The 54,241-nt window shown below is 68.8% G+C and carries 58 protein-coding genes and 1 pseudogene (1 of these 59 cut by a window edge); 23 read left to right on the top strand and 36 right to left on the bottom strand.

The genetic code is table 11. The features are described from left to right. Positions 1-90 carry the end of a DUF1674 domain-containing protein gene (locus DI624_RS07075; protein ID WP_291537030.1) on the top strand. The gene continues 168 nt to the left of window position 1, outside the view, so the window shows 90 of its 258 coding nt (coding positions 169-258); its start codon lies beyond the left edge, outside the window; it ends in the stop codon at positions 88-90. A gap of 83 nt (positions 91-173) precedes the next feature. Further along, on the top strand, positions 174-1,319 hold the full coding sequence (locus DI624_RS07070; RefSeq protein ID WP_291537029.1) for a hypothetical protein: 1,146 nt from the start codon (positions 174-176) through the stop codon (positions 1,317-1,319). A 42-nt stretch (positions 1,320-1,361) separates the two neighbouring features. Here DI624_RS07070 and pyrF read toward each other — a convergent pair whose 3' ends face one another. Then, positions 1,362-2,093 (bottom strand): orotidine-5'-phosphate decarboxylase, encoded by a 732-nt coding sequence (gene pyrF, locus DI624_RS07065; protein ID WP_291537028.1) that lies wholly within the window; start codon positions 2,091-2,093, stop codon positions 1,362-1,364. 84 nt (positions 2,094-2,177) lie between these two features. On the opposite strand from pyrF, the gene DI624_RS07060 reads away from it, so the two are divergent. Beyond that, positions 2,178-2,873 (top strand): MarC family protein, encoded by a 696-nt coding sequence (locus DI624_RS07060; RefSeq protein ID WP_291537027.1) that lies wholly within the window; start codon positions 2,178-2,180, stop codon positions 2,871-2,873. A gap of 7 nt (positions 2,874-2,880) precedes the next feature. Here DI624_RS07060 and DI624_RS07055 read toward each other — a convergent pair whose 3' ends face one another. Further along, positions 2,881-3,279, bottom strand: a complete 399-nt coding sequence (locus tag DI624_RS07055; protein WP_291537026.1) for a metallopeptidase family protein — start codon at positions 3,277-3,279, stop codon at positions 2,881-2,883. 128 nt (positions 3,280-3,407) lie between these two features. On the opposite strand from DI624_RS07055, the gene DI624_RS07050 reads away from it, so the two are divergent. Beyond that, on the top strand, positions 3,408-5,729 hold the full coding sequence (locus tag DI624_RS07050; protein ID WP_291537025.1) for a PAS domain-containing sensor histidine kinase: 2,322 nt from the start codon (positions 3,408-3,410) through the stop codon (positions 5,727-5,729). 47 nt (positions 5,730-5,776) lie between these two features. On the opposite strand, the gene DI624_RS07045 is transcribed toward DI624_RS07050, so the two are convergent. Beyond that, the gene (locus tag DI624_RS07045; protein WP_291537023.1) at positions 5,777-7,420 is read right to left on the bottom strand and encodes a M28 family metallopeptidase; all 1,644 of its coding nucleotides are present in this window, start codon (positions 7,418-7,420) and stop codon (positions 5,777-5,779) included. A gap of 44 nt (positions 7,421-7,464) precedes the next feature. After that, the gene (locus DI624_RS07040; RefSeq protein WP_291537022.1) at positions 7,465-8,664 is read right to left on the bottom strand and encodes a TIGR03862 family flavoprotein; all 1,200 of its coding nucleotides are present in this window, start codon (positions 8,662-8,664) and stop codon (positions 7,465-7,467) included. Positions 8,665-8,728: 64 nt separating this feature from the next. On the opposite strand from DI624_RS07040, the gene greA reads away from it, so the two are divergent. After that, the gene (gene greA, locus DI624_RS07035; RefSeq protein WP_291537020.1) at positions 8,729-9,208 is read left to right on the top strand and encodes a transcription elongation factor GreA; all 480 of its coding nucleotides are present in this window, start codon (positions 8,729-8,731) and stop codon (positions 9,206-9,208) included. 7 nt (positions 9,209-9,215) lie between these two features. Here greA and DI624_RS07030 read toward each other — a convergent pair whose 3' ends face one another. From DI624_RS07030 to DI624_RS06975, 12 genes are read right to left on the bottom strand one after another with little or no spacing between them, the layout of a single operon-like run. Next, positions 9,216-9,629 (bottom strand): helix-turn-helix transcriptional regulator, encoded by a 414-nt coding sequence (locus DI624_RS07030; RefSeq protein ID WP_291537018.1) that lies wholly within the window; start codon positions 9,627-9,629, stop codon positions 9,216-9,218. Between the two features lie 17 nt (positions 9,630-9,646). Further along, positions 9,647-11,284, bottom strand: a complete 1,638-nt coding sequence (gene lnt, locus DI624_RS07025) for an apolipoprotein N-acyltransferase (RefSeq protein WP_291537016.1) — start codon at positions 11,282-11,284, stop codon at positions 9,647-9,649. A gap of 20 nt (positions 11,285-11,304) precedes the next feature. Then, the gene (gene ybeY, locus DI624_RS07020; RefSeq protein WP_291537014.1) at positions 11,305-11,751 is read right to left on the bottom strand and encodes an rRNA maturation RNase YbeY; all 447 of its coding nucleotides are present in this window, start codon (positions 11,749-11,751) and stop codon (positions 11,305-11,307) included. Beyond that, entirely contained in the window at positions 11,748-12,734 is a 987-nt protein-coding gene (locus DI624_RS07015; protein WP_291537012.1) for a PhoH family protein, read from the bottom strand. Before DI624_RS07015 ends, ybeY begins: the two co-directional genes overlap by 4 nt. Continuing rightward, positions 12,734-14,125 (bottom strand): tRNA (N6-isopentenyl adenosine(37)-C2)-methylthiotransferase MiaB, encoded by a 1,392-nt coding sequence (gene miaB / locus DI624_RS07010; RefSeq protein WP_291537011.1) that lies wholly within the window; start codon positions 14,123-14,125, stop codon positions 12,734-12,736. Before miaB ends, DI624_RS07015 begins: the two co-directional genes overlap by 1 nt. Before the next feature lie 43 nt (positions 14,126-14,168). Further along, entirely contained in the window at positions 14,169-14,654 is a 486-nt protein-coding gene (locus tag DI624_RS07005) for a Fur family transcriptional regulator (protein ID WP_291537009.1), read from the bottom strand. Positions 14,655-14,681: 27 nt separating this feature from the next. Then, positions 14,682-15,140 carry a ribosomal protein S18-alanine N-acetyltransferase gene (rimI, locus tag DI624_RS07000; RefSeq protein WP_291537007.1) on the bottom strand — a complete coding sequence of 153 codons (459 nt, stop codon included), beginning with the start codon at positions 15,138-15,140 and terminating at the stop codon, positions 14,682-14,684. Further along, complete coding sequence (gene tsaB, locus DI624_RS06995) at positions 15,137-15,817, bottom strand: tRNA (adenosine(37)-N6)-threonylcarbamoyltransferase complex dimerization subunit type 1 TsaB (protein ID WP_291537005.1); 681 nt, start codon at positions 15,815-15,817, stop codon at positions 15,137-15,139. Before tsaB ends, rimI begins: the two co-directional genes overlap by 4 nt. A gap of 9 nt (positions 15,818-15,826) precedes the next feature. Continuing rightward, positions 15,827-16,225: a helix-turn-helix transcriptional regulator gene (locus tag DI624_RS06990; protein WP_291537004.1), complete on the bottom strand. Its 399-nt coding sequence runs from the start codon at positions 16,223-16,225 to the stop codon at positions 15,827-15,829. Positions 16,226-16,270: 45 nt separating this feature from the next. After that, on the bottom strand, positions 16,271-16,864 hold the full coding sequence (locus DI624_RS06985) for a helix-turn-helix transcriptional regulator (protein ID WP_291537003.1): 594 nt from the start codon (positions 16,862-16,864) through the stop codon (positions 16,271-16,273). Between the two features lie 57 nt (positions 16,865-16,921). Beyond that, the gene (locus DI624_RS06980; protein ID WP_291537002.1) at positions 16,922-17,476 is read right to left on the bottom strand and encodes a NifU family protein; all 555 of its coding nucleotides are present in this window, start codon (positions 17,474-17,476) and stop codon (positions 16,922-16,924) included. 50 nt (positions 17,477-17,526) lie between these two features. After that, positions 17,527-19,065, bottom strand: coding sequence for a helicase HerA-like domain-containing protein (locus DI624_RS06975; RefSeq protein WP_291537001.1), 1,539 nt, complete (start codon positions 19,063-19,065; stop codon positions 17,527-17,529). A 100-nt stretch (positions 19,066-19,165) separates the two neighbouring features. Here DI624_RS06975 and DI624_RS06970 point away from each other — a divergent pair, with 100 nt between their 5' ends. Further along, positions 19,166-20,281, top strand: coding sequence for an AI-2E family transporter (locus tag DI624_RS06970; protein WP_291537000.1), 1,116 nt, complete (start codon positions 19,166-19,168; stop codon positions 20,279-20,281). On the opposite strand, the gene obgE is transcribed toward DI624_RS06970, so the two are convergent. The 6 genes from obgE to DI624_RS06940 all read right to left on the bottom strand — a co-directional run bounded on the left by obgE (position 20,282) and on the right by DI624_RS06940 (position 25,729). Continuing rightward, entirely contained in the window at positions 20,282-21,328 is a 1,047-nt protein-coding gene (obgE, locus tag DI624_RS06965; RefSeq protein ID WP_291536999.1) for a GTPase ObgE, read from the bottom strand. Positions 21,329-21,380: 52 nt separating this feature from the next. Continuing rightward, positions 21,381-22,835 (bottom strand): NAD-dependent succinate-semialdehyde dehydrogenase, encoded by a 1,455-nt coding sequence (locus tag DI624_RS06960; protein WP_291536997.1) that lies wholly within the window; start codon positions 22,833-22,835, stop codon positions 21,381-21,383. Between the two features lie 90 nt (positions 22,836-22,925). Continuing rightward, positions 22,926-23,063, bottom strand: a complete 138-nt coding sequence (locus DI624_RS06955) for an entericidin A/B family lipoprotein (RefSeq protein WP_291536996.1) — start codon at positions 23,061-23,063, stop codon at positions 22,926-22,928. A 48-nt stretch (positions 23,064-23,111) separates the two neighbouring features. Then, complete coding sequence (locus DI624_RS06950; RefSeq protein WP_291536995.1) at positions 23,112-24,815, bottom strand: sensor histidine kinase; 1,704 nt, start codon at positions 24,813-24,815, stop codon at positions 23,112-23,114. A 99-nt stretch (positions 24,816-24,914) separates the two neighbouring features. After that, complete coding sequence (locus DI624_RS06945) at positions 24,915-25,526, bottom strand: sigma-70 family RNA polymerase sigma factor (protein WP_087120860.1); 612 nt, start codon at positions 25,524-25,526, stop codon at positions 24,915-24,917. After that, positions 25,523-25,729 carry a NepR family anti-sigma factor gene (locus DI624_RS06940; RefSeq protein WP_291536994.1) on the bottom strand — a complete coding sequence of 69 codons (207 nt, stop codon included), beginning with the start codon at positions 25,727-25,729 and terminating at the stop codon, positions 25,523-25,525. The genes DI624_RS06945 and DI624_RS06940 overlap by 4 nt, the downstream gene beginning before the upstream one ends. Positions 25,730-25,924: 195 nt before the next feature. Here DI624_RS06940 and DI624_RS06935 point away from each other — a divergent pair, with 195 nt between their 5' ends. The 3 genes from DI624_RS06935 (at position 25,925) to DI624_RS06925 (ending at position 28,515) form a co-directional block, all read left to right on the top strand. Then, positions 25,925-26,719, top strand: a complete 795-nt coding sequence (locus DI624_RS06935) for a response regulator (RefSeq protein WP_291536992.1) — start codon at positions 25,925-25,927, stop codon at positions 26,717-26,719. Between the two features lie 322 nt (positions 26,720-27,041). Further along, complete coding sequence (locus tag DI624_RS06930) at positions 27,042-28,073, top strand: NADP-dependent oxidoreductase (RefSeq protein ID WP_291536991.1); 1,032 nt, start codon at positions 27,042-27,044, stop codon at positions 28,071-28,073. Positions 28,074-28,107: 34 nt separating this feature from the next. Continuing rightward, positions 28,108-28,515 (top strand): acyl dehydratase, encoded by a 408-nt coding sequence (locus tag DI624_RS06925; RefSeq protein ID WP_291536990.1) that lies wholly within the window; start codon positions 28,108-28,110, stop codon positions 28,513-28,515. Positions 28,516-28,575: 60 nt separating this feature from the next. Here the strand turns inward: DI624_RS06925 and DI624_RS06920 are convergent, their stop codons facing one another. Further along, complete coding sequence (locus DI624_RS06920) at positions 28,576-29,355, bottom strand: SapC family protein (RefSeq protein ID WP_291536988.1); 780 nt, start codon at positions 29,353-29,355, stop codon at positions 28,576-28,578. A 119-nt stretch (positions 29,356-29,474) separates the two neighbouring features. Here DI624_RS06920 and DI624_RS06915 point away from each other — a divergent pair, with 119 nt between their 5' ends. The 7 genes from DI624_RS06915 to DI624_RS06885 all read left to right on the top strand — a co-directional run bounded on the left by DI624_RS06915 (position 29,475) and on the right by DI624_RS06885 (position 35,243). Continuing rightward, on the top strand, positions 29,475-29,963 hold the full coding sequence (locus tag DI624_RS06915) for a Fur family transcriptional regulator (protein WP_291536986.1): 489 nt from the start codon (positions 29,475-29,477) through the stop codon (positions 29,961-29,963). Between the two features lie 2 nt (positions 29,964-29,965). Beyond that, entirely contained in the window at positions 29,966-30,856 is an 891-nt protein-coding gene (locus DI624_RS06910) for an alpha/beta hydrolase (protein WP_291536984.1), read from the top strand. A gap of 78 nt (positions 30,857-30,934) precedes the next feature. Next, positions 30,935-31,612: a nicotinate-nucleotide adenylyltransferase gene (locus DI624_RS06905; RefSeq protein ID WP_291536982.1), complete on the top strand. Its 678-nt coding sequence runs from the start codon at positions 30,935-30,937 to the stop codon at positions 31,610-31,612. A 133-nt stretch (positions 31,613-31,745) separates the two neighbouring features. After that, positions 31,746-32,180, top strand: coding sequence for a ribosome silencing factor (rsfS, locus tag DI624_RS06900; protein ID WP_291536981.1), 435 nt, complete (start codon positions 31,746-31,748; stop codon positions 32,178-32,180). 3 nt (positions 32,181-32,183) lie between these two features. After that, positions 32,184-32,648, top strand: coding sequence for a 23S rRNA (pseudouridine(1915)-N(3))-methyltransferase RlmH (rlmH, locus tag DI624_RS06895; RefSeq protein WP_291536979.1), 465 nt, complete (start codon positions 32,184-32,186; stop codon positions 32,646-32,648). Continuing rightward, complete coding sequence (locus tag DI624_RS06890) at positions 32,648-33,727, top strand: peptidoglycan DD-metalloendopeptidase family protein (RefSeq protein ID WP_291536977.1); 1,080 nt, start codon at positions 32,648-32,650, stop codon at positions 33,725-33,727. The genes rlmH and DI624_RS06890 overlap by 1 nt, the downstream gene beginning before the upstream one ends. A gap of 139 nt (positions 33,728-33,866) precedes the next feature. Next, complete coding sequence (locus tag DI624_RS06885) at positions 33,867-35,243, top strand: S41 family peptidase (protein WP_291536975.1); 1,377 nt, start codon at positions 33,867-33,869, stop codon at positions 35,241-35,243. 38 nt (positions 35,244-35,281) lie between these two features. On the opposite strand, the gene DI624_RS06880 is transcribed toward DI624_RS06885, so the two are convergent. Together DI624_RS06880 and DI624_RS06875 are read right to left on the bottom strand one after the other, a co-directional pair. After that, on the bottom strand, positions 35,282-36,454 hold the full coding sequence (locus DI624_RS06880; RefSeq protein ID WP_291536974.1) for a carboxynorspermidine decarboxylase: 1,173 nt from the start codon (positions 36,452-36,454) through the stop codon (positions 35,282-35,284). A gap of 13 nt (positions 36,455-36,467) precedes the next feature. Continuing rightward, the gene (locus DI624_RS06875) at positions 36,468-37,673 is read right to left on the bottom strand and encodes a saccharopine dehydrogenase family protein (RefSeq protein ID WP_291536973.1); all 1,206 of its coding nucleotides are present in this window, start codon (positions 37,671-37,673) and stop codon (positions 36,468-36,470) included. A 403-nt stretch (positions 37,674-38,076) separates the two neighbouring features. On the opposite strand from DI624_RS06875, the gene ffh reads away from it, so the two are divergent. The 3 genes and pseudogenes from ffh (at position 38,077) to rimM (ending at position 40,732) form a co-directional block, all read left to right on the top strand. Continuing rightward, a complete protein-coding gene (gene ffh / locus DI624_RS06870; protein ID WP_291536972.1) occupies positions 38,077-39,618 on the top strand; it encodes a signal recognition particle protein in 1,542 nt (513 codons plus the stop codon). A gap of 18 nt (positions 39,619-39,636) precedes the next feature. After that, positions 39,637-40,132: pseudogene (gene rpsP, locus DI624_RS06865) on the top strand (30S ribosomal protein S16). Positions 40,133-40,201: 69 nt separating this feature from the next. Further along, on the top strand, positions 40,202-40,732 hold the full coding sequence (rimM, locus tag DI624_RS06860; protein WP_291536970.1) for a ribosome maturation factor RimM: 531 nt from the start codon (positions 40,202-40,204) through the stop codon (positions 40,730-40,732). 11 nt (positions 40,733-40,743) lie between these two features. Here rimM and DI624_RS06855 read toward each other — a convergent pair whose 3' ends face one another. Beyond that, entirely contained in the window at positions 40,744-40,917 is a 174-nt protein-coding gene (locus tag DI624_RS06855; RefSeq protein WP_291536967.1) for a DUF1508 domain-containing protein, read from the bottom strand. A 160-nt stretch (positions 40,918-41,077) separates the two neighbouring features. Between DI624_RS06855 and DI624_RS06850 the strand changes: the two genes are divergently transcribed. Together DI624_RS06850 and DI624_RS06845 are read left to right on the top strand one after the other, a co-directional pair. Beyond that, positions 41,078-41,779, top strand: a complete 702-nt coding sequence (locus tag DI624_RS06850) for a glutathione S-transferase N-terminal domain-containing protein (protein ID WP_291536966.1) — start codon at positions 41,078-41,080, stop codon at positions 41,777-41,779. 99 nt (positions 41,780-41,878) lie between these two features. Further along, positions 41,879-42,271 carry a DUF3597 family protein gene (locus tag DI624_RS06845; RefSeq protein ID WP_291536965.1) on the top strand — a complete coding sequence of 131 codons (393 nt, stop codon included), beginning with the start codon at positions 41,879-41,881 and terminating at the stop codon, positions 42,269-42,271. Here the strand turns inward: DI624_RS06845 and DI624_RS06840 are convergent. From DI624_RS06840 to phnC, 7 genes are all read right to left on the bottom strand, one after another. Next, complete coding sequence (locus DI624_RS06840; protein ID WP_291536964.1) at positions 42,268-43,500, bottom strand: benzoate/H(+) symporter BenE family transporter; 1,233 nt, start codon at positions 43,498-43,500, stop codon at positions 42,268-42,270. The two genes, DI624_RS06845 and DI624_RS06840, sit on opposite strands and share 4 nt — an antisense overlap. Before the next feature lie 43 nt (positions 43,501-43,543). Further along, positions 43,544-44,341, bottom strand: coding sequence for an enoyl-ACP reductase (locus DI624_RS06835; RefSeq protein WP_291537058.1), 798 nt, complete (start codon positions 44,339-44,341; stop codon positions 43,544-43,546). A 101-nt stretch (positions 44,342-44,442) separates the two neighbouring features. Next, positions 44,443-45,321, bottom strand: coding sequence for a UTP--glucose-1-phosphate uridylyltransferase GalU (gene galU, locus DI624_RS06830; protein WP_291536963.1), 879 nt, complete (start codon positions 45,319-45,321; stop codon positions 44,443-44,445). A gap of 83 nt (positions 45,322-45,404) precedes the next feature. Then, positions 45,405-46,472 carry a substrate-binding domain-containing protein gene (locus DI624_RS06825; RefSeq protein WP_291536962.1) on the bottom strand — a complete coding sequence of 356 codons (1,068 nt, stop codon included), beginning with the start codon at positions 46,470-46,472 and terminating at the stop codon, positions 45,405-45,407. An 80-nt stretch (positions 46,473-46,552) separates the two neighbouring features. Continuing rightward, positions 46,553-47,362 carry a phosphonate ABC transporter, permease protein PhnE gene (phnE, locus tag DI624_RS06820; RefSeq protein WP_291536960.1) on the bottom strand — a complete coding sequence of 270 codons (810 nt, stop codon included), beginning with the start codon at positions 47,360-47,362 and terminating at the stop codon, positions 46,553-46,555. Beyond that, positions 47,359-48,375 (bottom strand): phosphate/phosphite/phosphonate ABC transporter substrate-binding protein, encoded by a 1,017-nt coding sequence (phnD, locus tag DI624_RS06815; RefSeq protein ID WP_291536959.1) that lies wholly within the window; start codon positions 48,373-48,375, stop codon positions 47,359-47,361. Before phnD ends, phnE begins: the two co-directional genes overlap by 4 nt. Further along, entirely contained in the window at positions 48,372-49,181 is an 810-nt protein-coding gene (gene phnC, locus DI624_RS06810) for a phosphonate ABC transporter ATP-binding protein (RefSeq protein WP_291536958.1), read from the bottom strand. The genes phnD and phnC overlap by 4 nt, the downstream gene beginning before the upstream one ends. A 271-nt stretch (positions 49,182-49,452) precedes the next feature. On the opposite strand from phnC, the gene DI624_RS06805 reads away from it, so the two are divergent. Together DI624_RS06805 and DI624_RS06800 are read left to right on the top strand one after the other, a co-directional pair. Next, positions 49,453-50,733, top strand: coding sequence for a type III PLP-dependent enzyme (locus DI624_RS06805; protein ID WP_291536957.1), 1,281 nt, complete (start codon positions 49,453-49,455; stop codon positions 50,731-50,733). A 173-nt stretch (positions 50,734-50,906) separates the two neighbouring features. Next, positions 50,907-51,998, top strand: a complete 1,092-nt coding sequence (locus DI624_RS06800) for a deoxyhypusine synthase (RefSeq protein WP_291536955.1) — start codon at positions 50,907-50,909, stop codon at positions 51,996-51,998. 8 nt (positions 51,999-52,006) lie between these two features. Here the strand turns inward: DI624_RS06800 and DI624_RS06795 are convergent, their stop codons facing one another. The 3 genes from DI624_RS06795 to DI624_RS06785 all read right to left on the bottom strand — a co-directional run. Continuing rightward, positions 52,007-52,969, bottom strand: coding sequence for a tyrosine recombinase XerC (locus tag DI624_RS06795; protein WP_291536952.1), 963 nt, complete (start codon positions 52,967-52,969; stop codon positions 52,007-52,009). Then, the gene (locus DI624_RS06790) at positions 52,951-53,664 is read right to left on the bottom strand and encodes a DUF484 family protein (RefSeq protein WP_291537057.1); all 714 of its coding nucleotides are present in this window, start codon (positions 53,662-53,664) and stop codon (positions 52,951-52,953) included. Before DI624_RS06790 ends, DI624_RS06795 begins: the two co-directional genes overlap by 19 nt. A gap of 36 nt (positions 53,665-53,700) precedes the next feature. After that, a partial coding sequence (locus DI624_RS06785) for a transaldolase family protein (protein ID WP_291536950.1) occupies positions 53,701-54,241 on the bottom strand: 541 nt, incomplete at its 5' end.

Genomic DNA, 54,241 nt, shown 5'->3' with positions numbered 1-54,241 from the left:
AATGCCGACCCCGAGCACGGCGGCCCGACAGGCCCGGAACCGACCCGGTTCGGCGATTGGGAGAAGAAGGGCATCGCCGTCGATTTCTGACGCGGCGTCTCGGACGTTAACCGTCGCTTAAGAAACAGGCGCCGGTCTTGCCAGTGTCGGGACAACTCAGAGGAGTCTGTCCCGTGACGATACAGTCGATGATCACCGCCGCGTCGGCGGCCCTGCTGCTCTCGGCGGCGCCCGCTCTGGCCGGAGGCCCCGGCGGTCACGGCGGCGGCTATGGAGGCGGCCATGCCGGTGGTTGCGGCGGCGGCTGCGGGGGCGGCGGCCATTACGGCGGCGGGAACTACAACGCCAACCACAACGTCAATGTGAACGTGAACGGCGGATCGCACGCCTATGCGAACGCCGGCGCCTATGCCGGCGCGACCGGCTATTCCGCCATCAACGCCCGTTCCTACTCCAGTTCGTCCAGCTTCCAGCGCGGCTATGTCGGCGGCGGCGCGACCTATGTGGGATCGGGCGGCTATTCGGACGGCTATTACGGTGGGGGATACGGCGGCGGCTTCATCGCTTCCCCGCCTGTCCTGATCGGCCGTCCGCCGGTCAGCGCCCCGGTCGGCTACCCCGTCTACGGCTTCGGTCGGGACTATATCGGCTGGCGTCCGTATCAGCAGGGCCGTCCCGCCGATTGCGACTGCCGCCCGCCCGTCCGCTACGAGCAGCGCTATGAGCAGCGTTACGTCCAACCGGCCCCCGCCTATCTCCAGGCCCCGCCGGTCCATGTCGCGCCCCAGCGCATCTATGTCGCCCCGTCGCCGGTGAACATCGCCCCGCCCCAGATCGAGATGGGGCCGCCCACCTATATCGAACAGCCGGCCATCTATGTGCAGGCGCCGCCGGTCAACATCGGGCCGCAACGTGTCCAGGTGGCTCCGCCGCAGGTAAACCTGGCCCCGGCCCAGGTCGATGTCGGCCCGCCCGTCTATGTCGATCAGGCCCCGGTCTATGTGCAGTCGGCGCCAGTCAACATCGGTCCGCAGCGCGTGCAGGTCGCCCCGGCCCAGGTCAATGTCGCCCCCGCCCAGGTCGAGGTCGGCGGACCGGTCTATGTCGATCAGTCGCCGGTCTATGTGCAGTCGGCCCCGGTCAACGTCGCGCCGGCCCAGGTCTATGTGGCGCCGCCGGAAGTGAACACGGCCCCGCCGCCTCCTCCGCCCCCGCCGCCGCCCTCGGGCTATTACGGCGACCTGCCGCCGTCGGAAGCGCCGGCGCCCCAGGCGCCGCCCCGCCACGGCTACGCCCAGGAGCCTGGCGAACGCGGCTGAGCGTCCCGCGCAGCCCCGGCTGAATCGTCGCCCTGGTCCGTGTCAGATCAGGGCGATGTCTTGGGCGATGCCCAGGGCCGCCGCACGCGGATCGGCCGCCGCCGTGATCGGCCGGCCGATCACCAGATGGGTCGCGCCGGCCTGAAGGGCGGCCGCCGGCGTCGCGGCCCGCGCTTGGTCGTCCAGGGCCGCGCCGACCGGCCGCACGCCGGGCGTCACGACCAGGAAGTCCGCGCGCCCCGCCGCGCCGGCCAGGGCGCGGGCGCGCGCCGCCTCGTGCGGGCTGGAGACGACGCCGTCGAGCCCCGCGTCCAGCGCCTGACGCACGCGCAACTCCACCAGTTCGGCCGGCGGCAGGCTGTGGTCGTCGGCGGCCAGATCCTCGGCCGTCAGGCTGGTCAGGACGGTGACTCCCAGCACCTTCAGGCTCGACCCCTCGGCTCCGCGCCGCGCCGCCGCCATCACCTGGGGGCGGGCGTGGACGGTCAGCAGGTCGCAACCGGACCCGGCCAGGCCGGCCGTCGCCTTCTCCACCGTCGCGCCGATGTCGTGCAGCTTCCAGTCCAGAAAGACCTTGCGCCCCTGCGCCTTCAGGTCGTGCGCCAGGCCCATGCCGCCGGCCGCGAACAGCTGGAGTCCGATCTTGTAGAAACCGACCGCGTCCTGGACACGTTCGACCAGGGCGGCGGCCTCGGCGGGCGTCGGCACGTCCAGGGCGCAGATGATCCGTTCGTCGGGCGCGCGATTGGGCGTCGCAACAGGGGGCTGGGTCATCGACGGACTTGCGCTTAGCGGCTATGCCGAACGCCAGGGGCGCGTCGGCGAGCGGCGTGGATGGATTGAAGGCGAGGGCAGGCGATGAACGCAGTCGATTTGGGTGTCAACCTGTTCGTGACCCTGTTCGCCCTGCTGGACCCGATCGGCAATCTGCCCATCTTCGCCGCCGCCACGGCCGGGGCGACGCTGCGCCAGCGGATTTCCGTCTCGGCCCTGATCTGCGCCTTCGCCACCCTCTTCCTAGCCTTCTTCCTGTTCACGGGCCTGGGGCTGCTGCAGTTCTTCGGCATTTCGCTGGCCGCCTTCCGCATCGCGGGGGGCGTCCTGCTGCTGTTCCTGGGGCTGGACATGGCGCGGGGCGACTTCCTGGCCATGTTCGCCGATAAGGACGCGCTGACCGACGCCAAGGACGTGCGCGGCTATGCGCGTCGCCGGTTCCAGCGGCTGGTCGTGCCCTTCGCCATTCCCCTGATGATCGGGCCGGGCGCCATTTCGGCGGTCATCATCCAGGCGGGCGAGGCGGCCAAGCTGGGCTATGCCGGAACGGTCGGTTCTCTGGTCGCCATTGCCGCCGCCTGCGCCGTGTCCTTCGTCTGTTTCGCCCTGACCGGCTCGCTCAGCCGCTTGCTGGGCGAGGTGGGCATGGCCATCGTGGTCAGGGTGCTGGGCCTGATCCTGTGCGCCCTGGCCATCCAGTTCATCCTGCTGGGGCTGGGCGAGGCCGTTCCGGGCATGATTTCGGGCGCGGTGACGACGCCCTATCCGGCGGATCGCTGACCGACGCTCAGTCCGCTTCGTCCTCGATGGCGTCGATGTCGTCGTCGGTCAGTCCCAGGTGGTGGCCGATCTCGTGGATCAGGACGTGGGCGATCAGTTCGCCGATCCCCACGTCGCCCCGCTCGCACCATTCGTCCAAGATCGGGCGGCGATAGAGAAAGACCCGCGAGGGCTCGGCCGCCGGGCCCAGGCTGTCGCGCCGGCCGATGTCCACCCCGTGATACAGGCCGGTCAGTTCGAACGGGTCTTCGATCTCCATTTCGGCCAAGGTGGCGTCGTCGGCGAAGTCGTCGATGCGGATCACCACCTCGCCCGCCGCCTGGCGGAAGGGGGCGGGCAGGGCGTCGAAGGCCTCGCGCGCCAGCCGGGCGAAGTCGTCGAGCGAGGGGGCGAGCAGGTCTGTCATCGCTGCGATATCGCCGCCCTCGCCCGGCTTCGCAACGAGGCGCGATGACGCGAGCACGAGACTGCCGCATTTTCGCGCGGTTGGCGTTATGGTTGGCGAATCGGGGCTGAAACTCTCCAGGGACACGAATGGCCGAGGCCGACATCGCCTATGTCGCCACCGCGGGCGCAGCCGGACTGGCCATGGCCGTCAGCGCCTGGGCGCTGCTGCTGCGCGGGCGGCTGAAAGCGGCCGCCGACGCCGCCGAGCGCGAACGGACCGAGGCCCTGGACAGCCTGGGCCGCCACGACGCCATGCTGCGCGCCTTCGACGACGTCAGCCTGGCCCTGACGCCCGACGGCCGGGCGGCCGGCGCCCCCATCGGCTCGGCCGAATTGGTGGCGCGGCTGGCCGAGGAAGGCGACGACGTGGGCGCCGCCGTCCTGGCCCGCCTGAGACAAAGCCACGGCGCCCTTGTCGATGCCTTGGTCGATCAGGGTCAGGCGTTCGAGGGGCTGACGGCGCTGGACGCGGTCGAACCCTGGCGGATCGAGGGGCGGGTCGCGGGCGGCGTGGCCTGGCTGCGCCTGTCGCCGGCCTCGCGCATCACCCTGACCGGGGCCGATGCGACCGAAAGCGGCCTGGCCATGCTCGGCGACGCCTCGCCGACCCCGACCTGGGTGGTGGACGGCGCGGGCAAGCTGGCCTGGGCCAACCGCGCCTGGCTGACCGCCATCAACGCCGAGAGCCTGGACGCCGCCATCGAGAGCGGGCTGTCGTTTGATCGCGGCGCCGACGCCCTGGTGGCCGAGGCTGCGCGGCTGGGCGTGCGCCAGGAGGGTTTCCGCTGGACCACCGGCGGCGGCGCCCGACGCGCCTGGCGGATCATCGCCGAACCGGCCGGCGGCGGCGCCGTCACCGCCTTCGCCATCGACGTGACCGAGGCGGAAGAGACCCGCGACACCCTGCGCCGCCACGTCGAGGCGCATGACGAGACTTTGAACCATCTAGCCGACGCCGTGGCCATCTTCGGCCCGCAGAAGCGGCTGGCCTTCCACAACACCGCCTTCCAGACCCTGTTCGACATCGACCCGGCCTGGCTGGACGAACGCCCGACCCACGCCGAATTGCTGGACCGCCTGCGTCAGCGCCGCAGCCTGCCCGAGGTGGTGGACTACGCCGGTTGGAAGGCGCACGAGCTGGACTTCTACGGCGCGTCCGAGGCCTCGCCCGACGACAGCTGGTCCCTGCCCGACGGTCGGACCCTGCGCGTCGTTCGCCAGCCCCACCCGCTGGGCGGCATACTGCTGATCTTCTCGGACATCACCGACGAGCTCAAGCTGCGCAGTCGCTTCAACGCCCAGATCCAGGTCCAGCGCGCGACCCTGGACAAGCTGAACGACGCGGTCGCCGTGTTCGGCTCGGACGGACGGCTGAGGCTGCACAACGAGGCGTTCGAGACCTTCTGGAGCCTGTCGGCCGAGCGGATCGCCACGGCCTCTGATTTCGACGCCCTGGCCGAACTGTGCAAGGCCGTGCTGCCCGATCCCGCTCTTTGGCTGGGGCTGAAGGCGCGCGTCGCCGACCCCGATCCCGAAAGCCGCGTGGCCATTTCGGGCGAGGGGCGCACGGTCGACGGCCGCGTCGCCGCCTGGCAGACCCGCCCCTTGCCGGACGGCGCGACCCTGGTGGCGTTTTCCGACGTGACCGCCCGGCGCGGCCTGGAACAGGCCCTGGTCCAGCGCGAACAGGCCCTGGCCGAAAGCCAGGCCCTGAAGCGCGAGTTCGTCGGCAGCGTCTCCTATGAGTTGCGAACGCCGCTGACGACCATTGTCGGCTATTCCGAACTGCTGGAGACGATGGGCGAGCTGCCCGAGCGCAGCCGCCAGCACGCGGGCGCCATCCGCGTCGCCGCCAGCCAGCTGGCCCGTTCCATCGACGACGTTCTGGACATGGCCCAGATCGACGCCGGCGAAATGGAGCTGTCGCTGGGGGACCTGCGCGTCCGCGGTTTGCTGGTCGAGGCCGGTGAAAAAGTCCGCGCACGGATCGAAGGGCGAGGCGCGACCCTCGGCATCGTCTGTCCGAACGATCTGAAGCCGATCCGCGCGGACCAGCACCGCATCGGTCAGGCCTTGGATCACCTGCTGGAAAACGCCGCCCGGGCGGTTTCCGACGGCGGGGCGGTGGTGCTGAAGGCCGAAACCGGGCCGAGCGAAATCCGGCTGACCGTGTCCGACACCGGGCGCGGCATTCCCTATCATCTGCAGGCCCACGTCTTCGACCGCTTCGTGCGGCGCGAGCGGGGCGGCCCGGGCGTGGGACTGGCCCTGGTCAAGGCGCTGGTCGAACTGCACGGCGGCTGGGCCGAGGTCGAGAGCGAGCCGGGCAAGGGCGCCGCCTTCATCCTGCACCTGCCGCTGGGCGCCGCGACCACCGCCGCCGCGCCGGAACTTCAACTGGAACTGTAAGATCCTCCCGGTTTGTCCTTCGACGCCCGAACGACGACCTTGGGATTTCAGCGTCGCGCGGTCTTCGACGCATCCCGCGCCGGTCCGAACTCCGCGCCTGCGTTCCATTCCGGCCACTGTTCGCTGTCGGCCAGTTCTCGACCGACGGCGTAGATCAGGGCTACGTCGGCCGCCGCCGCATCCATGCGCCAGGTTTCATCCCATTCATCTGTAGGCTGATGATAGCGGCTCCGCACATAGTCGCGACTGGCGGCGCTGGCGCCGGTGAAGCCCGCCGCCGGGAACAGGGCGGGCACGCCCTTCAGGGCCAGGGGGAAGTGGTCGGAACGATAGAAGGCCCCGGCCTGGGGCGCCGGGTCGGCGATCAGGGCGCGGCCCGCCTGGGCCGCATGACGCGCCAGGACGTCGTCCAGCTGATTCTTGCCCTTGCCGATGACGACCACGTTCGGATCGATCTCGGTCCCCGGCAACAGACTGTCGACATTGATGTCGGCGACCGTGGTCTCCAGCGGCCAGACCGGATTGGCGGCGTAATAGGTCGAGCCCAAGAGGCCCGCCTCTTCGCCCGACCAGGCAGCGAAGAGGACCGACCGTTTCGGACGCGGGCCTTCGGCGAAGGCGCGGGCCAGCTCAAGCAGGGCAGCGACGCCGGTCGCATTGTCCACGGCGGCGTTATAGATATTGTCGCCCTGGGCGTTCGGCGTGCCGACGCCGTAGCCGTCCCAGTGGGCGCCGTACATCACGGTCTCGTTCGGCCGTTCGGCGCCCGGAATGCGGGCGATGACGTTCTTGGTTTCGACCCGGTCGGCGATCTGGCCGAAATCGACGCTCATCGTCAGGCCGGGCAGGGCGACGGGGCGGAAGTCGGCGCGGCGGGCGCTGGCCTTCAAGGCGGCGAAATCCAGGCCGGCGGCGGCGAACAACTCTTGCGCCTTCGCCTGCTGAATCCACCCCTGGAAAGGCGCGCGTTCGGCGTCGGGATTGGCGCGTACGATATCGAACTTGGGCGCGGCGGACGAGTTCTGCAGCGTCGACCAGCCGTATCCGGCCCCCTTCGTCTCGTGCACCACCAGCACGCCCGCTGCGCCCCGCCTAGCCGCCTCCTGGAATTTGTAGGTCCAGCGGCCGTAGAAGGTCATGGCCTGCCCGTCGAACCGCCCCGCGACGGGATCGCCCTCGGGCGCTTCGAAATCGGGGTCGTTGACCAGGACGACGACGATCTTGCCGCGCACGTCCACGCCCTTGAAATCGTCCCACTGTCGCTCGGGCGCGGTCGCCCCATAGCCGACGAACACCACGGGCGCGTCGGTCACGGTGATGTGGTTCACGGGCCGATCGCTGGAGACCAGCACATCCGGGCCGCGTTCCATGGCGATGGTGCGGCCGCCCACATGGGCGGCGACGCTGGCGGGACCGTCCTGGCGCGTGCGCGACAGATGGGCGATCTGGACGAAGGCGCCGTCGGGTCCGCCGCCCTGGGCGCCCGCCGCGCGGAACTGTTCGACCAGCCAGGCGACCGTCTTCTCCTCGCCGGGCGAGGCGGGCGCGCGGCCTTCGAATTCGTCCGACGCCAGCACCCGCACCGCCTCGTTCATCCGCGCCGGGTCGATGACGGTGGCCGACTGGGCCAGGGCGGGCGCGCAGGCCGTCGTCAGGGCCAGGGCGGAAACGGCGGCATAGGCGTGGCGCATCGGAAAACTCCTGCTGGGATGGGCCGACCCTGCCCGCCTCTGCCTTATCTGTCGAGCCAGGCGATCACCCCGGCGGCCGCGACCACGCCCGAGGCGAAGCTGGCCTGAAGCAGATAGCCGCCCGTCGGCGCCTCCCAGTCCAGCATCTCGCCGGCGACGAAGACGCCCGGCCGGCCGCGCAGCATCAGCCGGTCGTCCACGCCGTCCAGCCGGACCCCGCCCGCCGAGGATATGGCCCGCTCCAGGCCTTGCATCCCCGTTAGATTCAGCGGCGAGGCCTTGACCCGTTCGGCCAGGGCGCGCGGCGACGACGGCAGGGGGCCGGCCTCATGCAACAGGGCGACGGCCGCCGGGTCCAGCCCGACGGCCTTGCGCAGATGATTGGACAGGCTGGCTTTGCCGCGCGGTTTCGACAGCCGTTCGGTCAGCCGCCCGGCCGCCATGTCGGGCTTCAGGTCGATGCGGATCTCGGCCTTGCCATCCGCCGCCACCGCCTCGCGAAGAGACGCCGACAGGGCGTAGATCGCGCCGCCTTCGAGGCCATAGAGGGCGATCATCGCCTCGCCCCGCACGGTCCGGTCGGCGTGCGTTACGGCGATTCCCTTCAGCGGCCGGCCGGCGAACCGATCGCGGAACAGGGGCGACCAGGCGACGTCAAAGCCAGCATTGGCAGGGCGGAACGGCGTCGTCGGCGCATCCAGCCAGGCCATCCAGGCGCCGTCAGATCCGAGACGCGACCAGCTGGCGCCGCCCAGGGCCAGGACCACGGCGGCCGGCCTTTCCAGCCGCTCGCCGTCGGGGGTGTCGAACGCCAGCGCCCCGTCGCGCCAGCCGATCCAGCGCGAGCGGGTGCGCACCTCGACCCCCAGCCCTTCCAATCGCGCCAGCCAGGCCCGCAGCAGGGGCGAGGCCTTCATCGCCTTGGGGAAGACGCGCCCGCTGGAGCCGACGAAGGCGGGCTGGCCCAAGCCCTGGACCCAGGCGACCAGATCGGCGGGCGAAAAGACGTCCAGCCAGCCGGCCACGGTAGTTCGAGCGTCGCCGTAGCGCCCGACGAACGCCTCCAGGGGTTCGGAATGGGTCAGGTTCAGCCCGCCCCGCCCGGCCATCAGGAGTTTTCGTGCGACCGACGGCGTCCGCTCGTGGACGACCACCCGAAGACCAGCCTGGGCCAGCCGTTCGGCGGCCATCAGCCCGGCGGGGCCGGCGCCGATCACATGGACCTGATTTGCGGGCGGGGTCATCGCCCCGCTTTGCCCGGTCGCGGCCGCGCTGGCTATAGTCGTCGGCTTCGCTATGCTCCGTGTCATGAGCGTCGCCTTCACCCGAGAGGAAGATCTCGAGGCCACCGCCGCCGACCTGGCGGACCGCCCGATCTCGCCCCATCCCAATCTGGTCACGCCGCAGGGCCTGGCGATGATCGAGGCCGAACTGGCCGCGGCGCGCGCCGCCTATACGGCCGCCCAGCTGCAGGGCTCCATTGAAAGCGACCGCACCGCCATGGCGCGCGCCACGCGCGACCTGCGTTACTGGTCCGCCCGCCGCGCCTCGGCCCAGCTGGTCGAGCCGGGCGAGGATGAGGGCGCGGTGCGTTTCGGCGGCTGGGTCACCATCGAACGCGACGACGGCCGCGCCCAGACCTGGCGCATCGTGGGCGAGGACGAGGCCGATCCCGCGAGCGGCTCCGTCAGCCATGTTTCGCCCCTGGCACGCGCCGTCATGGGCCGCCGCGTGGGAGACGAAGTGATCGTGGCGGGTCAGGCCGCCGAGATCACGGGGGTCGGATAAGGCGCGATCAGCGCGGTTTGTCGCCGCCTTCGCCCAGGATTTCGCGCATCATGTCCACGATCAGCTTCTGACTGCGCGCGGGCAGGCGCGGCGCCAGCCGGGCGATCTCCAGACTGTTCTTGGTCGGGCGGTGTTCGTGATCGAATCCGGGGGCGTCGTCCTCGGCCACGCCCGGCTGGGTCTGATGGAAGCCCTCGAAGAAGAAGGGAATGCCGACCTGCATGAACTCGGCCATCTCGAACAGTTTCGAGGCCGAAACGCGGTTCGCGCCCTTTTCATACTTCTGCACCTGCTGGAAGCTGACGCCGACGGCCTTGGCCAGCGCCGTCTGGGTCAGGCCCAGGTCCAGCCGCTTCTCCTGCACGCGGCGGCCGACATGGCGATCGACGGGATGCGACTCTTCGCCTTTTTCACGCGCCATGGTCTCGCTCCCCCGCCTCAGATCGCCAACCGATTCGACCGGACCCTAGATCGGCGAAAGGACGGCGCCAAGGACATGGTGAACGCCGTTAGCAACATCAGCGCCAGCGGCCAATCGCCCAGCCGGCCGTAGGGGGTGATCCCGACCGGACGGGGCAGGGGGGCGTCGATAACCCCCATGACGCCGGGCTCCAGCCGTTCGCCGTCAACGATCCGGCCCCACGGGTCGATCATGGCCGAAATCCCCGTCGGGGTGGCGCGCGCGATGGGCAGGCCGGTCTCGATGGCGCGATAACTGGCCAGGTTCAGATGCTGGCGCGGGCCGGACGTGGCCCCGAACCAGGCGTCGTTCGAGGCGTTGACGATCCAGTCCGGCCGCCCTGCCGCGCCGGGGGTGAAGCCGGGATAGAGGCTCTCGTAGCAGATCAGCACCTGGGCCGGCGGCGCGCCCGGCATCGCGATCGGCGCGGGCGTCGGGCCGGCGGAGAAGTCGCTGGGCATATGCACCAGGCTGCGCAGACCCAGGGACGTCATCAGCGAACCCAGCGGCAGATATTCGCCGAACGGCACCAGCCGGTGCTTGTCGTAGACCGCCGTGATCCGCAGACCCGCCCCGCCCTCGTCGGCCAGGGCGAACAGGCTGTTGTAATAGCGGGCGCCCTCTGGCGCGGCCGGGTCGGCCTCGCCGCGCGCCAGTCCCATCAGCAGGGTCTGGCCGGGCCGCAGGGCGCCGGCGATGGCGGCGGCGTCGGCCGAGGCGAAGACGTTGTTGGCCGAGGCGGGCAGGGCGCCTTCCGGCCAGACCACGACATCTGGGGTTCGCGCCGCCGCCTGGCCGGTCAGGGCCACATAGCGATCGACGATGGAGCGATAGGCCTCGGGCGACCATTTGGTCTCCTGCTTCACATCGGCTTGGACCAGACGCACGACCGTATCGGTGAACTCGAGGTGCGATTGCGCCAGCCGAACCGCGCCGAACACGCCGACCGCGATCAGGGCCAGGGCGCCCAGGCCGGCCGAGACTAGGCGGTTGCGCCTCTCGCCCGGCCCGATCAGCGGAGCGAAGGCGGCGGTCGCCGCGACGGTGATCAGGCTCAGTCCGTAGACGCCGACGACCGAGGCGAACTGGGACATGCCGCCGCCCGCGCGCCAGGTCGCCCCGGCCGGATTCCACGGGAAGCCGGTCAGCACATGGCCGCGCAGCCATTCGGCGGCGCAGAACAGGGCGGCGAACAACAGGACCCGCACCGCCCCCAGCGGCGCGAAGCGACGATACAGGGCGCAGGCCGCGCCCCAGAACAGGCCCAGGCCCGCCGGCAGCAGGCTGGCCGCGAACGGCGCCATCCACGCCTGGTCGGGATTGACGAAAAACGCCTCGGCCACCCACCAGCAACCGATGAAGAAATAGGCGAAACCGGCCAGCCAACCCATCCAGAAGGCGCCGCGCACCGTGTCGGACCGCTCCGACAGGATCATCAGCAGCGGATAGCCCAACAGACCGATCAGAACGCCGAACGGCGGATGGGCCAAGGCCGTCCCGGCTCCGGCCAGCAGGGCCAGGGCCACGCGAATCAGTCGCCAGATCCAGGCGCGCCGGCGCTGGGGCAGGGCGCGGATCGGGGCGGCGATACGGTTCAGCAGGGCGTCGGGAAACATCGGTCGGTCCTGGCTGAACTCTAGGCGAAATCGCCGGCATAGGGGTCGCCGACCCCGATCCGGGCCAGGACGTCGCGCTCCTCGGCCTCCATCTCCTCCGCCTCGGCGTCGTTCACGTGGTCCCGGCCCAGCAGATGCAGCACGCCGTGGACCACCAGATGGCTCAGATGATCGGCCAGGGTCTTGCCCTGGGTTTCGGCCTCGGCCGCGCAGACGCCATAGGCCAGGACGATGTCGCCCAGGTGCGGCGCGGCGCTTTCGGGCGCGGGAAACGACAGGACGTTGGTCGGCCTGTCCTTGTCCCGGAACCGGGCGTTCAGATCGCGCACGGCGGCGTCGTCGGTCAGCAGGACGACCACATCCCCTGCGACCGTCCCCAGGGCCGCGCCGGCGGCGCGTTCGACCACGGCCTGGACATCCGCCAGGGCGACGGTCCAATCGTCCGCCTCGACCTCGATCTCGATCATGCGGGGTCTTCGAGGTCGGGCGCGGGGCGCCCTTTCGCCGCGTCGGCGTCATATGCGCGCACGATCCGCTCGACCATGGCGTGTCGCACCACGTCCGAGGCCTCGAACTTCAGGACGCCGACCCCCTGCACCCCGTCCAGAATCCGCAGGGCGTGGGCCAGGCCGGAATCGCGCGGATTCAGCAGGTCGACCTGCGACGGGTCGCCCGTCACCACCATCCGCGCGCCCTCGCCCAGGCGCGTCAGCACCATCTTCATCTGCAGCCGCGATGTGTTCTGAGCCTCGTCGACGATGACGAAGGCGTGGCTGAGGGTGCGGCCGCGCATGAAGGCGATGGGGGCGGCCTCGATCTCGCCCTTGTCGCGACGGCGCTGCACGTCCTCGGGTCCCAGGATGTCGTTCAGCGCCTCCCAGATCGGGGCCAGATAGGGATCGACCTTCTCGTTCAGATCGCCGGGCAGGAAACCCAGCTTCTCGCCCGCCTCGACCGCCGGCCGGGTGATGACCAGCCGATCCACCTGGCCGCGCCGCAGCAGCGATGCGCCATAGGCCGCCGCCAGGAAGGTCTTGCCCGTCCCGGCCGGTCCGACGCCGAAGCTCAGTTCGCAGCGGCCCAGCATGTCCAGATAGGCCGCCTGGGCCTTGGTCTTGGGCACGATGGCGCCCCGCTTGCCGCCGGGCAGGGAGACGCCGGCCGCCGTCATGCCGGGCGTGCCCTTGCCGCCGCGCGCCTGGCCCAGGGCGGCGCGCACGTCCGCCTCGGTGACATCTGCGCCCAGGGCCGCGCGCTTGGCCAGGTCTTCGACCACCCGGCGGGCGTCGGAGCGATCGCGCGTGCCGCCATTGACCGAAACGCCGCCGCCCGGCGCCTCTATCAACACCTTGAAGGCGTCCTCGATCAGGGCGACGTGGCGGCTGTTGGGCCCGATCACGGCGCGCAATTCGGCGTCGTTTAGGGGGATGAACTCGGACTCGCGCGCCACTAAGCCGCCTTTTGCTGGGAGATGAGATGGCCATGCAGGCTGTTCTGCCGGCCGGACAGGATCTGAACAGGAACGATCCGGCCGATCAGATGATCCGCATCGTCGACATGGACCGACTGCAGATAGGGCGAACGGCCGATGGCCTGGCGCCGTTCGGGGTGCCGGCCCGGCCGTTCGAACAGGACGTTCAGGGTCCGCCCGACCTGGGCCTGGTTGAAGGCGACCTGCTGTTCGCTCACCAGGGCGATCAGCCTTTGCAGCCGTTCCCTGGCGACCTCCGGTTCGACCTGCCTGCCCATGCCGGCGGCGGGCGTGCCGGGGCGGGGCGAATACATGAAGGCGAAGGCCGAGGCGTACCGAACCTGACGCACCAGGTCCAACGTCTCCTCGAACTCCCGGTCCGTCTCGCCGGGGAAGCCGACGATGAAGTCGCCCGACAGCGCCATGTCGGGCCGCGCCGCCCGTATGCGCGCGATCAGGTCGAGATATTTCTGGCGGCCGTGCTTGCGGTTCATCAGCCGCAGGATGCGATCCGATCCCGCCTGAACCGGCAGGTGCAGATAGGGCATCAGGGCGTCCAGGTCGGCATGGGCGGCGATGAGGTCGTCCGACATGTCGTTGGGATGGCTGGTCGTATAGCGGATGCGGTCCAGCCCGGGAATGTCGGCCAGGGCGTAGGCCAGCTCGGCCAGGGTCGCCTTCTTGCCGTCCGCGCGCTCGCCGTCATAGGCGTTGACGTTCTGGCCCAGCAGGGTGACTTCGCGCACCCCGCGCCCGGCCAACTGGCGCGCCTCTTCCAGCACGGCATGGAGCGGCCGGGACCATTCCGCCCCGCGCGTATAGGGCACCACGCAGAAGGTGCAGAACTTGTCGCACCCCTCCTGCACGGTCAGGAAGGCGGTCGGCCCCGTCGTTCCCCGCGCGACGGGCAGGGCGTCGAACTTGTCGTCGGGGGCGAAGTCGGCGCCGATCCGCTCGCCCCGCGCCCGCGCCGTGCGCGTCAGCAGTTCGGGCAGCTGATGATAGGCCTGGGGGCCGACGACGATGTCGACCGCGGGCTGGCGGCGCATGATCTCCTCGCCCTCGGCCTGGGCGACGCAGCCGGCGACGGCGATGGTCATGTCCCGGCCGGCCTGGCGGCGTTCGTCGCGCATCTCGCGCAGCTTGCCCAGCTCGGAATAGATCTTCTCGGCCGCCTTCTCGCGAATGTGGCAGGTGTTCAGGATGACGAAGTCGGCCTCGGCCGCGTCGTCGGTCGTGGCGTAGCCCAGCGGGCGCAGCACATCGGCCATGCGCTCCGAGTCATAGACGTTCATCTGGCAGCCGTAGGTCTTGATGAACAGACGCTTCTCGGCCGCCGTCTCGGCTTGGGAAAACGGGGTCTGGGTCATGTCGGGCTTATGGTCGCCCGCGTCCATCCCGGCAAGGCGGGCCTCAACCGGCATCCACGTCGGCGGGATCGACGCGGGCGGCGTGGCGCGTGAAGATCAGGCCTTCGCGCTTGGACGGTTCGGCCCCCTCGATGGCGACGCCGTAAAGCTCCAGCTTGTGACCGATCAGCTGGAAGCCCAGACGTTCGGCGATCTCGGACTTGAGCCGTTCGATCTCGGCGTCGAAGAATTCGATCACCTCGCCCGACTTGGTGTCGATCAGGTGGTCGTGATGGTCGTCGCCCGCCTCTTCGTAGCGGCTGCGGCCGTCGCCGAAGTCATGCTTTTCGACCACGCCCGCCTCTTCGAACAGGCGCACGGTGCGATAGACGGTGGCGATGGAGATGTGCGGGTCGATGGCCGAGGCGCGGCGGTACAACTCCTCGACATCGGGATGATCCTCGGCGTTGGACAGCACCCGGGCGATCACCCGACGCTGTTCGGTCATGCGCATGCCGCGTTCGGCGCAGAGTTTTTCGATCCGGTCCATGACCCTAGAATAGGGGTTCGACGCGCGTCAGGGAAGCGTCGGCGTGACGCGCGGGCCAGACAGGTCGCGCCGTAGCGCCAGGGCGTCGGTCCGGCGCCCGTCGGCTCCGGCGTAATAGGCCTTGCGTCGGCCGATCTCGACGAAGCCGGCGCGCGCGTAGAGGGCGCGGGCCGCCGCATTGTCCTCCGCGACTTCCAGGAACAGGCTGTGGGCGCCGGCCGTCGCGGCGGCGTCGCAGGCGCGTTCGACCAGGCGGCGGCCCAGGCCCCGGCGACGCGCACCGGGCCGGACCGCCAGGGTCAGGATTTCCGCCTCGTCCAGAATGACCCGGATCAGGATGAAGCCGTCCGGCTCGACCCCCAGAAGGACGCCCGGCTGGGCCAGCAGATCGGCGAAGGCCGCGGCGTCCCAGGGCGCGGCGAAGGCCTGGGCGTGCAGGGCGGCCAGATGTTCCGCCATCTCAGACTCGGTGGTGCTTTCGGTCATGCCGCAGTCTGGCGCGACTGGCCCGGCAGGCGGCTGGGGGGCGTGGCGTCGGGCGCGCGCAGATAGAGCGGGCGGGGAGGATTGCTAACCGGGTCTCGGTCCGCGGTCAGACGGGCCAGGGCTTGCGGGGCCGGCGCGACCCGGTCGTCCCTTTGCGAAAAGGCCAGGTCGGGGAAGGCTTCGGTCAGGACCGTCGCGCCATTGCCGATCAGCGAGACCGCCGGGCCGAGGTCCGCAATCCGCTGCGCCGCCTCTTGCAGCGAAAGGGCCTGGGCCTCGCCGAGCGGGGCGCCGGCGGCGAACAACCGGGCGTAGACCTGGCCGCGCCGCGCATCGACCAGGGCGGCGACCGGCCGGTCCTCGGCGTCCAAAGAGGCCGCCAGGGCGTCCAGCGTCGAGACCCCCACGACCGGGCGATCCAGGGCGGCGCCCAGCCCCTGGGCGAAGGCCAGGCCGACGCGCAGGCCGGTGAAGGAACCGGGGCCGACCGTGACGCCGATACGGTCCAGGCTTTTGAAACCGCCGCCGGCCTCGGCCACCACGTCGCGCGCCAGCCCGCCCAGCCGCTCCTGGTGGCCCTTGGCCATCGGCTCGAACCGAACGGCCAGGGGGCCTCCATCGGCGAACACCGCCGCCGTGCAGGCGCCGAGCGCCGTATCGATCACCAGAAGTTTCATGACGGCCTTTTAGGCGGCCTGGACCAGAACCTCCACCAGCCTCGTCAAGGCCTGGCGGACGGCGCGGTTCTCCATGCGCGAGAAGGTCAGCGCCATGGCCCGGCCCTCGGGCGTGGCGCCGACCGCCCGGATCAGGGACAGGTCGCCGTCGTCGGTGGGGCCCATCGCCTGGGGGAAGAAGGCCTGGATCGGCGCGCCCAGCGCCTGCGCCAGCCCGTGCAGGCGCGAGGCCGATATGCGGTTACGCCCGCTTTCATATTTCTGAACCTGCTGGAAGCTGACGCCCACCCGCTCGGCGAGGGCGGTTTGCGACAAGCCCAGCGCCATGCGTCGCGCCGCGATCTGCGATCCCACATAGCGATCGACGGGTTCCGAGGCGCGGGGCGATCTAGAAGCGTTCTCGGCCATGACGGCAATGTTTCACGACTCGGCATGAAACGCAACGATTTCGTTTCATGACGTTTCGATGCGCGCGGTAACGGCGGACAGGCGGCGGATGCGGTCGCGCGCGATGGTCTCTGCGCGGTCCAGGGAACCGGCGCCGAAAACCTTGATCGTTTCGGCGTCGCCGCCCTCATAGACGCAGACCCTGATGTCGCCTTCGACGGTCTCGATCACGCAGCCCTGTCCCCGCCTCGGCCAGACCCCGGGCCGATACTCCACGACGACGCCCGAGACAGCCCAGGGCGACAGCCGATCGTCCAAGATTTGGAGACGCCGCACGGCGTCCGACGGGGGGCTGTCCATGAACGCCCGCCCGCGGCTCTCGACGCCGGAGGGCGAAGGATCGGCGTCGCCGTGCGATTCGCCGGCGGACGCCAGCAGCGCCAGCGCCTCGGGCGTCGAATCGAGGGCGCCTGTCAGGCGGCGTTGCACATCGGGGCGAAACAGGCCGGATCGGCGACCGGCCTCGTAAAGCCCCCATCCCTGGCTGGTCATGTCCAAACGCGCGCCGGCCTCGGCCTGGGACAGCCCGCGCTCTCGGCGCAGCGCGGCCAGGGCTTCGCCCAGACGCAGGGCTGCGGGATCGGGGGTGAAACGCGGCATCGCGGCTAGGATGGCGCAAGCCGGCGTCCGTGGCGAGGATGAAACCGTTTCAGGCGGTCAGAGCGTCTGCTCGACCCGCGTCACCTCGGGCACATAGTGGCGCATCATCTGCTCGACGCCGGCCTTCAGCGTGGCGGCGGACGACGGACAGCCGGCGCAGGCGCCGCGCATCCGCAAGGCCAGCACGCCCGTTTCCTCGTCGAAGGAATCGAACAGGATGTCGCCGCCGTCCTGGGCGACCGCCGGGCGGATGCGGCTGTCCAGCAGGGCCTTGATTTCCGTGACGACCTCGCTGTCGTCCTGAGCGTGGTCGTCTGTCTCGCCGCCGCGCGTCAGCGGCTGGCCGGAGACGAAATGATCCATGACGACGCCCAGTATGGGCGCCTTCATCTCCGACCAGTCCGGCCCCTGAGCCTTGCGCGTCACCGAGACATAGTCGGCGCCGAAGAAGACGCCGTCGACGCCCTCCAGTTCGAACAGGGCCTCGGCGAGGGGGGAAGCGGTCGCCTCGTCGATGGTGCGGTATTCGAGCGCGGCGGCCGGGGACACGTCGCGGCCGGGCAGGAATTTCAGCACATTGGGATTGGGCGTGGGTTCGGTCTGGATGAACATGGGCGGGAGATGCGCTCGCCCCCGCCCGGTTGCAAGTCCCGCTCCGATCCTTAGCGGCGCTTCAGTCCGCCCAGGATGCCGCGCATCAGTTCGCGAGTCAGGGTCGATCCGGCCGTGCGCAGCACGGACTTGGTCAGGGCCTCCATCGGCGTTTCGCGGGTGGAGCGGCGGGCGCCTGTCGCGACTGTGCGCCCGGCCTGCGCCTGAGCTTTGGCCTGGGCCCTGGCCTGCGCCTGGGCGGCCTTGTCCGCCTCTGCCCGGGCTTTCGCCTGGGCCTGGGCTTGCGCCTCGGCCTGATCGGCGATGTGGCGGTTGGACAGGATTTCGGCGGCGGACTCGCGGTTCAGCACTTGGTCGTAGAGGCCCCGCACCGGGCTGGCGGCCATGACCGCCGCCCGCTCGGCGTCCGTCGCCGGCCCCAGACGTGAGGCAGGCGGCCTGATCTTGGTGCGGGCCACGATGGTGGGCGCGCCCTTTTCGTCCAGCACCGACACCAGCGCCTCGCCAACGCCCAGGGCTTGAATGGCCTCGGCCGTGTCGAAGGCGACGTTGGCGCGGAAGCTTTGGGAGGCCGCCTTCAACCCCTTTTGCTCGGACGGCGTATAGGCCCGCAGCGCATGCTGGATGCGGTTGCCCAGCTGGGCCAGGACGGTGTCGGGGATGTCGGCGGGGTTCTGGGTGACGAAATAGATCCCGACGCCCTTGGACCGGATCAGCCGCACCACCTGTTCGACCTTTTCCAGAAGGGCGCGCGGGGCGTCGTCGAACAGCAGGTGCGCCTCGTCGAAGAAAAAGACCATACGCGGCTTTTCCGGGTCGCCCACCTCCGGCAGTTGTTCGAACAGTTCCGACAGCAGCCACAGCAGGAAGGCGGCATACAGGCGCGGGCTGTTCATAAGCCGCGTGGAGTCCAGCACGTTGACCTGGCCCCGGCCGTCCAGGCCAACGCGGATCATGTCCTCCAGCTTTAGGGCCGGCTCGCCGAAGAAGGCGGCGCCGCCCTGCTGCTCGATCTGGAGCAGGGACCGCTGGATGGCGGCGATGGAGGCGGGGGCCACATTGCCCACCTCGCGCCCGATCCGCTCGGCGTTCTCGCCCACATAGACCAGCAGGCTGCGCAGATCGTCGAGGTCCAGCAGCAGCAGGCCCTCCTTGTCGGCGACGTGGAAGACGACAGTCAGCACGCCTTCCTGCACGTCGTTCAGATCCAGCATCCGCGCCATCAGCACCGGACCGATCTCCGAGACCGTGGTGCGGATCGGATGCCCCTTCTGGCCATACAGGTCCCAGAAGACGACCGGCGCCGCGCGCGGCGTCAGGGTTAGGCCCATCTCGGCCGCGCGGGCCAACAGTTTCTCGTTCGGCGCGCCGACCTGGGAAATGCCCGACAGGTCGCCCTTCACGTCGGCGCAGAAGACCGGCACGCCCGCGTCGGAAAAGCCCTGGGCCATGATCTGCAGCGTCACCGTCTTGCCCGTGCCTGTGGCGCCGGCGACCACTCCATGACGGTTGGCCCGGTTGAACAGCAGGTTCTCGGGCTGGGCGGCGTCGGACTGGCCGAGGAACAGGCCGGGCGGGGTGTCGGACATCAGGGTCTCCGGTTGGGGTCGTCAGCCTAAGCCTTAGCGCGTTCGAAACACGGCCGGAACAGCGATTGACGCGGCCGCCGCACGGCTTGACAACACAGGGATGAAAACCCCTGTCGCCGTCCCGTCCTCGAGCGTGTCCCGAAACGCCGTGGCCCTGATCGCCACCGTGGCGGCGGGGGCGGCCCTGTATTGGCTGAGGGACATACTGACGCCCCTGGCCATGGCCATATTCCTGCTGATCATGATCGACGGGGTGAAGCGATCGGTGGAGGCGCGAACGCCGCTGGGCCACCGCTGGGCCGGAATCGCGGCCCTGACGCTGGTGGTGCTGGCCTTCTTCGCCTCCATCGCCATCATCGTGAACGGGGCGGCCGGCTTCTTCGGCGAGGCCTCGGGCGTGTCGCAGAACCTGGGGCCGCGGATCGACCAGATCATCCGCGACGGCTACGCCCTGTTCCGGCTGGACAATCCCCCCACGGCCCAGGATCTGGTCAACGGGGTGGACGTGCGCGGCTGGCTGACGACCCTGGCCTTCCAAGTCCAAGGCATCGCCTCGGGCGCCTTCTTCGTCCTGGTCTATCTCGGATTCCTCCTGGCTTCCCAGGCTGGTTTTCGAAAGAAGATCGTCACCATGTTCCCGCAGAAGGCCCAGCGCGACGAGGCGGTGGCGGTGTTCGAGCGCGTGCGCGGCGGCGTCGAGGGCTATATCTGGGTCCAGTCGGTGACGGGCGCGATGATCTGCGTCGTGGCCTGGGGCCTGATGCGGGCGGTAGGGCTGCAGAACGCGGAGTTCTGGACCTTCGTCATCTTCGTCGTCGGCTTCATTCCGGTGCTGGGCGGGGCGGTCGCGGGCCTGGCGCCGCCGCTGTTCGCCCTGGTTCAGTTCGAAAGCTACTGGCCGGCCGCCATCCTGCTGGTCGGGCTTCAGCTCATCCTGTTCGTGGTCGGCAACTTCATCCAGCCGCGCATGCAGGGCGACAACCAGAATATCGACCCGGTGGTGGTGCTGCTGGCCCTTGCCTTCTGCGGCAAGATGTGGGGCGTCGCAGGCATGTTCCTGTCCACGCCGCTTGCGGTGATGGCCATGGCCATCCTGGCCGAGTTCAGGGGATCGCGCTGGATGGCCGTGCTGCTGTCCGGCGACGGCCAGCCCTATGCCGAGGAGAAGGCCGCGACCCGGCACAGGGCCGGGCCGGAGCCGACCGCCGACACCTGATCAGGGTCGCCAGCCGCTGACCTGGTCCGCTTCCGTCTCGCCGGCCAGGGCGCCGCGCGTCTTCTTCACCTCGGCCCAGGCGGCGCGCAGCAGGGCGGGCACGCCTTCGCCCGACACGCCCGACACCAGCATTGGGCGCCGACCGGCGACCGCTTCCAGCTCGGCCGCCTTCTCCTCGCGCGCCTCGGGGGTCAGGGCGTCGATCTTGTTCAGCGCCAGGATTTCGGCCTTGTCCGCCAAGCCCTCGCCGTAAGCCTCCAACTCGCCGCGGATGATGCGATAGGCCTCGGCCACGTCGTCTTGCGTGCCGTCGATCAGGTGGATCAGGCTGGCCGAGCGTTCGACATGGCCCAGGAACCGGGTGCCCAGCCCCGCGCCCTCGCTGGCGCCCTCGATCAGGCCGGGAATATCGGCGATGACGAACCGTTCGGACGGCGACAGGTCCACCATCCCCAGGTTCGGCGCCAGGGTGGTGAAGGGATAGTCGGCGATCTTGGGCTTGGCGGCGCTGGCGGCCGACAGGAAGGTCGACTTGCCCGCATTGGGCAGGCCCGCCAGACCGATGTCGGCGATCAGCTTCAGCCGCAGCCAGATCCAGCGTTCCTGACCTTCCTGGCCGGGGTTGGCGTAGGTCGGCGCCTGATTGGTCGGCCCCTTGAACCGCACATTGCCCCAGCCGCCGTTGCCGCCCTTCAGCAGCAGTTCGACCTTGCCGGGCGCATCCAGGTCCAGCAGCACCGTCTCCTTGTCCTCGTCCAGGACCTGGGTGCCGACCGGCACCTTCAGATGGACGTCCTCGCCCTTGCCACCATGCATCTGCCGGCCCTGGCCGTGGTGGCCGGTCTGGGCCTTGAAATGCTGCTGATAGCGATAGTCGATCAGCGTGTTCAGCCCCTCGACCGCCTCGATCCAGACATCGCCGCCCTTGCCGCCGTCTCCGCCGTCGGGGCCGCCGTTGGGGATGAACTTCTCGCGTCGAAACGACACGGAGCCCGCCCCGCCGTTGCCGGAGCGGATATAGATCTTGGCCTGGTCGAGGAACTTCATCGCGGGCTTATGCCGCAGATGTGCGGCGAATTACAGGCCCGGCCGCCCGGCGCTATTTCAGCGCCAGCGTCACCGTCTTGATGTCCACATATTCGTCGATGCCGTGAATCGAGCCTTCGCGGCCGTAACCCGACTGCTTGACCCCCCCGAACGGGGCGACGGCGGTGGAGATCAGGCCGGTGTTGACCCCGCACATCCCCGCTTCGATCCGGCGACTGAAGCGCATGGCCCGGTCAAGGTCGCGGGTGAACAGATAGGAGGCCAGGCCATAGTCGCTGGCGTTGGCCTTCTCCAACGCCTCTTCCTCGGTGTCGAAAGCGAAGACCGGGATCATCGGGCCGAACGTCTCTTCGTCGCGAAACAGGGCGTCGTTTCCGCCAAGGGTCAGGGTCGGCTGGAAGAAGCGGCCGCCCAGTTCATGGCGCGAGCCGCCAGTCAGGACGCGACCCCCGTCGGCCTTGATCGCCGCGACGTGTTTCTCGACCTTGTCGACGGCCTTGTCCTCGATCAGCGGCCCGACCCTCACCCCTTCCTCGAAGGCGTTCCCGACGCTGATACCGGCCACTTCGCCGGCCAGCTTCTCGGCGTAGGCGTCCGCGACCGATCGCTCGACATAGACGCGGTTGGGACAGACGCAGGTCTGGCCCGAGTTTCTGAACTTGCCCTTGATGGTCTCGGCCACCGCCAGGTCCAGATCGGCGTCGGCGAAGACGATCAGCGGCGCCGCCCCGCCCAGCTCCATCGACACGCGCTTCAACGTCGCGGCGCACTGCTCGGCCAGCTTTCGCCCCACGCCGGTCGAGCCCGTGAAGGACAGTTTTCGGATGTCGGGGCTGTCGGTCAGCACCTTGCCGATGGTCGCCGCATCGCCGGTGACGATCGACAGGGCCTCTTTCGGCAGTCCGGCCTCATAGGCCAGTTCGGCCAAGGCGATGGCGGTGAAGGGGGTCTGGCTGGCGGGCTTGACCACGGCGGTGCATCCCGCCGCGAAGGCCGGTCCCAGCTTTCGCGTCAGCATGGCGGCCGGGAAGTTCCAGGGCGTGATCAGGGCGCACGGTCCGACCGCCTCGCGATAGGTCAGGATCAGATGGCCCAGCGGGCTGTCCTGGGTTTCGCCGATTAGCCGCTCGGCCTGGCCGGCGAACCATTTCAAGAAGCCGTTGGCGTAGGCGACCTCGCCCTTGGCCTCCTCGAACGGCTTGCCGTTCTCCAGCGCCATCAGGGCGCCCAGACCCTCTGTGTGATCGTCGATCAGCGTGGCCCAGGCGCGCAGGAAGGCCGCGCGTTTGTGGGGATCGCTGCGGGACCACGATGCGAAACCCTCGGCGGCCGCCGCGACGGCCCGTTCGGTCTCGGCCGCGCCCAGGTCCGGCACATGGCCGATGATCTCGCCGGTCGCCGGATCGTCCACGGCGATCCCGGCGCCGTTCGCGGGAATGGGTTCGCCAGCGATCAGGGCGTGCTGACGAAGCAGCGCGAGGCCGGCGTTGCGGGCGATCTGGTTCACGGCGAACTCCTGTGGCGATCCGTAAACGAACAAGGCCCCGACGAAGCGGGGCCTTGCAAGTCTGTCGATGCAGCCGAGGCTGCTTCGAAATCAGTTCTTGACGTCTTGGGCGGCGCCGGTCACGGCTTGGCCGGCGGCCTGGGTGTCGCGACCCACGCCTTCGACGGTGTTGCAGGCGGCGGTGGTCAGGGCGGCGGCGGCGGCGACCAGAACGAAAATCTTGCGCATCAGGAAACTCCGAGGGTTAGCCGAGGTGAACGCCTCGGTCCTGCCGGATCAACGCGACGCCACGGCTCCGGTTCCTTTGGCTGCGGACGACGTGTCGGCCGGGTCGACGGGGATGAGCGCCTCGGGCGTGGCGAAGGTCATGCGGGCGATGGTGCCGCCGTTCGGCGCGGGTAAGAACTCGGTCTCGCCGCGAAGCTGTTTGGCGAAGGCGCTCATCAGGGTGCGGCCCACCCCGACCTCGGCGCCGGCGGGGGCGCCTGGCCCGTCGTCCTCGACTTCGAGAACCGAGGTGTCGCCCTGGACGCGGAAACGCACCTTCAGCACGCCGCCGCGCAGGGCGAAAGCGTGCTTCTGGGCGTTCGTCACCGCCTCGACCAGCCACAGGGCCAAGGGCGCCAGCTTGTCGGGATCGACGTGCAGGGAATCGGCGTCCACCGAACTGACCACCACGGGCCCGCGGCCTGCCTCGCTGGCCACCAGCTGGCCGACCAGTTCGTTCAGGAACTCGCGCGCGTCCGCGTGGCGGATGTCGGCGCTCTGGTAGAGGGTGCGGTAGATCAGGGCCAGGGCCGAAATCCGCTGGCGCGTGTCGCCCAGGGCCGCCTTGGCCGGCGCGTCGGTCAGGGCCCGCTGCTGCATCGACAGCAGGGACGAGATGATCTGCAGATTGTTCTTCACCCGGTGGTGGATCTCGCGCATCAGCGCGTCCTTTTCGGCCAGGGCGTCGGTCAGTTCGCGGTCGCGCACGGTGATGGCCTCGGCCATCTCGTCCAGGGTCTTGGCCATGGTGCGGATCTCGGCGGGCGCGTTCATGGCTTGCAGCGGGCGCACCGAAAACCGGCCCCGCGCATAGATGGCCGCCACCCGCTCCAGATAGTCCAGCCAGCGGATAAAGATGCGCTCGGACAGAAGCATCACCGCCGCGAAGGCCGTCAGCCACGCCCCCAGCGGCAGCAGCAGCGTCCCGATCGGATTCAACCGCGCCCAGGACAACAGGCCTTGCGACGGCGCGGACAGCAGGGCGTAGAGGTCGCCGCCGGCCAGGGCCGCCCCGGCGTAGTCGCGCCGGGCGCCGGCGGCGTCGCGCGCGTCGAACACGGCCGAGCCCTGGTTTCGCGCCCGTTCCACCCAATCGGCGATGTCGTCGTCGCCCGCCAGAATGAAGGCGCCGGGATCGCTGGCGGTCAGGATGCGTCCCGCCCCGTCGGTCAGGGCGGCCTGGGAGCCGGAGGGCAGGGCCGGATCGTCCAGATCGGTTTGCAGCGCCGACAGCGGAATGACCGCGGCCATGGCGCCGTCGAACCGGCCCATCGGCCGCTCGGCCCGCGTCGCGACGATCAGGGCGGCGCGATAGCCGGCGTCGTCGGGCGCCCGCATGACGACCATTTCCTCGCCATCGCGCAGACGCTGGAACCATTGGGCGCGCGCAGCCGGGGCCACGCCCGAACGCAGGCCGTCGGGCCGGCCCGAGGCGCAGACGGCCTCGCCCGTCGGGCTGATGCGATAGAGGCCCTCATAGCCCTCCAGCTGGCCGACCAGGGCGGTCAGCCGCGCGGCGCAATAGGGACCGGCGGCGTCGGGACTTAGGGCGCGCAGCAGCACCTGGGCGCTGTCCAGCTGGGCCTTGGCGTCCGAGGCGCTGCGTTCCGCCGCGAGTTGCAGGTCGACCTGCCGATCCTCGGCTTGGCGGCGGAAATCGGCCTGGGTCTGGATCAGGCTGAGGACGAAGATCGGCAGCAGGGCCATGGCCATGGCCGCGCCCAGTCGAAAACGAATGCCTTGGAATCGGTCCTTCGTCCACGCGCGACCCGGGCGCGGCCCTGCGGCGTGGGACGGCGCATTCACCGCCGATCAGCCCCGTGCGCCGGCCAGCCTGTCGGCCTCGCCCAAGATCGTCCGCATCGCCTCTCCGGCTGCCTGGCCGTCGCGGCTGTATCCACCCTTCTCCAGCGTGGCCTGAAGCGCGCGGCGCGCGCGGCTGACGCGGCTCTTGACCGTGCCGACCGCGCACCCGCAGATTTCGGCCGCCTCTTCGTAGGCGAAGCCGCCGGCGCCGACCAGGATCAGGGCTTCGCGCTGTTCCTCCGGCAAGGTCTTCAGCGCCTGGCGCAACTCGTCCAGGGCGACGGGCGCTTCCGGGTCGTCCACGGCGACCAGGGTGCGTTCGGCGGCTTCCTGGTCCAGCTGCGACTGACGCCACGATCGGCGCTTCTCGGAATAGAACTGGTTGCGAAGGATCATGAAGGTCCAGGCCTTCATGTTGGTGCCCATCTGATAGCTGGCGCGCGCGTCCCAGGCCTTCATCATGGCGTCCTGCGCCAAATCGTCGGCGGCGGTGGGATCGCCGGTCAGGGTGCGGGCGAAGGCGCGCAGATGCGGGATCAGCAAGACCAGCTCGCGCTTGAAGCCCTCGTCGTCGGCAGACGCAGGCTTGGGGGCGGCTCCCAGGCGTGAGGTGCTCATGCGGGACCGTCCAACGCCGCCTTGGCGTCGGCGCGCTTCAGGATTTCCAGGAACTCGTCCGGCACCGGTTCGTTGACGACTTCGTCGAACATATGCCGCAGCTTGACGCCGATGGCCTGTTGGCGAAGGCGCGCTTCTTCGAGGTCCGCCTCCCCTTTGCGGTCCGCGCCCCTGGCGCCCGAGGAGTCGGTAGAATCAATCATAGACAGAACAAGGCCCACCCAACGTCTTCGCGAGATGCCAGCCTAACGTCGTCCCCGCGCGCCGGTTCCTACGACGCCGATATTTTAAGCTCAAGCTTGGTGGAAGGCTGGGAACCGCGACGGATATGATACGTTTATGCCCGCTGTAGCGCTTTCCCTTGCCGGGAAGGCGGAGATTTGTCGGGGACTTTCTGAATGAGCCTTTTGGCTAGACTCGCGCCGCACCTGCCTTATGTGCGTCGCTACGCCCGCGCCCTGACCGGCGACCAATCCACGGGCGACAACTATGTGCGCGTCGCGCTCGAAGCTCTGGCGGCGGGCGAGCAACAGCTGTCGCCGGACATGACGCCGCGCGTGGCCTTGTATCACGTGTTTCACGCCATCTGGTCCTCGACCGGCGCCCAGCTTGAAAGCGGCGGCCTGGAGACGACGGGCGCCGACGCCTCCCAGCGTCTGCTGCGCATCGCGCCTCGTTCGCGTCAGGCCTTCCTGCTGACGGCCCTGGAAGGGTTCACCCCGTCCGAAGCCGCCCAAATTCTTTCGGCCGATCCCCGCGACGTCGAACGGCTGATCGCCGACGCCCAGGCCGACATCGACGCCGAACTGGCTACCGACGTTCTGGTGATCGAGGACGAGGCCATCATTTCGGCCGATATCCAGAGCCTGGTGCAGGAGTTGGGCCACCGCGTCACCGGCACCGCCACCACCCATGACGAGGCCATCGAGGCCGTCGCTCGCCACAAGCCGGGCCTGGTCCTGGCCGACATCCAGTTGGCCGACGGCTCTTCCGGCATCGACGCGGTCAAGGACATTCTGAAGACGATGGACGTGCCGGTGATCTTCATCACCGCCTTCCCGGAACGCCTGCTGACCGGCGAGCGGCCCGAACCGACCTTCCTGATCACCAAGCCGTTCCAGCCCGAGACGGTGAAGGCGGCGATCAGCCAAGCCCTGTTCTTCCATCCATCGCGACAGAAACAGGCCGCTTAAGCCCCTGGATCCTTCTTGAATCCTATAATGTCGGAGGCCCCGTTCGCTCGAAGCGACGGGGCTTCCTTATCTGGGCGGCGCCGGGCGAAAGAAAAGATGCGCGGCGGGAACCCCCGTTGGTCGGCGTCGTTATCGGCATGCGGAGGCGGCGACGCCCCCCGACTTAGACTGGCCACTGCCGGTCTGCCGCCTCCGCGCCTCATTCTCGATGACGCCACTTCAAAGCGGTCCGAAAGGGCCGCTTTTTCTTGGCCTGCCGCTCGACCGACGGCAGCAGCCGGGCCAAGATGGTGGTCAAAGAAAACCTTCAGGAGAGACGTCGATGGCTTCGCGGGAACACAGGACAAATCGTCAGTGGGTGCTGCGCCAGCGTCCCAAGGGACTGCTACAGCCCGGGGACCTTGAATTGATCGAGACGCCCGTGCCCAACCTGGCCGAGGGCGAGGTGCTGGTGCGCACCGTCTATCTTTCGCTGGACCCGACCAACCGCACCTGGATGAACGATTCGGAAGGCTATCTGCCGCCGGTGGGCCTGGGCGAGGTCATGCGCGGCCTGACCCTGGGCGTGGTGGAGGACAGCCGCGCCGAGCGGTTCAAGGCTGGAGACGTGGTCATGCCGATCTCCGGCGGCTGGGCCGATTACGCCGTCGTGCCCGAGGCGGCCCTGCGTCCCGTCCATCGCGCGCCCGGCTTGCCGCTGACGGCCAATATGTCGGTGCTCGGCATGACCGGCCTGACCGCCTATTTCGGCGTGACCGACGTGCTGAAGGCTCAGGCCGGCGAGACGATCGTCATCTCGGCGGCGGCGGGCGCGGTCGGCTCCATCGCCGGCCAGATCGCCAAACAGCGCGGCTGCCGCGTCATCGGCATCGCTGGCGGGCCGCGGAAATGCGCCTGGCTGGTCGACGAGCTCGGCTTCGATGCGGCCATCGACTACAAGAACGAGGATGTGGGCCAGGCGCTGGATCGTCTGGCCCCAGACGGCGTCGATCTGAATTTCGAGAACGTCGGCGGCGACATCATGATCGCCGTGTTCAATCGCCTGAAGGTGCACGGCCGCATGGCCGTGTGCGGTCTCGTGTCGTCCTACAACGCCACCAAGGCGCCGCCTTCGCCGAACTTCGCGCGCATCATCACCCATCGCCTGCACGTCCAGGGCTTCCTGGTCCTGGACTACGCCGCGCGCGCCAGGGAGATGGTCGCCGAGATGGGGCCGTGGCTGGCCGACGGCCGGGTGAAGTGGAAGGTGCACGTCGACGACGGCCTGGAAGGCGCCGTGGATTCGCTGAATCGCTTGTTCACCGGCGATCACGACGGCAAGTTGCTGGTCCGGGTTTCCGAGGAACCCGCCTGATCCCGCCCGACCCCGCTTAGACAAGGCCACGCGCATGAGCGACCCGCTGCACGTCCATTTCGAAGACCTGGAGGTGGGTCAGGTCGTGCCCCTGGGGGCCTGTGCGGTGGATCAGGCGGCGCTGGACGTCTTCATCGAGCGGTTCTCGCCCGGCTGGGACGCAGCCTACGGCGCGCCGGACGCCATGGTTTACGTTCTGTGGAGCCGCCTGGCCGCCGACAAGTCCGGCGGCTGGGCCCAGACCAAGGTCCTGGCCGTCGACGGCCTGCGCTATATGCGCAATCCCCCGGCGGGCGAGCTGCTGCGCGGGCGGATGACGGTGATGGGCAAGGATCCGGTCGGGGACGAAAAGGGCATCGTCATCGCCTCCCACGACCTGCTGGACGAGGCGGGGCGGCTGGTCTTCTCATGCCTGACGCGGGCGGTCTTCTCGCGGCGCTGAAAATCAAGATGCCCCGACGGCGCGAACCGTCGGGGCGTCTATTTGGTCCGAACGTCCGTCCTAGTTGACGGTCGCCGGCTGGGCCTGGCGCAGGAAGGCCAGGGCGATCAGGCGGTCCCAGCCCAGCAGCGACACCAGGTGGGCGTAGATCTGGCCCAGGGCGCCGTTGTCGCGCAGTTCGGCCAATTTCTCGGCCGGCAAGGCGCGCAGCTTGTCTTCCGACACGGCGAAGTATTCGGCCAGCTTCTGCGGCTCGCCCGGCGTGCCGTCGGGGTTGCGCGGCGTGAAGATGGCGTCGCGGGTGTCCAGCAGGTCGAGGTCCTTGATCAACTGGACGAAGCTTTCGGTGCGTTGGCGCTCCTGCTCGAAGTTGTTGCAGAACTCCATCGCCATATTGGTGTAGTCGCTGGGCTGGCCATCGACGAACAGCGGGTTCTGGCCGCCCTCGGCGACGATGGCCGCGCCGCGGTCGATGCACAGGATCAGGCGCTGGTTCTGCTTGTCGTCGGCGAAGACGAACGGATAGCGGCGCACATAGGCGGGCACATAGGCGTCGCCGCGGAACTCGCCGTCGTCGGCGACGAACAGGTTCTCGCCCTGGCGCAGGCCCATGACCACCACCGGCTGGCGGTTTTCGCCGGTGAAGATGATCGGGTAGGACAGGGCGGCGGCCGCGAATTCCGTGACCGTCAGCGGCACGATGTTGGTCTGGGCCACGAAGGCGTAGGGCTTGTCGGACGGATTGACGCCCAGGGTCCCGTGAACGCTCTGATCCAGCGGCTCGGGATTGGTGTAAAACAGGACATTGCCTTCGAGCGGCGAGTTGTTCGTGTCGGTCATGAAGCGAGGACGCTCTGGAAATGGTGGTATGAGGCGGGCCTTCTAGCCCAACCCCGACCCAGCGGCAAACCGTCGGCTTGCGTGTTGCGGCGAAGGGCGTCAGCCATTAGCTGTGGGCCATGGGCGCCGCTTGCGATCACGACCACGACCATTCCGGCCTGAAGGGCGGCGCGCTGGATCGCGCCCTGGCCTCGGCCGAGGCGCGCGCGATCCGCCAGGGCGAGCGGATGACGGCCCAGCGCCGCCGGGTTCTGGCCCTGCTGCTTGAGGCCGGCGAGCCGGTCAAGGCCTATGACCTGATCGCCCGCTTCGGCGAGGACGGCCAGGCCGCCAAGCCGCCCACCGTCTATCGCGCGCTGGAATTCCTGGAGCGGTTGGGCATGGCGCACCGCATCGCCTCCATCAGCGCCTATGTCGCTTGTAGCGACGAGGGGGACGCCGTCCACGCCGCCGCCTTCCTGATCTGCGACTGCTGCGGGGCGACGCGCGAGGTCAGCGGGCCCGACCAGGGCGCCATGAGCGCCGCCGCCTCGGCCGCCGGCTACGCCATCGCCCGCACGACCATAGAGGCGCACGGGCGCTGCGCCGCCTGTCGCGAGGCGGCGTGATCATGGATGCGGCGTTGCTGTCCCCGCCGCGCCGCCTGTCCGTGCCGATCGACAACCGCTGGGGCGCCGGCGAGATGGCGGTGCTGGATTTCGGCGATCCGAACCGGCCGGTCGACCTGATCTTCAGCCACGCCAACGGTTTCAACGCCGCCACCTATCGCAGTCTGCTGTCGCCGCTGTCGACCTCGCTGCGCATCTGGGCGCCGGACCTGCGCGGCCACGGGCGTTCGACCCTGCCGGTCTTCACCCGGCCAAAGACCAGCTGGCTTGACCATCGCGACGACCTGCTGGCCCTGCTGGAAACCCTGGACGGGCCGCAGGTGGTCATGGCCGGCCATTCGATGGGGGGAACCGCCTCGCTGCTGGCGGCCGCCCAGCGGCCGGACCGCGTCTCCAGCCTGGCGCTTTTCGATCCGGTGATCTGGAGGCGGATGACGGTCCTGGCCTTCAACCTGCCCTTCGCCCATCGTTTCATGGGCGCCATCCCCATCGCCAAATCCACGCTTCGCCGCCGCAGCCGGTTCGACAGCCGCGAACAGGCCATGGCCGCCTACCGCGGGCGGGGGGCCTTCAAGGGCTGGCCCGACACGGTGCTGGCCGACTATCTGTCCGAGGGTCTGAAGGCGGACGGCGGCGGTTTCGACCTGGCCGCCGCCCCGGCGTGGGAGGCGGCCAACTACGTCGCCCAGGCGCACGATCCGTGGCGGGCGCTGCGGCGCTATCCGGGGCCGGTGCGGATATTGAAGGCCGAGCACGGCGCCTTGACCCATTTGCCGGTCGCGCCGCGCGTCATGCCCAATGTGACCGTGGAGATCGTGGCGGGCGGCGGGCACCTGTTTCCCATGACCCACGCCGACATCGCCCGCGACGCCCTGTTCGAGGCGGCGGTCTGACGACGATTTCTGTAGGCTGAACAAAGTCCCGCGTTATAAGGGCGCCGCTGAGCAAAACCCCGCCGCCCGAGACGCCGCTTGTCCTTCTTCCACGCCGGTCCCGCGCCCAAAGGCGCCGGCCCCCGATCCGGGGCGCTGCGCGACGGCCTGACCCTGGCGCCGGGCATGAAGGTCGGTCTGTTCGGCGGGTCGTTCAATCCGGCGCACGATGGTCACGCCCATGTCGCGGAAACGGCCATGCGCCGCCTTGGGCTGGACCGCGTGGTGTGGCTGGTCTCGCCTCAGAACCCGCTGAAAGACGCCCGTCACAGCGCCCCCCTGGACGAACGGATGGCTTCGGCCCGCGCCCATGCGCGCGGCCCGTCCATGATCGTGTCGGATTTCGAGAGCCGGGCGGGAACGGCCTGGACGGTGGACACGCTGCGCCTGCTGGCCGCGCGGCATCCCGGCGTGCATTTCGTCTGGCTGATGGGGTCGGACAATCTGGCCAGCTTCCACCGTTGGCGCGGCTGGACCGACATCATGCGGCTGATGCCGGTCGCGGTGATCGCCCGGCCGGGGTCGCTGCTTGACAGCCGCACGGCGCCGGCGGCCGCCCGGTTCGCCGGCTTCCGCGTGCCGGATCGGGAGGCGGGGCTGTTGCCCGTCCTGGCCGCTCCCGCCTGGACCTATCTGACCGCGCCGCTCAATCCGCTGTCCTCGACGGCCATTCGCGGCGCCGGAAGCCGCCGCCCCGGCGCGCCCACGGGGGCGTGATTTCGACGCCGGTTCACGTTTCGGCCCATCCGTGCTAGAGGGCGTCTTTAGTCAACGCTCCCGGAGCCCTCCGCTGACCCCCTCGCCCGCGTACGATACGCAAGACGCCGCCGTCTCGAATACGGCGCACGAGATGGACCCTATCGAACCTCTCCATTCCGAAGACGACGCCGATTTCGATGCCGCGCCGCGCGGTTTCGACGACGCTGCGCCGCGCCCGATCGGCGCAACCCCGCTGGAAGAAGCCCTGCTGAGCCGCCTCGACGAGGACAAGGCCCAGGACCTCGTCCTGATCGACCTGAGGGGCAAGAGCGCCATGGCCGACACCATGATCGTGGCGTCCGGCCGGTCGCACCGCCATGTCGGAGCCATCGCCGACCACCTGCTGCGCACCGTGAAGGAACAGGGGCTGGGCAAGGCCAAGGTCGAGGGCCTGCCGCACTGCGACTGGGTGCTGATCGACGCGGGCGACGTGATCGTTCACCTGTTCCGGCCCGAGGTCCGCACCTTCTACAACATCGAGAAGATCTGGGCCGTCGATTCCGCGCACCGCACCGCGCGCGACTGACCGATGAAGCTGGGCATCGTCGCCGTCGGCCGACCGGGCCGGGGGCCCGAGGCCACGCTGGCCGACGACTACGCCCGGCGCGCCACCCTGGCGGGGCGCGCGCTGGGCCTGGGGCCTTTGGAACTGATCGACCTCGAGCCCAGGAAGCCGGGCAAGGCGGCGGAGGCGGAGCTGATCCTGGCCGCCGCCGAGGGGGCGCACCTGATCGCCTGCGACGAACGGGGCCGGACCTATGGTTCGCGCGCCTTCGCCGACCATGTCGCCAGGCTGCGGGATCAGGGCGAGCGCCGTCTGGTCTTCGCCATCGGCGGGGCGGACGGGCTGGACGACAGCGTGCGCGCGGCCGCGGCCTCGACCCTGGCCTTCGGTCCCCAGACCTGGCCCCATGCCTTGGCCCGAGTCCTGCTGGCCGAGCAACTGTATCGGGCCGTGACCATCCTGGCCGGATCGCCGTATCATCGCGACTGATGCGTCGCGCCCCCGTTCCTGTTGTCGTCGCCCTGCTGGCCGGGCTGATCGCCGCCCCGGCGACGGGACGTCAGGCGCCCGAAAGCGAGCTTTCGCGAATCCAGGCGGAGTACCGCGACGAGGCGGTGCGGGCGCGGCGGCTGCGCGCCGATGCCGACGCCGCCAAGGCCGAACTGGCCCAGCTGGAGCGGCGGCTGGCCAGCTTGCGTGTCGACGAACGCAACGACGACCGCCAGATCGACGATCAGCGCGCGCGCCTGCGGCAACTCAGCGAGCGCGAGGCCGAACTGGTCTCCGGCCTGGCGCGCGAGCGCGGCGCCCAGAGCCGGCTGCTCAGCGCGCTTCAGATGATGAGCCGCCGCCCGCCGCCGCCCCTGCTAGTCCCGGCGGACAAGGCCATCGACACCGTGCGCGCCTCCATCCTGCTCAAGGCCATGACCCCCGACCTGGAGACCCGCGCCAAGGCCCTGGCGGCGCGTCAGGCCGAGATCATGCGCATCCGCCGCCTGGCCGTCCTGTCCTCCGAACGCCTGCTGACGACCGAGAGCGCGCAAGGCGACCGGCGGGCCGAGATCGAGGGGCTGACGGCGCGCAAGACCGCCCTGACCGCCGTGCTGAACGCCGAGGCGCGCGCCGCCGAACGCGCCGCCTATGTGCTGGAGCGGCGCATCCGCGAACTGGGCGGAGCCGTGCCCGAGGCGCAGGCTGTCGAGACCCCCACGGCCAGCCTGCCGGCCAATCGCGCCCGCCTCAGCCCGCCCGTCGCCGGGGCGCCGACCCAGACCTGGGGGCAGGGGACCTCGGGCTGGCGCTGGCGGGCAGACCGGGCGGCGGTCAAGGCGCCAGCCGACGCCAAGGTCGCCTACGCCGGGCCGCTGACCGGCTGGGGCAATGTGGTGGTGCTGGACCTGGGGCCCGGCTGGCGCGCCGTCGTCGCCGGGCTGGAGAGCGTAGAGGTCCAGGGCGACGCCCGCGTCGCGGACGGCCAGACCCTGGGCCGCAGCGGGCCGGACGGCGACGTCTATTTCGAACTGCGCCGCGACGAAAGGCCCATAGATCCGGGGCCGTGGTTGCGGTGAGGCTGCAATAGTCCTTTGCATTCCCGCCTGACGCTGATTTTATCGGAGGGACGCTGCGTCGCCACGATTTGGTCGTGTCTGCGGGGCCTTACCCTTCCAACGGGCGCCTTGAATGATCGGCCCGACCGAAAGAGACCGAATGCGTAAATTGCTCCTCGTCGGCTGCGCCGCACTGGTGCTCGGCGGGTCCGCCGCCGCTGTTTCCAGCCAGACCCCTCGCAACGAAACCTTCCGCATGCTGGAGCTGTTCGGCGATGTCGTGGGCATCGTCGAGCAGGCCTATGTCGTTCCCGTCGACAACAAGAAGCTGATCGAGGCGGCCCTGGCCGGCATGATGACGGCGCTGGACCCGCACTCCAACTACCTGCCGCCCTCCAACTACGACGAACTGCGCGAGCGGACCGAGGGCCAGTATTCGGGCGTCGGCCTGACCATCAGCGCCGACGGCGGCATGGTGAAGGTCATTTCGCCGATGGACGACAGCCCGGCCGCCCGCGCCGGGGTCCAGGCGGGCGATGTCATCTCCTCCATCGACGGCCAGAACGCCGCCGGCCTGACGGTCAGCCAGGTATCGGAGAAGTTGCGCGGTCCGGTGGGCGCCAGCGTCAAGGTGACGTTCCTTCGCGACGGTTCCGACCCGCTGGAGGTCACGCTGACCCGCGAGGTCATCAAGGTCCAGTCCGTCACCGGACGGGTCGAGGGCGACTTCGGTTATCTGCGCGTCTCGACCTTCAACGAAAACACTGGCCGCGAGCTGAACGAAGCCATCGCCAAGATCAAGGCCGAGAAGCCTGGCGTTAAGGGCTATGTGCTGGACCTCCGCAACAACGGCGGGGGCCTGCTGAACGCCGCCATCGACGTGTCCGACGCCTTCCTGGAGCGCGGCGAAATCGTCAGCCAGCGGGGGCGCAAGCCCGAGCAGATTCAGCGCTATTCGGCAAAGCCCGGCGACATCACCGGCGGCCTGCCGCTGGTCGTGCTGGTGAATTACGGCTCGGCCTCGGCGTCGGAAATCGTCGCCGGCGCCCTGAAGGATCACCAGCGCGCCACGGTCGTCGGCCTGACCAGCTTCGGCAAAGGGTCGGTGCAGACCGTAATCCCGCTGCGCCAGGGGCAGGACGGCGCCCTGTCGATCACGACGGCGCGCTACTACACGCCGTCTGGCGCCTCGATTCAGAAGATCGGCATCGAGCCGGATTTGGAAGTGGCGCGCTCCGAGGCCGAGGCGCGCATCGTCTCGCGCTCCAGCTTCATCTATTCCGAGGCCGCCTACGCCACGGCGCTGGACGCCTCCATCGGGGCCGAGCGCAAGGGGCCGCACACCCCGCGCGAAGCTCCGGGCGACAAGTTCGACAAGGAAAAGGACTATCAGCTTCAGCGGGCGCTGGACGTTTTGCGCGCCGGCGGCGACTTGTCGAAACTGCCGCCCCCGCCCGAAGGCATCGTCGTCACCGAACCGGGCTCAACGCCCAAGCCCGACGCCGAACCGGCGGCGGACGAGCCGAAAGACGAATAGGTCGGGGAAGGGCGGCGCGAGCCGCCCTTTTTTTGCGCCTACGACAGACGGTCGCGGAAGGCCGAATAGTCGAACGCGCGCACCGTCGTCAGCGCATCCGTGTCCGAGTTCCACAGCACGATGGACGGCAGCGGCACGCCGTTGAAGGTGTTGGTCTTCACCATCGAATAGTGGGCCTGGTCCAGGAAGGCGATGCGCGTTCCCGGCGTCGGCCGTTCGGCGAAGACGTAGTCGCCGATGATGTCGCCGGCCAGGCACGACGGCCCGCCCAGCCGCACCGTCACGCCATGCTCGGGCTCTTTCAGCAGCGCGGGGCGATAGGGCGCCTCGATCACATCGGGCATATGGCAGGTGGCCGAGATGTCTGTGATGCCGACGGGCATGCCGTTGTCGAACACGTCCAGCACCTCGCCGATCAGGATGCCGGCGTCCAGCGCCACGGCCTCGCCCGGCTCCAGATAGACCTGAACGCGGTGACGCGCCTGAAGGTCGCGCACGAAGGCGACCAGATCGTCCCGCTGATAATCGGCGCGGGTGATATGGTGGCCGCCGCCCAGGTTCAGCCATTTGATCTCGCCCAGCAGCGGCTGAAGCTTGGGCTCCACCGCCGCCCAGATGCGCGCCAGGGGCTGGAAGTCCTGCTCGCACAGGGCGTGGATGTGCAGGCCGTCCACTCCGATCAGATGTTCGGGTTTCAACTGCGATATGGGAAAGCCCAGGCGCGAACAGGGCTGGGCCGGATCGTATTTGGCGACCTCGCCCTCGGAATGTTCGGGGTTCAGCCTGAGGCCGATCTCGAACGCCTCACCCTCGGCGCGGGCCTGGGCGATCAGGCCGGCGAACCGGGCGATCTGGGCTGGGTTGTTGAAGATGACGTGATCGGACAGCCGCAGGATCTCGGGCAGATCCTGCGCCGTATAGGCCGGCGAATAGGTGGTCAGTTCGCCCTGATAGAACTCGCGCGCCAGCCGCGCCTCCCACAGGCCCGAGGCGCAGACCCCGTCGAGATATTCGCCGACCACATCGGCCAGCGACCACATCGAAAACGCCTTCAGCGCCAGAAGCACGCGCGCCTCCGCCCCGTCGCGCACGCCCTTCAGCACGGACAGATTGCGACGGATGGCCGCCTCGTCCACCACGAAGGCGGGCGAGGCGACGCGGTTCAGATCGAAATGCGCAAAGGCGCCCGGATCGCCGGCCTGGGTCTGCATTCAGTCGGTCCGATCAGAAGTCCAGAGGGGCGTCCAGGTCCTGAACCTTCCACGGCAGGCCGTGCTGGTTCAGCATCGCCATGAAGGGGTCGGGATCCAGTTGCTCCATGTTGAACACGCCGTCGCCCTTCCACTGGCCGGTCAGCATCAGGGCCGCGCCGATCATGGCGGGCACGCCGGTGGTGTAGCTGACGGCCTGGTTGCCGGTCTCGGCATAGGCCTCTTCGTGGTCGCAGATGTTGTTGACGTAGACCGTCTTCCTGACCCCGTCCTTCAGGCCGGTGGCGATGACGCCGATGTTGGTCTTGCCCTTGGTGATCGGCCCCAGCGAGGCGGGTTCCGGCAGCAGGGCCTTCAGGAACTCGATGGGGACGATCTCGCGACCCTGGAACATCATCGGCTCGATCGAGGTCATGCCGATGTTCTCCAGCACTTCGAGGTGCTTCAAATAGCTGTCGCCGAAGGTCATCCAGAAGCGGATGCGCTTGATCTCGGGATAGAATTTCGCCAGCGATTCCAGTTCCTCATGGTACATGAGGTACATGTTCTTCGGACCGACGCCTTCGAAGTCGAAGGTCTGTTTGCGGCTCAGGGCCGGACCCTCGACCCACTGGCCGTTCTCCCAGTGACGCGACGGGGCGGTCACTTCGCGCAGGTTGATCTCGGGATTGAAGTTGGTGGCGAAGGGCAGACCGGTGTCGCCGCCGTTGCAGTCCAGGATGTCCAGCGTTTCGATGGAATCCAGCAGGTGTTTCTTGACGTAGGTGGTGAAGACCGAGGTCACGCCGGGATCGAAGCCCGAACCCAGCAGCGCCATCAGACCGGCTTTTTCGAAGCGGTCCTGATAGGCCCACTGCCACTTGTATTCGAACTTGGCCTCGTCGCGCGGCTCGTAGTTGGCGGTGTCCAGATAATCGACGCCCGCGGCCAGGCAGGCGTCCATGATCGACAGGTCCTGATAGGGCAGGGCCAGGTTGACCACCAGCTGAGGCTCGACCCGCTCAATCAGGGAGGTGGTCGCCGCCACGTCGTCGGCGTCGATGGCCGCCGTGTCGATGGCCACGCCGAAGCGCGACTTCACGGAGGCGGCGATCGCGTCGCACTTGGACTTGGTGCGGCTGGCCAGGGTGATGTGCGAGAAGATGTCCGTGTTCATCGCCATCTTGTGGACGGCCACCGAACTGACGCCGCCCGCGCCGATAACCAGCACCTTGCTCATTCGTGCTTCTCCCGAAGTCAAAAACCCTGGCGACAGCGCCGCCCCTATAAAGGGCGCGGCTCTTAGCACGATGATGACGATCCGCTAAATGCCTTCGAACGCCAGCCTTATGCCGCGCCTTATATGTCGATTGCTTGCTGCGGTTGCCTTGCCGCCGGTTTTCCTTCATAAGCCGCCGCTTCCGACGCAAGTGAACCTCGCGTCTCCACCCACACGACAGCTCTTTTTGTCGTGCTACCGCGCTCCGCGCTGCTTGAGCACGGCCCGTTCGGGCTCAAGCAGGCCGCAAGGCCGATAGCCCGCTATAAAGAGAACGAGGTGGGCGAGAGCCCCCCGCCGACGTGATCGTCGCCGGGGGCCGTTGTCGTATGGAGCCGTTTCACCCGTCGATATGAGGTAGTGAATGTTCGAGGCTCTGAACGAGCGGCTGACAGGCGTCTTCGACCGGATCACCGGGCGCGGCGCCCTGTCCGAAAAGGATGTGGCCGAGGCGATGCGCGAAGTGCGCGTGGCCTTGCTGGAGGCCGATGTCGCCCTGCCGGTCGTCAAGGACTTCATCGCCTTCGCCACCGAGCGCGCCACCGGCGAAGAGGTCATCCGTTCGGTCAAGCCGGCCGACCAAGTGGTCAAGATCGTCTATGACGGCCTGATCGAGATGCTGGGCGGCGAAGAGCCGGTCCCGCTCAACACCAACGCCAATCCGCCCGCCGTCGTGCTGATGGCCGGCCTGCAGGGCTCGGGCAAGACCACGACCTCGGCCAAGCTGGCGCTGCGCCTGACCAAGTTCGACCGCAAGAAGGTCATGCTTGCATCCCTCGATACGCGCCGGCCGGCCGCGATGGAGCAGCTGGCCACCCTGGGCAAGCAGATCGAGGTCGCGACCCTGCCGATCGTGGCCGGCGAAAGCGCGGTCCAGATCACCCGCCGGGCGCTGCAATCGGCCAAGCTGCAGGGTTTCGACGTCCTGATCCTGGACACCGCCGGCCGCATCACCCTGGACGAGGGGCTGATGAACGAGGTGGCCGAGGTCGCCGAGATTTCCAAGCCGGTCGAGACCCTGCTGGTCGCCGACAGCCTGACCGGCCAGGACGCGGTCCGCACCGCCAAGGCCTTCCATGAGCGCCTGCCCCTGACCGGCCTGGTCCTGACCCGCGCCGACGGCGACGGGCGCGGCGGCGCCATGCTGTCGATGCGGGCCGTCACCGGCCTGCCGATCAAATATCTGGGCGCCGGCGAGAAGGTCGATGCGCTGGACGTGTTCGACGCCCGCCGCGTCGCCGGCCGCATTCTGGGCCAGGGCGACATCGTCGCCCTGGTGGAAAAGGCCAGCCAGGACCTGGACCAGGCCAAGGCCGAGAAGATGGCCCGGAAGCTGGCCAAGGGTCAGTTCGACCTGGACGACCTGGCGGCCCAGCTTCAACAGATGAAGCGGATGGGCGGGCTTCAGGGCATCATGGGCATGCTGCCCGGCGTGGCCAAGATGAAGGGCCAGATGGCCGAAAGCGGCATCGACGACCGCATGATCCTGCGCCAGGAAGCCATCATCTCCTCGATGACCAAGGCCGAGCGCAAGAAGCCGGACCTGCTGAACGCCAGCCGCAAGAAGCGCATCGCCGCCGGCGCCGGCGTCGATGTGCAGGACGTGAACCGGGTTCTGAAACAGCACCGCCAGATGGCCGATGTGGTCAAGTCGATGGCGCGCGGCGGACCCAAGAAGATGCAGCAGATGGCCGCCATGCTCGGCGGTCTCGGCGGCGGCGGAATGCCCGGCATGGGCGGCGCCGACCTGAACCGATTGAAGGCCCTGGGCGGCGGCAAGATGCCCGAACCCAGCGCCGATGAATTGAAGGCCGTGCAGGACCGCTTGGCGGGTCTGGGCGGCGGTCAACTCCCGAACCTGCCGGGCGGCCTTCCGGGGCTGCCGGGTTTCCCCAAGAAAAAATAATCTAGAAAGAGACTGAAAATGCTGAAGATTCGTCTGGCCCGCGGCGGCGCCAAGAAGCGTCCTTACTACCACATCGTCGTCGCCGACTCGCACTCGCAGCTACAACCCGATGCTGCCCAAGGACGGCGCCCAGCCCCGCGTCGCCCTGAAGGTCGAGCGTATCGCCGAATGGCTCGGCAAGGGCGCCCAGCCGACCGACCGCGTCGCCCGCTTCCTGTCGCAGGACGAGACCCTGGGCGCCAAGGTGAAGTGGACGCAAGGCCAGAACCCCAACAAGGCCCAGCCGGGCAAGAAGGCGCAGGAACGCGCCGCCGAGCGCGCCCAGCGCGAAGCCGACCGCCTGGAAGCCGAAGCCGCCGCCAAGGCCGAGGCCGCTGAGGCCGCCGCCGCCGCCAAGGCCGAAGCCGAAGCCGCTGCGGCCGCCCCGGCCGCCGAAGAAACGCCGGCTGCGGAAGCCGCCGCCGAAGACGCCCCGGCCGCCGAGGAAGCGACCGAGGAAAAGGCTGAAGGCTGAGCCTTTCGCCTCGTCGATGATCAGGGCGGCGTCTTTCGGCGCCGCCTTTTTCATGCGCTAAGGATCGACATGACCCAGGACAGCAGCAGACTCATCCTCGTCGGCCAGGTCGGCGGCGGTTTCGGGGTTCGGGGGGAGGTGCGGGTCACGGCCTTCACCGCCGACCCCCTGGCCCTGACCGCCTATGGCCCGCTGCTGCGCGCCGACGGGACCGTGGCCCTGACCCTGACCGCGACCCGGCCCGACAAGAACGGCGTCGTCGGTCGGGCCAAGGAGATCGCCACCAAGGAACAGGCCGACGCCCTGCGCGGCCTGAAGCTTCACGTCCCCCGCGACCGCTTCCCCGAACCGGACGAGGACGAATTCTACCTGGCCGATCTGATCGGCGTGGAGGTCCGCGACGTGGCCGGCGCCGTCCTGGGCGCGGTCAAGTCGGTCCAGAACTTCGGCGCCGACGACATGCTGGAGATCGCCCCGGCGACGGGCGGACCGACCTGGTACCTGCCTTTCACCAAGGCGGCGACGCCCGAACTGCATCTGGCCGACGGCTGGCTGGTCGCCGTGCCGCCGACCCAGGTGGGCGAGCGCGAACCCGACTAGGGGCGTCGCCCCTATGCGTCTTCGACGGGCGCGTCGCCGACGTGTTTCTTGATGGATTCGATCGCCCGCTTGGCGCCCGACTTGTCGGAATACCCTTCGGTCGAGAAGATGACCTCGGCGTTGTATTTGAAGCGGACGCGGTATTCGCCGGCCTTGTCCTGATAGACTTCGAACTTGTGCGCCATCGGGCGTCTCCCTTGATGCGACCGATCAGCGGTCACGGCCAAGCTTGGCGCCTGGACGTGTTCGGTTCCAGACACAAGCTTGCGATCAACCGCGCCTGGGGCGGTTGCCAAATGGCGGCGTCCTCCCGACATGTGGGTCTAACCGCCGGAGGCCCGCCCAATGACCGACCTGTCCGCCTTTCCCATCACCCGCCGCTGGCCGGCGCGGCATCCGGGCCGGATCCAGCTCTATTCCCTGCCGACGCCCAACGGGGTGAAGGTCTCGATCATGCTGGAAGAGATCGGCCTGCCGTACGAGCCGCACCTGGTCGACATCATGGCCAACGAGACTTGGGGGCCGGAGTTCCTGTCGCTGAACCCCAATGGCAAGATTCCCGCCATCATCGATCCGAACGGGCCGGGAGGCAGGCCGCTGGGCCTGTTCGAATCCGGCGCCATCCTGATCTATCTGGCGGAAAAGGCCGGCCAGCTGCTCTCGGCCGATCCGGCGACCCGCTACGAGACGCTCCAGTGGGTCATGTTCCAGATGGGCGCCATAGGCCCGATGTTCGGCCAACTGGGCTTCTTCCACCGCTTCGCCGGCAAGGATTACGAGGACAAGCGTCCGCGGGACCGCTACGTCGCCGAAAGCCGCCGCCTGCTGGGCGTGCTGGAGACGCGGTTGAAGGACCGGGACTGGATAGTGGACGACTACTCCATCGCCGATGTCGCTGCGCTGGGGTGGGTGCGCAATCTGATCGGCTTTTACGAAGCGGGCGAGATCGTGGGCTTTTCCGACTTCCCCCGCGTCGCCGCCTGGCTGGAGCGGGGGCTGGCCCGGCCGGCCGTGCAGCGCGGCCTGGAAATCCCGGCCAGAAGCTGAGGCCGCCGAACCCGGACGCCGGGGCGGAAGCTTTGCGGCGTCACTGAACCGTCGCGGCCTCTGGGCATTATCGAAACGCATCAACAGGAGCGCGAACTCATGGGTATCTTCTCTTCGATCTGGAACAAGATCACGGGCCACAAGCCCAAGCCGGCCCCGCAACAGACGCCCGCCGCCGGCGCCCCGCCCGTCCCCGGCGCCGCGCCCACTGCCGCCCCTGCCCCCACGCTGGCGCCCGTCGATGTCGAAGCGGTGCTCAGCGATCTGGCGGCGTCCAAGGGCGGCGGCGGCAACTGGCGCACCTCAATCGTCGATCTGTTGAAGCTGCTGGATCTGGATTCCAGCCTGTCGGCGCGGAAGGACCTGGCCGAGGAGCTGAACGTCCACGCCGGCGAGCACGGCTCGGCCGAACAGAACATCGCCCTGTCCAAGGCCGTCTGGCGGAAGCTGGCCGAAAACGGCGGCCAGGTGCCGACGTCGCTGCGCGACTAAGATCGCGTCGGGCCTGACGGGTCGGACAGGATGTGAACGCTGGGTCGGGCCGTCGGTCTGATCCAGCGTTTCGCCATCAGGGCCGCAAAGCCCACGATCAGCCCCCAGAAGGCCGATCCTACGCCGAACAGGGCCAGGCCCGATCCCGTGGCGGCGAAGGTCAGCACCGCCGCCTCTCGTTCGCCGCTGTCGCTCAGCATGGTCTCCAGCGCCCCTGACAGAGGCGCGACCAGGGCCAGGCCGGTGATGATGGCCAGGATGGCGGACGGCATGGCGATGAACAGTCCGGCCAGGGGGGCGGCGAACAGGGCGACCGCCAGATAGAAGGCCCCATAGATGACGCCCACGACCCATCGCCGGTCCGCGTCGGGATGGGCGTCCGGCCCGGTGCACAGGGCGGCGGTGATCGCGGCCACATTGACCCCGTGCGCTCCGAACGGCGCCGCCGCCAGACTGGCCAGGCCCGTCGCCAGGATCAGCCGGCCGGCCGGCGGGGCGTAGCCGGCGGCCTTCAGCACCACCAATCCGGGAAGATTCTGGGAGGCCAGCGTGACCAGGAACAGCGGCAGACCCAGGCTGATCGCCGCCTTCCAGTCGAAGGTCGGCGTGACGGGCGCCAGCGTCCCGAACAGGCCCGTGCCTGCGGGCAGTTCCACTCGGCCCGTCAGGGCCAGGATCGTGAAGGCTGCGGCCAGCACCGCCGGCAGGGCCCAGGCCGGCCATAGCCGCCGCATGACGAGAAACACGCCGAGCAGGGCGACAGCCAGGGTCAGCGCCTCGGGCGCCGCCTTGAACAGACGCAGGACGAAGGGCAGCAGAACCCCCGCCAGCATGGCCGAGGCGATGGCGGGCGGTATCCTCTGGGCCAATCGACCCAGGACCGGCAGAAGGCCCGTCAGGATCATCAGCACGGCCGCGACGACGAAGGCGCCGACCGCATTGGCCCAGCCCAGCCCCAGGGCCGATGCGGCCAAAAGCGCCGCGCCCGGCGTGGACCAGGCCAGGACCACAGGCGTTTTCACCGCCCAGCTCAGCCCCATGCCCGTCAGGCCGATGCCCAGGCAGAGCGCCGTCACCATGGAGACGATCTGGACCGGCGCGGCGCCCAGGGCCTGTCCCGCCTGGACCACAAGGGCCACCGTGCCGCCGAACCCGACGACGGTCGCCACGGCGGCGGACGAAAAGACGGACGGGGGCAGGGCGCGTGCGGAAAAGGCCGGAGCAGTCATGCCCCGGCCTTAAACCGTCGTCGTGAAACCCGGAAGAGCCGGATCAGCCCTCGATGTCTTCCGGCAGGCCCACGGCGTGGAAGCCTGCGTCGACGTGAACCACTTCGCCGGTGGTCGAACGCCCCAGGTCGGAACACAGCCACAGGGCCGCCCCGGCGACGCCCTCCATCGAGGTCTCCTCCTTGATGAGGGAGAACTGGGCCGACTTGGAATGCTGGCCCCGCCCGCCCGAGATGCCGGCCAGCGACAGGGTGCGCATGGCTCCGGCCGAGATGGCGTTGACGCGGATGTTCTTCGGCCCCAGGTCGCGCGCGATATAGCGGGTCGCGGCTTCCAGCGCCGCCTTGGCCACGCCCATGGTGTTGTAGTTCGGAATGACCCGCTCGGACCCCAGATAGGTCAGGGTGATCATCGAACCCCCATTCGGCATCAGCTTGGCCGAGCGGCGCGCCACGTCCACGAAGCTGAAGGCCGAGATGTTCATGGCCAGCAGGAAGCCGTCGCGCGTGGTGTTGTCGACGAAGCTGCCTTTCAATTCGTCCTTGTTGGCGAAGGCGACCGAGTGGACCACGAAGTCGATGGTTCCGAATTCCTTCTCCAACTCGGCGAAAGCCTTGTCCATGGAGACGTCGTCGGCGACGTCGGCCTGGATCAGCAGTCTGGCGCCCACGCTTTCGGCCAGCGGGCGCACACGGCGCTCCAGCCCCTCGCCCAGATAGGTGAAGGCCAGTTCGGCGCCCTGGGCTGCCAATTGCGAGGCGATGCCCCAGGCGATGGAGGAAGCGTTGGCCACCCCCATGATCAGGCCCTTCTTGCCCTTCATGAGTTCGCCGGTCGGCATGTCCCAGCCCTCGGAAGCGGCCATGGTTCGTCTCCTGATGATGTGCGCGGAGGGTTAGCAGGGGGCGCGGCGAACCGGAACCCCCGCCGCATTGCCCAAGGTCAAAGCAGCGCCGAAACCGCCGTGCGCGCCGCCTCGCCCAGGTCGGGGCGTTTCAGGGCCAGGGCGACGTTGGCGCGCAGCAGCCCGATCTTGTCGCCGCAGTCGTGGGTCACGCCGGCGTATTCGACGGCGGTGAAGGCCTGATGCGCCATCAGCCGGGCCATGGCGTCGGTCAGCTGGATTTCGTTGCCGGCCCCCCGCTCCTGGGTCGCCAGGAGGTCGAAGATTTCCGGCTGAAGGATGTAGCGGCCCGCGATCGACAGGTTGGACGGGGCGGTGCCGGGGGCGGGTTTTTCGACCATCCCCTTCATGGTGATGCGGTTTCCGTCGCGGGCGGCCGGATCGACGATGCCGTATTTGTGGGCCTGTTCGATATCGACCGATTCCACCCCGATCAGATTTCCGCCGGTCTCCGCGTAGACCTCGACCAGTTGTTTCAGGGCGCCGGGCTGACCGTCCACGATGACGTCCGGCAGGATGACGGCGAAGGGCTCGTGGCCGACGATGTCGCGCGCGCACCAGACGGCGTGGCCCAGGCCCTTGGGCTGCATCTGACGGGTGAAGCTCATCTCCCCGGCCGAGGCCAGTTCGGCGTTCATCATCTCCAGGATTTCGGTCTTGCCCTTGGCCTGGAGCTGGGCCTCCAGCTCGATCTGGTGATCGAAATAGTCCTCGATGGCGCCCTTGGAGCGGCCGGTGACGAAGACGATGTGCTCGATCCCCGCCTCGCGCGCCTCTTCGACGATATAGGACAGGATCGGCCGGTCGACGACGTTCAGCAGCTCCTTGGGCGTCGTCTTGGTGCCGGGAAGAACGCGGGTGCCGAGGCCCGCGACGGGCAGTACGGCCTTGCGCAGGCGCGCGGGCGTGGAGGTCATCGATGTTTCCTGACAGCTATGCCGCCCCTTCTAGCCGGTGCGGTCCGGCGAAAGAAAGGGGCGGGAGAACTGTCGGTTCCGTCCTAATGGGCCGGGCGCGACATCGGGGTCATGGCGGCGATGACGGCGCGCTGGGCCTGAAGCTGATCCTCCGGCAGCGGGATCAGGCCGCGGTCGGCCAGATAGCCGCCCTTGCCGGCCGAACCTTCCGACAGGAACTCCTGCACGAACTGCTGCAGGCCCGGAATGACGCCGATGTGGGCCTTCTTCACATAGATGTAGAGGCTGCGCGACAGCGGATAGGCGCCGCTGGCGATGGTGTCGGCGGTTGGGGCGACGCCGTCGATGGTTTCGGCCTTCACCGTATCGAGGTTCTGCTCCAGGAAGGAATAACCGAACACGCCCAGCGAGCCCGGTGTGCGGGTCAGGGTCTGGACGATGGCGTTGTCGTTCTCGCCCGAGTCGATCCAGGCGCCGTCCTCGCGCAGGGTGTGGGCGATGGCCTCGAAACGGTCCTCGTCGCCCTCGATGGCCTTGACCGCGGGCACCAGTTTGGCGCCCGGCGTCATGCCCAGTTCCAGGAAGGCGTCGCGCGTGCCCGAGGTGGGCGGCGGGCCATAGACCTGGATGCGCTGGTTCGGCAGGCCGGGGTTGACCTGGTTCCAGGTCTTGGCGGGGTTGGCGACGAAGGTCCCGTCGGGACCCGGCACTTCCTTGGCCAGGCCTTCGTAGAGGTCGTTCAGTTCGAAGTTGAAGCCATTGCCGTTGCGGGCGGTGGCGATGACGATGCCGTCGAAGCCGATCTTGATCTCGACGATCTCGGTGACGCCGTTCTTGGCGCACAGGTCGAATTCGGACGCCTTCATCTGGCGCGAAGCGTTGGCGATGTCCGGGGTGTTGGGGCCGACGCCCTGGCAGAAGGCCTGGATGCCGCCGCCGGTGCCCAGCGATTCGACGCGCGGGGCGCCGCCGCCCGACGTGCGGGCGAAGGTTTCGGCGACGCGCGTGGCGAACGGGAAGACGGTGGACGATCCCGCCGCCCAGATGCCGGAACGGGCGCCCGAGGGCGAACCGCCCGCCCCGCCGTCTCCGCAGGCCGCCAGGACCATGAGGGCGGCGGTCGCCACGGCGCATTTCAGTGAACGGATCATCAGTCGCTCTCCCTGAGCCTCGATTTCGCGACGCTTAGACCAGAGGTTTGTGACGGTTTTTGTCGCCGTTCGGCGGTCCGTCACAGCAGGCGGCGGCGCATGACCTGCGACAGGGTGTCGATCAGGGTCACGGCGACCACGACGACGATGACGATGGCCGAGACGGCGCGGAAGTCGAAGGCGTTCATGCTGTCGAACAGCACCTGGCCGATGCCGCCGGCGCCGATCAGACCCAGCACCGTCGCCGAACGACTGTTGGATTCGAAGCGATAGAGGGCGAACGAGGTCCACAGCGGCGCCACCTGCGGCAGGACGCCCCAGACGATCTCGTGCAGCTTGCCGGCGCCTGTGGCGCGCACGCCTTCGACCGGCCCCTTGTCGATGGATTCCACGGCTTCCGAGAACAGTTTGGCCAGCACGCCGGCGGTGTTCAGGGTGATGGCCAGGACGCCGGCCAGCGGCCCCAGGCCCACGGCGGTCACGAACAGCAGGCCGATCACCAGGTCCGGCACCGAACGCAGCAGGTTCATGATCCAGCGCACCGGCGTCACGATCCAGACGGGGGCGATGTTGCGCGCCGCCGCCAGACCCAGCGGAATGCCCAGGATCACGGCCAGGAAGGTGCCCCACAGGGCGATCTGGATCGTCTCCCACATCTTGGCGACGAACATCCTCCAGTCGGAGAAGTCGGGCCGCATCAGGTCGTGGACGAACAGTTGGGTGCTGTCGTTGCCGGCGAACAGGCGCGAGATGTTGCCCAGGTCCACCGCGTCGATGCTGTAGAGCAGGACGGCCGCGACGCCGCCCCACACCAGGATGTCGGCGACCCAGGCCAGGGTCGATTTCTTCGGCGCCGCCGGAATGGCGACGGGCGTCACGGCTGCGGTCAAGGCCGAACCTCGCGCAGGCTGCGCAGGCGTTGAAGCTCGCGCTCGGCGGCGGCGGCCCCGGCTGTGTCGCCCTTGGCGCGGGCCTCGCCCAGCTTCTGATCGGCGATCATCTCGCGCACCGGGTCCAGATAGCTGTCGTCGGCGGCGGCGAAGCGCGAATACTCCAGGTCCGCCAGAATCTTGCGCTGGCGCTCGGCCTCGGCGCCCTCTCCCTGGCCGTAGGTCAGGAAGAAGCTGCGGATCTTTTCCTTCAGCGCCGGATCCAGGTCCTCACGCACGACGATGCCGCTTTCGGGAATGGGGGGCGAGGTCCAAATCTCCTCGATCTGCCCGGCCAACTGCGGGTTCTCCTTGCGCATGAACAGGGTGTTGACGCTGTTGGAGGTCGCCACGTCGATCACGCCCGTCGCCACGCCAAAGGCGTTGGCCTGGTGATTGGCCGAGCGCACGGTCTTGAAGCACTGGGCCGGCACGACGCCGCGCGGATTGAACAGGAAGGTCAGCGGCGCCAGGGTGCCCGAGGTCGACTGTGCGTCGCCGATGCCGAAATTGTACTGCTTGCCGCAGGCCAGGACCTTGTCCAGGGTGATGCCCGAACCCTTCTTGACGATCAGGGTCGACTGATAGCTGTCCAGCCCTTCGCGGTTGACGGTGCGGGCGATGACCTCGGCCTTGGCGCGGTCGATGGCCTCGACCTCGGGCTTGGCTGAGAACCAGCCGACCTGGGTGTGGTTGCCGCGCATGGCCTCGACCAGAACCGTGTAGTTCGAGCCGAAATAGGGTTTCACCGGCACGCCGATGGCCTTGGACATGTCGTCCAGCAGCGGCTGCCACAGCGGGCCGGCCGAGGCCTGGCCTTCCGCCGACAGGATGGAGAAGGTGATCTCGCTGGGCGCGCCGTCAGCGGCCTGCTTGTCCTCGCCGCCGCCGCAGGCGGCCAGGCCCAGGATAATCGCGGCCGCGCCAGCCGCCGCGAACAGGCGGCGAGCGGCGGCATTACGGAACAGGCTCATGCCTTGGTCTCCCAGAACGCATCCTCGAATTCGGGACCGTAGATTTCGATCAGGCGCTTTTGGTCCAGCGCCGTGGAGGGGCCGTCGTAGACGATCTTGCCGCCCTGGAGCGCGATGACCCGGTCGCAATAGCGGATGGCGTAATCGACCTGGTGCAGGGTGACGATCACCCCCATGCCGTCGCGCTTGTTCAACTCGACCAGCAGCTCCATCACCTTGCGGGCGGACACCGGGTCCAGCGAGGCCACGGGTTCGTCGGCCAGGATGGCCTTGGCGCCCTGGACGATGGCGCGGGCGATGGCGCCGCGTTGCTGCTGGCCGCCCGATAGGGTGTTGGCGCGCTGGGCGGCGTAGTCCGAGACGCCGACGCGGTGCAGGGCCGCCATCGCCTTGTCCTTGTCGGCCTGGGGCCACAGGCCCAGCAGCCCCTGCCACGACGGCAGGCGGCCCAGCGCCCCCAGCATGACGTTGGAGAACAGGCTAAGGCGGCCGACCAGGTTGAACTGCTGGAAGATCATGCCCAGCTTGCCGCGCGCCCTGCGCACCGCGCCGGTCATGCGGCCGTCCTTCTGCACGGTCTCGCCGAAGACCTCGATGGTCCCCTTGCCGGGGTCGATGGACTGAAGCCCGGTGATGGAGCGCAGCAGTGTGGACTTGCCGGACCCGGAGGGACCGATCAGGGCGACCATCTCGCCCGAGGCGACCGAAATCGAGACGCCGTCCAGCGCCTTTCGCGATCCGAAGGTCTTCGACACGTCACGCGCCAGGACTAGCCCGGGGGCGACGGCGGCTGCGGAGGAACTCATGAACTCGCTAGGAGGCTGTGGCGAAGGGGCGCCGCATGACGCGACGAAGGCGTTTGGGCAAGTCCTAATCGCACGGCGGGCGCGATCTCGTCCAGTGCGTCGCTTCGTGCACGGGGCGACACGCAGGCCGGATGCGTGCCCCGCCACGAAATTACCACTTTACATGACGGTGCGAAGTCCCCATATCGCGCCTTCCGGCGGACCCCGTGGTCTAACCGTTAAGCGCTGCTAACGCCGGTCTGGGTTAACAATTGGCAGGGGGTTACGTGAATTGCGCACGTACCAGTTTCCCCTGGACCTGGTCCGTGAGCGGTCCCCTGAACGTCCCGTCGCCCTCGTGCGGCCGCGTTCGGTTTCCGTAGCGGCGCGCTGGTTCCAGGATAATCTAAAGGCCGACGTCTTCTATGCTGTGAAGGCCAACCCTTCGCGCTGGGTCATCGAGACCCTGGTCGAGGCGGGCGTTCGCGCCTTCGACGTGGCGTCCATCGCCGAGATCGAACTGGTCCGTTCGGTCAGCCATGACGTGCGCCTGGCCTTCATGCATCCGGTCAAGAGCCGCTCTGCGATCGCCAAGGCCTATTTCGATCACGGCGTCCGCACCTTCTCACTGGATTGCGTGGAAGAGCTGAACAAGATTCTCGACGCCACCGGCGGCGCCGACGACCTGAACCTGATCGTGCGCATGGCCGTTTCGGCCGATGGCGCGGCCTATACGCTTTCGGGCAAGTTCGGCGTGTCGTCGGACCAGGCCCCGGCCCTGCTGCTGGCCACGCGCCAGGCCGTCAAGGACGGGCTGATGGGCGTCAGCTTCCATGTCGGTTCGCAATGCATGCGCCCTACCGCCTATCAGGCGGCGATGGCCCAGGTCGGCCGTTCGATCAGCCGTGCGGGCGTGATCGTCGATATCGTCGATGTCGGCGGCGGCTTCCCCTCGGTCTATCCGGGCATGGTCCCGCCGGACATGAGCGAATACGCCGACGCCATCCATCGCGGCTTCAACGAGATGCCGGTGTCGGAGACGACCGAGCTGTGGTGTGAGCCCGGCCGGGCGCTGGTCGCCGAATCCTCGTCGATCCTGGCTCGCGTCGATCTGCGCAAGGGCGACGCCCTGTACCTGAACGACGGGTCTTACGGCTCGCTGTTCGACGCGACCCATTCGCGCTGGCCCTTCCCGACCAAGCTGGTGCGGCCAGAAAGCGTAAATGGGGGCGAAAGCGCAGGCGAGTTGAAGGCCTTCCAGTTCTACGGTCCGACCTGCGATTCCATCGACCACATGCCGGGCCCGTTCTGGCTGCCGGCCGATGTGCGCGAAGGCGATTTCATCGAGATCGGGATGCTGGGGGCTTACGGCGTGGCTATGTCGACAGGCTTCAACGGCTATGGCGAACACGACATCGCCGCGGTCGAGGACGCCCCGATGGCTTCGCTGTACGGCCTGGCCCCGCGCTCCATCCCCACGGTCCGCACCACGGCGGAAGAGAACGCCCGAAAGGTCGTCCGCCTGTCGCGCCCCAAGGGCAAGGCCGGCCAGCGCAAGTCGCGCCGGAAGTAGGTCGCTCCAACTCTAGCCGTCATCCTCAGGCATGACCCGAGGATCGGGTCGTGCGCGACTCCCTTGCGGGATGGTCGTGGCGGCGCGTCCGGCCCTCGGATCAAGTCCGAGGGTGACGGCTGGGTGTTGGAAGTCTATCGGTCCTGTCGGTCGCTCCGTCCCGGCAGGTCTGCTTGTTCGAGCGCTCAAATCACAGGGAAACCGCCGAAATGAACGCACCCGTCTCGTCCAACCAGAAGGCCCAGCTGCTGCAAAATGTCGTCGAGCACGTCGACATCACCAGCTTCGACGCGCGCCCGATCATCGACTCGATGCGCAAGATGAGCTTCTCGTCGCGCGACACCGCCCGCGCCGCCGACATCTTCTCCATGGCCATCGAGGACAAGGACTGTTCGCCCTGGCTGATCCTGGCCGGCTCGACCTCGGCGGGCGGCTGCATGGACGTCTATCGCGACATGGTGAAGTTCGGCATGGTCGACGCCGTGGTCGCCACCGGCGCCTCCATCGTCGACATGGATTTCTTCGAGGCCCTGGGCTTCAGACACTATCAGGCCGCCGGCCAGGTGGACGACAACGTCCTGCGCGACAACTACATCGACCGAATCTACGACACCTATATCGACGAGGAAGAGCTTCAGGCCTGCGATCACACCATTCTGGAGATCGCCAACCGGCTGGAGCCGCGCGGCTATTCCAGCCGCGAGTTCATCTGGGAAATGGGCAAATGGCTGTCCGAGGGCAACGCCAAGAAGCCCGGCTCTCTGATCCAGACGGCGTATGAAGAGGGCGTGCCCATCTTCTGCCCGGCCTTCGTCGATTCCTCGGCCGGCTTCGGTCTGGTCAAGCACCAGAAGGAACGGGCGGCGGCGGGCCAGCCCTATCTGATGCTGGACGCCATCGCCGACTTCCGCGAACTGACCGACATCAAGATCGCGGCAGGCGTGACGGGCCTGTTCATGGTCGGCGGCGGCGTGCCCAAGAACTTCGCCCAGGACACCGTCGTCTGCGCCGAAATCCTGGGCGTGGAGGCCGAAATGCACCGCTATGCGGTCCAGATCACCGTCGCCGACGTGCGCGACGGCGCCTGTTCGTCGTCCACGCTCAAGGAAGCCGCCTCCTGGGGCAAGGTCCAGACCACCCACGAACAGATGGTCTTCGCCGAGGCCACCACCGTCGTTCCCCTGATCGGCTCCGACGCCTATCACCGCGGCGCCTGGAAGGCCCGCGACAAGCGCCGCTGGAACAAGCTGTTCGGCAAGGGCTGAGGCGCGCTTCAGGCCCGAGGATGGGCCGCCGCATAGGCGTTCAGCAGCCTGTCCGCATCGACGCCGGTGTATTTCTGGGTCGTGGACAGGCTGGCGTGGCCCAGCAGTTCCTGGATCGACCGCAGGTCGGCCCCGGCGCCCAGCAGATGGGTCGCGAAACTGTGGCGCAGGGCGTGGGGCGTGGTGCGTTCGGGCAGGCCCAGCCGTCCGCGTAGCCGCTGGACCGAAGCCTGGACGTGGCGGGGGCTCAGAGGGCCGCCGCGCCGCGCGCGGAACAGGGCGTCGGCGGGCTGGAGCGGGAAGGGCTGGAGCGCCAGATAGGCATCCACCGCCTGTCGCACGGCGGGCAGGACCGGCACGATGCGGGTTTTTGATCCCTTGCCGACGATGCGCAGCGTCTCGCCGAACGGAGCCTCAGCGCGCGTCAGGGACAAACCTTCGGAAATCCGCAGGCCGCAGCCGTAGAGCAGGGTCAGGACGGCGCGGTCGCGCGCCGCCTCCCACGGTGCGGCGTCGGGATCGGCGTCGGGATCGGCCAGCAGGCCGCGCGCCTGATCCTCGGTCACGGGGCGGGGCAGGGACGGCTTGGCCTTGGGACCGCGCACCAGGGCCAGCTGGGGCGCCGGCGTGTCCAGTCGCCGGTCCAGAAAGGCGTGAAAGCCGCGAATGGCCGACAGGGTCTGGCTGAGCGAACGGGCCGCCAGCGGATGATCGCCCGCCTCCTTTGAGCCTTGGCGCCGCTCGGCCATATGGGCGCGGACCTCGGCGGCGGCGACGGTTCCCAGGTCGGCCAGCGACAGGGCCTCGCCGCGATGCCGCTCCAGGAAGGCGACATAGAGCCGGCCGATATGGCCGTAGGCCTCCAGGGTGCGCGGCGACAGCCGACGCTCATGCGCCAGATGATCCAGCCAGGCGCGCAGGGCGTCTGACGCGTTGTTCAGTTCAGGACTTTTCAGTTCAGAACGGGCCATCGCTCGGCCATCCGTTCGACCACCCGCGCCAGGAAGGCGGCCAGTTCGCAGCCCATCGTGGGGGTGAATCCTTCGGGTTCGGGCGAGCCGAAGGCGCAGATGCAGGGGCGCGGCGGGCCGCCCGGCGTAAGGTGCGGGGCCATGCGGACCAGGGCGATGGACTTCACCCGATCCTCGGCCGCGCCGAAGAAATTCAATCCCGAGATCATCGGCCCCAGCCAGGTCAGGCCGTGCTCGCCCAGCAAATTATCGACATCGCCTTCCTCCAGCGCGCGCCAGCCGAAGGGCACGCCGCCAGGCTTTTCCAGGGCGATAGCGGCGCCGGCCAGGCCGAAGCGGCCTTGCGCCGCGACGTCCAGGCGCCGCGCAAGATCTGAGTGGTTGCGCGCCTCCATCAGGTCCAGGGTCGCGACATGGGTCTGGGTCTGGGCGGCGAAGTTGGCGCGGGCGATCATCTCGATCTCGCGCCGGGCGCCGGCCTCGCGCTCGGCGACGGCTTCCAGCCGCGTCAGGGCGGCGGCGCCGAAGTCGACCACATTGCGCCCGTGCGGCCGCAGCCCGATTTCTTCCAGCAGGGATCGGTCGTCCAGCAGGGTCTGGGCATGGGTCTGAAGCCAGCCGCGCACCTCGGGCCAATGCAGCCCGTCGCCGATATGCGGGGTTGCGTCCGTTTCCGACGTTTCGAAAAGGTCCAATGAGCCGCTCAACAGACCTCTCCGGAACGTGCGATGCTACAGAATAGACTGGCCGGTCTTGGCCCAGTCCGCCACGAAGGCATCAAGCCCCTTGTCGGTTAACGGGTGGTTCACCAGGGCCTTGAAGGTGTCCGCGCCGAAGGTGGCGGCGTCCGATCCGGCGACGGCGGCGGCGGCGACGTGGGCCACGTTGCGCAGGGACGCAGCCAGAATCTGGGTCTCGAAGCCGTGGACGTCGTACAGGACGCGGATTTCCTCCAGCAGACCCACGCCGTCGGCGCCATTGTCCTCCAGCCGGCCGACGAAGGGCGAGACGAAGGTTGCGCCGGCCTTGGCGGCCAGCAGCGCCTGGGCGGCCGAGAAGCACAGGGTGACGTTGGTCTTGACGCCCTTGTCGGAGAAGACCCGGCAGGCGCGCAGCCCGTCCCAGGTCAGGGGCAGCTTCACCACCACGTTCGGGGCGATGGCGGCCAGCTTGTCGCCCTCCTTGACCATGGTCTCGAAATCGAGCGAGACGGCCTCGGCCGAGATCGGCCCCTCGACCAGGGCGCAGATTTCGGCGATGACCTCGGCGATG

Source organism: Brevundimonas sp., assembly GCF_003248455.1.
Taxonomy (GTDB): Bacteria; Pseudomonadota; Alphaproteobacteria; order Caulobacterales; family Caulobacteraceae; genus Brevundimonas.
Note: the sequence above shows the minus strand (reverse complement) of the source record. Positions and strands in the feature narration are given on the sequence as shown.

Excerpts from the sequence above, each read along its gene's own strand:
- DI624_RS06845 (WP_291536965.1), top strand. The coding sequence starts at position 41,879 with ATGGGTATCTTCTCTTCGATCTGGAACAAGATCACGGGCCACAAGCCC.
- tsaB (WP_291537005.1), bottom strand. The coding sequence starts at position 15,817 with ATGAAACTTCTGGTGATCGATACGGCGCTCGGCGCCTGCACGGCGGCG.
- DI624_RS06970 (WP_291537000.1), top strand. The coding sequence starts at position 19,166 with ATGAAAACCCCTGTCGCCGTCCCGTCCTCGAGCGTGTCCCGAAACGCC.
- DI624_RS06910 (WP_291536984.1), top strand. The coding sequence starts at position 29,966 with ATGGATGCGGCGTTGCTGTCCCCGCCGCGCCGCCTGTCCGTGCCGATC.
- DI624_RS06890 (WP_291536977.1), top strand. The coding sequence starts at position 32,648 with ATGCGTCGCGCCCCCGTTCCTGTTGTCGTCGCCCTGCTGGCCGGGCTG.
- DI624_RS06880 (WP_291536974.1), bottom strand. The coding sequence starts at position 36,454 with ATGCAGACCCAGGCCGGCGATCCGGGCGCCTTTGCGCATTTCGATCTG.
- DI624_RS06985 (WP_291537003.1), bottom strand. The coding sequence starts at position 16,864 with ATGCCGCGTTTCACCCCCGATCCCGCAGCCCTGCGTCTGGGCGAAGCC.
- phnD (WP_291536959.1), bottom strand. The coding sequence starts at position 48,375 with ATGAGCCTGTTCCGTAATGCCGCCGCTCGCCGCCTGTTCGCGGCGGCT.
- DI624_RS06980 (WP_291537002.1), bottom strand. The coding sequence starts at position 17,476 with ATGTTCATCCAGACCGAACCCACGCCCAATCCCAATGTGCTGAAATTC.
- DI624_RS06975 (WP_291537001.1), bottom strand. The coding sequence starts at position 19,065 with ATGTCCGACACCCCGCCCGGCCTGTTCCTCGGCCAGTCCGACGCCGCC.
- DI624_RS06795 (WP_291536952.1), bottom strand. The coding sequence starts at position 52,969 with ATGGCCCGTTCTGAACTGAAAAGTCCTGAACTGAACAACGCGTCAGAC.
- DI624_RS06990 (WP_291537004.1), bottom strand. The coding sequence starts at position 16,225 with ATGGCCGAGAACGCTTCTAGATCGCCCCGCGCCTCGGAACCCGTCGAT.
- DI624_RS07045 (WP_291537023.1), bottom strand. The coding sequence starts at position 7,420 with ATGCGCCACGCCTATGCCGCCGTTTCCGCCCTGGCCCTGACGACGGCC.
- pyrF (WP_291537028.1), bottom strand. The coding sequence starts at position 2,093 with ATGACCCAGCCCCCTGTTGCGACGCCCAATCGCGCGCCCGACGAACGG.
- DI624_RS07030 (WP_291537018.1), bottom strand. The coding sequence starts at position 9,629 with ATGGCGCGTGAAAAAGGCGAAGAGTCGCATCCCGTCGATCGCCATGTC.
- DI624_RS07060 (WP_291537027.1), top strand. The coding sequence starts at position 2,178 with ATGAACGCAGTCGATTTGGGTGTCAACCTGTTCGTGACCCTGTTCGCC.
- galU (WP_291536963.1), bottom strand. The coding sequence starts at position 45,321 with ATGACCTCCACGCCCGCGCGCCTGCGCAAGGCCGTACTGCCCGTCGCG.
- DI624_RS06925 (WP_291536990.1), top strand. The coding sequence starts at position 28,108 with ATGAGCGACCCGCTGCACGTCCATTTCGAAGACCTGGAGGTGGGTCAG.
- DI624_RS06850 (WP_291536966.1), top strand. The coding sequence starts at position 41,078 with ATGACCGACCTGTCCGCCTTTCCCATCACCCGCCGCTGGCCGGCGCGG.
- DI624_RS06920 (WP_291536988.1), bottom strand. The coding sequence starts at position 29,355 with ATGACCGACACGAACAACTCGCCGCTCGAAGGCAATGTCCTGTTTTAC.
- obgE (WP_291536999.1), bottom strand. The coding sequence starts at position 21,328 with ATGAAGTTCCTCGACCAGGCCAAGATCTATATCCGCTCCGGCAACGGC.
- DI624_RS06945 (WP_087120860.1), bottom strand. The coding sequence starts at position 25,526 with ATGAGCACCTCACGCCTGGGAGCCGCCCCCAAGCCTGCGTCTGCCGAC.
- phnC (WP_291536958.1), bottom strand. The coding sequence starts at position 49,181 with ATGAGTTCCTCCGCAGCCGCCGTCGCCCCCGGGCTAGTCCTGGCGCGT.
- ffh (WP_291536972.1), top strand. The coding sequence starts at position 38,077 with ATGTTCGAGGCTCTGAACGAGCGGCTGACAGGCGTCTTCGACCGGATC.
- DI624_RS07055 (WP_291537026.1), bottom strand. The coding sequence starts at position 3,279 with ATGACAGACCTGCTCGCCCCCTCGCTCGACGACTTCGCCCGGCTGGCG.
- DI624_RS06930 (WP_291536991.1), top strand. The coding sequence starts at position 27,042 with ATGGCTTCGCGGGAACACAGGACAAATCGTCAGTGGGTGCTGCGCCAG.
- DI624_RS06935 (WP_291536992.1), top strand. The coding sequence starts at position 25,925 with ATGAGCCTTTTGGCTAGACTCGCGCCGCACCTGCCTTATGTGCGTCGC.
- rlmH (WP_291536979.1), top strand. The coding sequence starts at position 32,184 with ATGAAGCTGGGCATCGTCGCCGTCGGCCGACCGGGCCGGGGGCCCGAG.
- DI624_RS06855 (WP_291536967.1), bottom strand. The coding sequence starts at position 40,917 with ATGGCGCACAAGTTCGAAGTCTATCAGGACAAGGCCGGCGAATACCGC.
- DI624_RS06940 (WP_291536994.1), bottom strand. The coding sequence starts at position 25,729 with ATGATTGATTCTACCGACTCCTCGGGCGCCAGGGGCGCGGACCGCAAA.
- rimM (WP_291536970.1), top strand. The coding sequence starts at position 40,202 with ATGACCCAGGACAGCAGCAGACTCATCCTCGTCGGCCAGGTCGGCGGC.
- DI624_RS06825 (WP_291536962.1), bottom strand. The coding sequence starts at position 46,472 with ATGATCCGTTCACTGAAATGCGCCGTGGCGACCGCCGCCCTCATGGTC.
- rsfS (WP_291536981.1), top strand. The coding sequence starts at position 31,746 with ATGGACCCTATCGAACCTCTCCATTCCGAAGACGACGCCGATTTCGAT.
- DI624_RS07050 (WP_291537025.1), top strand. The coding sequence starts at position 3,408 with ATGGCCGAGGCCGACATCGCCTATGTCGCCACCGCGGGCGCAGCCGGA.
- lnt (WP_291537016.1), bottom strand. The coding sequence starts at position 11,284 with ATGTTTCCCGACGCCCTGCTGAACCGTATCGCCGCCCCGATCCGCGCC.
- miaB (WP_291537011.1), bottom strand. The coding sequence starts at position 14,125 with ATGACCCAGACCCCGTTTTCCCAAGCCGAGACGGCGGCCGAGAAGCGT.
- DI624_RS06875 (WP_291536973.1), bottom strand. The coding sequence starts at position 37,673 with ATGAGCAAGGTGCTGGTTATCGGCGCGGGCGGCGTCAGTTCGGTGGCC.
- DI624_RS06885 (WP_291536975.1), top strand. The coding sequence starts at position 33,867 with ATGCGTAAATTGCTCCTCGTCGGCTGCGCCGCACTGGTGCTCGGCGGG.
- DI624_RS06840 (WP_291536964.1), bottom strand. The coding sequence starts at position 43,500 with ATGACTGCTCCGGCCTTTTCCGCACGCGCCCTGCCCCCGTCCGTCTTT.
- DI624_RS06955 (WP_291536996.1), bottom strand. The coding sequence starts at position 23,063 with ATGCGCAAGATTTTCGTTCTGGTCGCCGCCGCCGCCGCCCTGACCACC.
- DI624_RS07005 (WP_291537009.1), bottom strand. The coding sequence starts at position 14,654 with ATGGACCGGATCGAAAAACTCTGCGCCGAACGCGGCATGCGCATGACC.
- DI624_RS06915 (WP_291536986.1), top strand. The coding sequence starts at position 29,475 with ATGGGCGCCGCTTGCGATCACGACCACGACCATTCCGGCCTGAAGGGC.
- DI624_RS06835 (WP_291537058.1), bottom strand. The coding sequence starts at position 44,341 with ATGCCGACCGGCGAACTCATGAAGGGCAAGAAGGGCCTGATCATGGGG.
- rimI (WP_291537007.1), bottom strand. The coding sequence starts at position 15,140 with ATGACCGAAAGCACCACCGAGTCTGAGATGGCGGAACATCTGGCCGCC.
- ybeY (WP_291537014.1), bottom strand. The coding sequence starts at position 11,751 with ATGATCGAGATCGAGGTCGAGGCGGACGATTGGACCGTCGCCCTGGCG.
- greA (WP_291537020.1), top strand. The coding sequence starts at position 8,729 with ATGAGCGTCGCCTTCACCCGAGAGGAAGATCTCGAGGCCACCGCCGCC.
- DI624_RS07040 (WP_291537022.1), bottom strand. The coding sequence starts at position 8,664 with ATGACCCCGCCCGCAAATCAGGTCCATGTGATCGGCGCCGGCCCCGCC.
- DI624_RS06950 (WP_291536995.1), bottom strand. The coding sequence starts at position 24,815 with ATGGCCATGGCCCTGCTGCCGATCTTCGTCCTCAGCCTGATCCAGACC.